At 32.6% G+C, this 57,671-nt stretch carries 36 protein-coding genes (1 of these 36 running past the window's edge); 26 read left to right on the top strand and 10 right to left on the bottom strand.

Going from position 1 to position 57,671, the window contains the following annotated elements:
- A protein-coding gene (locus tag BUB89_RS16370; RefSeq protein WP_083552898.1) for a hypothetical protein crosses the window boundary here: on the bottom strand, nt 1–398 show its start. Its footprint begins 1,288 nt before the window's first position; the window shows 398 of its 1,686 coding nt (coding positions 1–398); the start codon lies at nt 396–398; its stop codon lies beyond the left edge, outside the window.
- A 448-nt stretch (nt 399–846) separates the two neighbouring features.
- Between BUB89_RS16370 and BUB89_RS16365 the strand changes: the two genes are divergently transcribed.
- The 11 genes from BUB89_RS16365 (at nt 847) to BUB89_RS16315 (ending at nt 19,422) form a co-directional block, all read left to right on the top strand.
- Nucleotides 847–3,390 carry a glycoside hydrolase family 2 TIM barrel-domain containing protein gene (locus BUB89_RS16365; RefSeq protein ID WP_234982681.1) on the top strand — a complete coding sequence of 848 codons (2,544 nt, stop codon included), beginning with the start codon at nt 847–849 and terminating at the stop codon, nt 3,388–3,390.
- A 19-nt stretch (nt 3,391–3,409) separates the two neighbouring features.
- A complete protein-coding gene (locus BUB89_RS16360) occupies nt 3,410–4,651 on the top strand; it encodes a glycoside hydrolase family 117 protein (RefSeq protein ID WP_083552895.1) in 1,242 nt (413 codons plus the stop codon).
- A 232-nt stretch (nt 4,652–4,883) separates the two neighbouring features.
- Nucleotides 4,884–5,675, top strand: coding sequence for an IclR family transcriptional regulator (locus tag BUB89_RS16355; RefSeq protein WP_073247025.1), 792 nt, complete (start codon nt 4,884–4,886; stop codon nt 5,673–5,675).
- A 189-nt stretch (nt 5,676–5,864) separates the two neighbouring features.
- Entirely contained in the window at nt 5,865–6,881 is a 1,017-nt protein-coding gene (locus BUB89_RS16350) for a zinc-dependent alcohol dehydrogenase (RefSeq protein WP_073247023.1), read from the top strand.
- Nucleotides 6,882–6,915: 34 nt separating this feature from the next.
- Nucleotides 6,916–7,686, top strand: a complete 771-nt coding sequence (locus tag BUB89_RS16345) for an SDR family NAD(P)-dependent oxidoreductase (RefSeq protein WP_073247020.1) — start codon at nt 6,916–6,918, stop codon at nt 7,684–7,686.
- Between the two features lie 24 nt (nt 7,687–7,710).
- A complete protein-coding gene (aldA, locus tag BUB89_RS16340) occupies nt 7,711–9,165 on the top strand; it encodes an aldehyde dehydrogenase (RefSeq protein ID WP_073247018.1) in 1,455 nt (484 codons plus the stop codon).
- Nucleotides 9,166–9,169: 4 nt separating this feature from the next.
- Nucleotides 9,170–10,264 (top strand): mandelate racemase/muconate lactonizing enzyme family protein, encoded by a 1,095-nt coding sequence (locus BUB89_RS16335; RefSeq protein WP_073247016.1) that lies wholly within the window; start codon nt 9,170–9,172, stop codon nt 10,262–10,264.
- Between the two features lie 11 nt (nt 10,265–10,275).
- Nucleotides 10,276–11,325 carry an aldose epimerase family protein gene (locus tag BUB89_RS16330; protein WP_073247014.1) on the top strand — a complete coding sequence of 350 codons (1,050 nt, stop codon included), beginning with the start codon at nt 10,276–10,278 and terminating at the stop codon, nt 11,323–11,325.
- 32 nt (nt 11,326–11,357) lie between these two features.
- Entirely contained in the window at nt 11,358–12,371 is a 1,014-nt protein-coding gene (locus BUB89_RS16325) for an L-rhamnose/proton symporter RhaT (RefSeq protein WP_073247011.1), read from the top strand.
- A gap of 308 nt (nt 12,372–12,679) precedes the next feature.
- A complete protein-coding gene (locus BUB89_RS16320; RefSeq protein ID WP_141384481.1) occupies nt 12,680–13,867 on the top strand; it encodes an HYR domain-containing protein in 1,188 nt (395 codons plus the stop codon).
- 1,343 nt (nt 13,868–15,210) lie between these two features.
- Nucleotides 15,211–19,422: a hybrid sensor histidine kinase/response regulator transcription factor gene (locus tag BUB89_RS16315; protein WP_159434585.1), complete on the top strand. Its 4,212-nt coding sequence runs from the start codon at nt 15,211–15,213 to the stop codon at nt 19,420–19,422.
- A gap of 206 nt (nt 19,423–19,628) precedes the next feature.
- Here BUB89_RS16315 and BUB89_RS16310 read toward each other — a convergent pair whose 3' ends face one another.
- The 9 genes from BUB89_RS16310 to BUB89_RS16270 all read right to left on the bottom strand — a co-directional run bounded on the left by BUB89_RS16310 (nt 19,629) and on the right by BUB89_RS16270 (nt 31,174).
- Nucleotides 19,629–19,970, bottom strand: a complete 342-nt coding sequence (locus tag BUB89_RS16310; protein WP_073247006.1) for an L-rhamnose mutarotase — start codon at nt 19,968–19,970, stop codon at nt 19,629–19,631.
- 2 nt (nt 19,971–19,972) lie between these two features.
- Nucleotides 19,973–21,298, bottom strand: a complete 1,326-nt coding sequence (gene fucP, locus BUB89_RS16305) for an L-fucose:H+ symporter permease (protein ID WP_073247004.1) — start codon at nt 21,296–21,298, stop codon at nt 19,973–19,975.
- A gap of 90 nt (nt 21,299–21,388) precedes the next feature.
- A complete protein-coding gene (locus tag BUB89_RS16300; RefSeq protein ID WP_073247056.1) occupies nt 21,389–22,180 on the bottom strand; it encodes an SDR family oxidoreductase in 792 nt (263 codons plus the stop codon).
- Nucleotides 22,181–22,309: 129 nt separating this feature from the next.
- Complete coding sequence (locus tag BUB89_RS16295) at nt 22,310–22,477, bottom strand: amidohydrolase family protein (RefSeq protein ID WP_159434584.1); 168 nt, start codon at nt 22,475–22,477, stop codon at nt 22,310–22,312.
- A gap of 198 nt (nt 22,478–22,675) precedes the next feature.
- On the bottom strand, nt 22,676–23,689 hold the full coding sequence (locus tag BUB89_RS16290; protein WP_073247002.1) for a zinc-binding alcohol dehydrogenase family protein: 1,014 nt from the start codon (nt 23,687–23,689) through the stop codon (nt 22,676–22,678).
- Nucleotides 23,690–23,760: 71 nt separating this feature from the next.
- Nucleotides 23,761–25,293 (bottom strand): alpha-L-fucosidase, encoded by a 1,533-nt coding sequence (locus BUB89_RS16285; protein ID WP_073246999.1) that lies wholly within the window; start codon nt 25,291–25,293, stop codon nt 23,761–23,763.
- A 207-nt stretch (nt 25,294–25,500) separates the two neighbouring features.
- Complete coding sequence (locus BUB89_RS16280) at nt 25,501–27,324, bottom strand: beta-agarase (RefSeq protein WP_234982680.1); 1,824 nt, start codon at nt 27,322–27,324, stop codon at nt 25,501–25,503.
- A 4-nt stretch (nt 27,325–27,328) separates the two neighbouring features.
- Nucleotides 27,329–28,294 carry a hypothetical protein gene (locus tag BUB89_RS16275; protein ID WP_073246997.1) on the bottom strand — a complete coding sequence of 322 codons (966 nt, stop codon included), beginning with the start codon at nt 28,292–28,294 and terminating at the stop codon, nt 27,329–27,331.
- 6 nt (nt 28,295–28,300) lie between these two features.
- A complete protein-coding gene (locus BUB89_RS16270) occupies nt 28,301–31,174 on the bottom strand; it encodes a glycoside hydrolase family 2 protein (protein ID WP_073246995.1) in 2,874 nt (957 codons plus the stop codon).
- A 542-nt stretch (nt 31,175–31,716) separates the two neighbouring features.
- Between BUB89_RS16270 and BUB89_RS16265 the strand changes: the two genes are divergently transcribed.
- The 15 genes from BUB89_RS16265 to BUB89_RS16200 all read left to right on the top strand — a co-directional run.
- Nucleotides 31,717–32,250 (top strand): sigma-70 family RNA polymerase sigma factor, encoded by a 534-nt coding sequence (locus BUB89_RS16265; RefSeq protein WP_073246993.1) that lies wholly within the window; start codon nt 31,717–31,719, stop codon nt 32,248–32,250.
- 552 nt (nt 32,251–32,802) lie between these two features.
- Entirely contained in the window at nt 32,803–33,957 is a 1,155-nt protein-coding gene (locus BUB89_RS16260) for a FecR family protein (RefSeq protein ID WP_073246991.1), read from the top strand.
- A gap of 79 nt (nt 33,958–34,036) precedes the next feature.
- Nucleotides 34,037–37,381, top strand: a complete 3,345-nt coding sequence (locus BUB89_RS16255) for a TonB-dependent receptor (RefSeq protein WP_073246989.1) — start codon at nt 34,037–34,039, stop codon at nt 37,379–37,381.
- A 10-nt stretch (nt 37,382–37,391) separates the two neighbouring features.
- Nucleotides 37,392–38,864, top strand: a complete 1,473-nt coding sequence (locus BUB89_RS16250; protein WP_234982678.1) for a RagB/SusD family nutrient uptake outer membrane protein — start codon at nt 37,392–37,394, stop codon at nt 38,862–38,864.
- A gap of 450 nt (nt 38,865–39,314) precedes the next feature.
- The gene (locus BUB89_RS18110) at nt 39,315–39,476 is read left to right on the top strand and encodes a hypothetical protein (RefSeq protein WP_159434583.1); all 162 of its coding nucleotides are present in this window, start codon (nt 39,315–39,317) and stop codon (nt 39,474–39,476) included.
- 232 nt (nt 39,477–39,708) lie between these two features.
- Nucleotides 39,709–40,008, top strand: a complete 300-nt coding sequence (locus BUB89_RS16245; RefSeq protein WP_141384483.1) for a LamG domain-containing protein — start codon at nt 39,709–39,711, stop codon at nt 40,006–40,008.
- A 579-nt stretch (nt 40,009–40,587) separates the two neighbouring features.
- Nucleotides 40,588–42,093: a carbohydrate-binding protein gene (locus BUB89_RS16240; RefSeq protein ID WP_073246985.1), complete on the top strand. Its 1,506-nt coding sequence runs from the start codon at nt 40,588–40,590 to the stop codon at nt 42,091–42,093.
- 328 nt (nt 42,094–42,421) lie between these two features.
- Nucleotides 42,422–44,908: a beta-galactosidase GalB gene (gene galB, locus BUB89_RS16235; RefSeq protein WP_073246983.1), complete on the top strand. Its 2,487-nt coding sequence runs from the start codon at nt 42,422–42,424 to the stop codon at nt 44,906–44,908.
- Between the two features lie 227 nt (nt 44,909–45,135).
- Complete coding sequence (locus tag BUB89_RS16230) at nt 45,136–46,020, top strand: family 16 glycosylhydrolase (protein WP_073246981.1); 885 nt, start codon at nt 45,136–45,138, stop codon at nt 46,018–46,020.
- A gap of 85 nt (nt 46,021–46,105) precedes the next feature.
- On the top strand, nt 46,106–47,725 hold the full coding sequence (locus tag BUB89_RS16225; protein WP_073246979.1) for a DUF5060 domain-containing protein: 1,620 nt from the start codon (nt 46,106–46,108) through the stop codon (nt 47,723–47,725).
- Nucleotides 47,726–48,047: 322 nt separating this feature from the next.
- Nucleotides 48,048–50,435, top strand: a complete 2,388-nt coding sequence (galB, locus tag BUB89_RS16220) for a beta-galactosidase GalB (protein ID WP_234982676.1) — start codon at nt 48,048–48,050, stop codon at nt 50,433–50,435.
- Nucleotides 50,436–50,844: 409 nt separating this feature from the next.
- Nucleotides 50,845–54,147, top strand: coding sequence for a SusC/RagA family TonB-linked outer membrane protein (locus tag BUB89_RS16215; RefSeq protein WP_073246975.1), 3,303 nt, complete (start codon nt 50,845–50,847; stop codon nt 54,145–54,147).
- A gap of 39 nt (nt 54,148–54,186) precedes the next feature.
- On the top strand, nt 54,187–55,740 hold the full coding sequence (locus tag BUB89_RS16210; protein WP_073246973.1) for a RagB/SusD family nutrient uptake outer membrane protein: 1,554 nt from the start codon (nt 54,187–54,189) through the stop codon (nt 55,738–55,740).
- Between the two features lie 18 nt (nt 55,741–55,758).
- Nucleotides 55,759–56,955, top strand: coding sequence for a PKD domain-containing protein (locus BUB89_RS16205; RefSeq protein WP_073246971.1), 1,197 nt, complete (start codon nt 55,759–55,761; stop codon nt 56,953–56,955).
- Nucleotides 56,956–57,084: 129 nt separating this feature from the next.
- Nucleotides 57,085–57,671 (top strand): TonB-dependent receptor domain-containing protein (locus BUB89_RS16200; RefSeq protein WP_143161164.1); only part of this gene is annotated, 587 nt, incomplete at its 3' end.

The raw sequence follows: 57,671 nt of genomic DNA, 5'->3' as shown, positions 1-57,671 counted from the left end.
TATATTCTGGCCTTAGAAATGGTATCTTTTGATTTGTCTGCTAGTAATAATGCTTCCCAATACCCATCATAGGATTTGCCGTAATCTACAATATGCGCGTATAAAAAAGACAACGCAATTTTGTTGTTAATAATATTAATTGTGTCTTTTTCCTGCTCGTAAAGAGCAATGCTCTTTTTGTAAAAAAATATAGAACTATCAGATTTGATGTATTTTAATCGCTCCGCTTTTTCAAAATATGGATTTGATTTATAATCATTTTGAGAATGTAAATTCAAAGACAACAGAAAGATAAAAACCACCAAAACATTTATTAACAACAATTCTTTACTGAAACAAGAACAAATGTTTTTTAGATTAAGACCTTTTATGATTTTTAGAAAAGTAATTTTATTCATTTTAAGAGTTATATAGGTAAAAATAATGTAAAATTCAGACTGAACTATGACGCATATCTATTTAGTAAGCACAATGTAGTTAATGTCTAGTTAAAAAACCGAAAATGTAGTTGTAAAAAATATTTGTTCAGTTATTGTCTAGTTTAAATTAAATCGATTTACCATTTATAATGAGATATTTGCTTAAATCTTGATGTATATTTTTATGAGTTATTTTTTTAATAATTCAATTTATTTTACTTACGGAAAACTAGAAATATTTAATTCATTGCCACATCAACCATAGTTTTAATGTTTGTGTGAAAAAAATAAAAAGATAGAATATATAAATAGATATGGTTGGCAGATTCTGCATGTATCCAAAAATACCACAATACAGTTTGTTTTTATGATACACACACAGAGTATACACTTCTAAAAACTATACATATGCAAAATAACAATTAACGTGAAAGACAAAACAAAAAATTTAGCCATCAAAAAACTAATACGTATTGGTTTTCTAAATTTAGCTATTTTGAGTGCTGATGCTCAAAATATATCGGTACCTAATATTGATTTTAATTTCAATTGGAATTTTAAACTCGAAAACAATACAAATATTAAATGGAAGAAAGTAAATCTTCCACACGATTGGAGTGTTGAGGCTTCTTTCGATAAAATAAACGGTGAAGGAGCAACTGGCTATTTGCCTGGAGGAATAGGTTGGTACAAGAAAAACTTCAACTTAAAGCCTAATAAGAATCAAACGATATACATCCTTTTTGATGGGATTTATAACAATAGTCAATTGTGGTTAAACGATAAAAAACTAGGCGAGCATCCGTATGGCTATTCTCCTTTTTATTATGATTTAAGCTCTTACTTGAATAGTAATGGCGCTAATGAAATCAAAGTAAAAGTCGATCGAAGTAGGTATGCTGATAGTCGCTGGTACACGGGTTCTGGAATTTATAGAAATGTTGAATTGATTACTAAAAATAATTTGCATATTCCTATTTGGGGCACGTACATCACTACTCCTAAGGTAAGTACTCAAGAAAGTACCGTTCATTTAGAAGTTAAGGTAAAAAACAATTTCAACAAAGAGGAAGCTTTTGAAATCATTACAATATTCCTTGATGTTAATGGAAAAAAAGTAGCAGAACAATCCTCTAAAGGAAAACTAGCGTCCAAAAAAGAAGATAAATTTAGTATTAATGCAAGCATTAGTAAGCCGAAATTATGGGATGTAGAAAATCCTAATTTATACACTGCTGAAACCAGAATTGTACAAAACGGAAAAACAGTTGATGTGCACCAAACAAAGTTTGGAATCAGAACCATTAAATTTGATGCAAATACTGGTTTTTATCTCAATGGCAAAAATATGAAAATCAAAGGAGTTTGTTTGCATCATGATGCAGGATTGGTAGGTGCAGCTGTCCCAAAAGATGTATGGAAAAGACGCTTTGAAAAATTAAAAGAAGCTGGTGTTAATGCCATTAGAATTTCGCATAATCCTGGTTCAGATGAATTCATCACACTTTGTGACGAAATGGGTATCATGGTTCAAGAAGAGTTTTTTGACGAATGGGATAATCCAAAAGATAAAAGACTGAATATGAAAGAAAAATCAGTTGATTATATTACTCGAGGCTACACGGAACACTTTCAAGAATGGGCGGAACGCGATTTAAAAAACACTATGTTAGCCCATCGAAATCATCCTAGTATCATTCAATGGAGTATTGGTAATGAAATTGAATGGACGTACGAAAGAAATGCGCAAGCTACTGGTTTTTTTAATAATATGGACTGGAGCGGAAACTACTTTTGGTCGTTACCTCCTAATTCCATTGAAAAAATTAAAGAAAAATTAGAAACCCTTCCAAGAGAAAAATACGACATAGGTGTTACTGCTAAAAAATTAGCAAAATGGACCAAAGAAATGGACACTACGCGCTATGTGATTGCCAACTGTATTTTGCCTTCGTCCAGTTATGAGTCGGGATACGCTAATGCGCTGGATATGATTGGCTATAGTTATCGACGTGTAATATATGACTATGGACATGAAAATTATCCAAATTTGCCTATCATGGGAACTGAGAATGTTGCACAATGGCACGAATGGAAAGCCATTATGGAACGACCATTTGTGGCAGGTACTTTCTTGTGGACAGGTATTGATTATTTAGGAGAATCCAATAAAAGATGGCCTAAAAAAGGAACTGATAGCGGAATCCTTGATTATGCTGGATTTGAGAAACCATCCTATCACATGATGAAATCTTTGTGGAATGAGGCTCCCGAATTGTATATAGCAACTCAAAATAAAGACAAATCCATCTACAAAACTGATCCTCAAACAGGGAAAGTGGTAGAGAAAAAAATAGGTGCATGGGAAAAAGCCTTGTGGATTTGGCACGATGTCAATGAGCACTGGGAATACAAACAAGGAGAAGAAACCATTGTAGAGATTTATTCGAATTGTGACGAAGTGGAACTCTTTTTAAATGAGCGTTCGTTAGGGAAGAAAAAATTATCTGATTTTGAAGATCATATTTACAAATGGGCTGTTCCGTTTGAAGCTGGTAAATTGTCAGCCACAGGAACTAAATCAGGTAAAATCATCACTAGCGAACTCGTAACACCTAGCCAGGCTTATAGTATTCAATTGACTACAGACAAAACAACGCTTGAAAACGATGGTTATGCAGTGGCACATATTGTAGCTCAAATAGTCGATAAGAACAATAATCCTGTTCAGACTCTAAATTCTGAAATTAGTTTTACTGTAAATGGAAATCTAAAAGTACTAGGAATAGACAATGGAGCTGTGGATAATGTACAAGATTTTCAATCCAATAAAATTGTGTTGACTAAAGGGCGTTGCTTGTTCATCGTACAATCTAAAAAAGAGGTGCCTATCACGGCTACAATTAAAGCTCAATCTAAAGGATTAAAAAGCAATACAATAACTATTACAACTAAAAAAAATATAAATTAATAATTAACCAAATAAAAAAATGAATACAATAGAAAAAAGTATTGTTGGGTTGTTCTCAATGGGAATAATGTTAACCGCATCAGCTCAAACTAAGACAGATAAAGAGTTAAGATCGCTGGCTGTAAAATATAAAGACAAATATGGCATCATGGATGTTGACCATTTAAGTACTGCAACTAAAAGAGCTTTGTTATGGGATCAAAAACTAGGAAATGAATGGTTTATCGAATTTAGCGAACCGCAATCCTTAAAAGGAGATTTAGCCTATGAAGAAGGCGTGGTGCGTAGAGATCCAAGTGGTATTATCAAAGAAAACGACAAATACTATGTTTGGTATACTAAAAGCACTGGACCTACTCAAGGTTTTGGTGGTGATATGGAAAACGAAAAAGTATTTCCATGGGATCGATGCGATATTTGGTATGCTACCTCTAAAGATGGGTGGACATGGAAAGAAGAAGGAATTGCTGTTGCAAGAGGTAAAAAAGGATCCTATGATGATCGTTCTGTGTTTACTGTAGAGATTATGAAATGGGATGGTAAGTATTATTTATGTTACCAAACTGTGGAAGGTGTGTACAATGTGCGTGTCAAAGAGAAAGTAGGAATGGCTTGGTCAACTTCGCCAGACGGACCTTGGACAAAATTAGACGCACCAGTTATCGCTCCAGCTGAAAACGGAGTATGGAAAGGTAAAGAAGATAACCGTTTCTTAGTAGAGAAGAAAGGAGATTTTGATAGTCATAAAACACACGATCCTTGCATCATTCCGTTTAAAGGTAAATTCTATTTGTACTACAAAGGAGAGCAAATGGGGGAGGAAATGACTTTTGGTGGTCGTCAAATTCGTCATGGTGTGGCTATTGCAGATAACCCACTAGGGCCATACAAAAAATCACCTTACAATCCAATCAGTAATAGTGGTCACGAAATTTGTGTTTGGCCTTATAACGGTGGAATTGCTTCTTTGATTACTACGGATGGTCCAGAAAAAAACACTATTCAATGGTCACCAGACGGAATCAATTTTGAAATCAAATCTTTTATAAAAGATGCACCTCACGCTATTGGATTAAATAGAACAGCTGAAAATGAAAAAGAGCCTACTGAAACATTGCGTTGGGGGTTAACTCACAAATATAATAACAGGAACTACCAAAGTATAATGCGTTTTTCTTCTGAAAGAAAAACAACTCATGTAGCTGTTGGTGAAAAATCAGTAAACGGTAAAACTGAAAAAGCTGAAAGCATAAACAAATAAGCTTTAATTCATTATTAAAATCCCTTCTAATCCTAAGATAAAAGGAATAGAAGGGATTTTTTGTTTTCCTCAAAATCCATAAAGCACCACAAAAGTGTAGGGTTTTATGTTTCCAGCTTCTATAACAAAGCAAGATTAAAGCAATTTTGGATTCTTATAAAATCGAATAAAAACTATTCGTATAATTTCCATAATAAACTCTATTTTTGTCTTATACAACTTCCAAATAAAAATGACAGCAGAAAAAGAAGATTTAAAATCAAACTACAATGTTCCTAATTTAGAAAGAGGGTTACAAATCATAGAGTTATTGGCAACTTTTCCCAAAGGACTTACTTTGTCTGAAATTATACAAACCTTAGACGTTACTAAATCGAGTGCTTTTCGTATCACAAACACTTTGATTTTTAAAAACTATTTGCAAAAAAATGAGACTACTAAAAAAATCACTCTTTCTCGAAAAATGCTTACTCTAGGTATTTCATCTATGAATGAACAAAGTATTGTGGAATTATCTATTGATATTATGCGTGCGCTACGTGATGAATTGAAAGAGTCTGTAATGCTTGGCGTAGTATTAGGTGAAATGGGGACTATTTTAGAACAAGTATCTTCTTCATATCCTGTTAAACTTTATGTAGAACAAGGTACCCGTTTTTATTTGCACAGTTCTGTTGGAGGAAAATCAATTCTCGCATTCATGCCTGAAGAAGAAGTGACGTCTATAATCAATTCTTTGATTTTTACTAAGTTTACAGATAATACTATTGTTTCTAAAAAAGCATTTAAAGAAGAAATTTTAGAGGTGCAAAAAAATGGATACGCAATCGATAATGGCGAAGATATTCAAGGAATTCACTGTATTGGGGCACCTATTTTTAACGAATCAGGCTATCCAGTAGCTGCAATTTGGATTACTGCTCCCCACGGTCGATTACCCCGCGAGGATTTTGAAAAAAAAGGAAAAATAATTGCTAAATATGCACTCGAAATCTCTTTAAAACTTGGATATCTTGGGCGCTAAGCAATAACGATCAACTCTTTGTAGAAAGTGTCTTGTTTGTCAAGGCACTTTTTTTTATTCTGGTTTTTTATACGGAACTAGTTTTATATATGAAAAAAAATAGGTTTGATTTTGAGTTTTATAAGTTGTAATTATTATATTTGTTTCAAATAAGAAACAATTTTATTATTTGAAACAAATAGATGTAAAATGAAAGCAACCATTTACGAAGGAAATAAAACCTTTACTGTTATTGAAAAAGAAGTAGAACAACCTGATGAAGGGGAAGTTAGAATTAAAGTTGCCTATGTAGGAGTGTGCGGGACAGATGTTCATATTTATCATGGTATGATGGATAAACGAGTGAGTATTCCAGAAACTATTGGTCACGAAATGTCGGGTATTATAGACGCTGTGGGAGAAGGGGTTACTGGATTTACTGTTGGAGACAAAGTAGTAGTTCGTCCATTAGATGATAGAAAAATAAAACCATCTGACAAAGGATTCAACCACATTTGTGAAGAGTTAAAATTTATCGGAATTGATAGTCCTGGTGCAATGCAACAATACTGGAATGTGCCAGCTTTCACTTTGCATAAATTAAAAGAAAGTACTGATTTAAAATTAGCCGCTTTAATTGAGCCTTTATCAGTTGCTACACACGACGTGCGTAGAAGTGGATTGATAAAAGGGGAGACAGCTGTAGTTTTAGGTGGTGGGCCTATTGGACTATTAGTTGCTATGGTTGCTAAAGAATTAGGTGCACAAGTAATTATTTCTGAAGTAAATCCAAACAGAATTGTGAAAGCTAAAGAATTAGGTTTTGATGCTGTAAGTCCCATTGAAGTAGACTTAGTTGAATATGTAAAAAGTAAAACAGAAAACCGTAGAGCAGATGTTGTTTTTGAAGTTGCTGGTGTTCAACCTGCTCTTGATATTATGTGTGAAGTAGCTGGAATCCGTGGAAGAATTTTAATGGTAGCTATTCATGGTGTAAAAAAAGAAGTGGATTTGTTTAAATTTTTCTGGAAAGAATTAAGTTTAATCGGAGCTCGTGTTTACGAAAAAGAAGATTATGAAAAAGCAATTGATTTAATCACGTCCAATGAATTGCCATTTGAGCAAATGATTACGGATGTTCAGCCACTTTCAAATATCCAACAAGTTTTTGAAAGTATAGACAAGAATCCAGAAGGATTAAAAGTAATGATGGATTGTCAAGCCTAAACAAATAATTAATTTAAAAATTAAACAAAAATAAATGAGCGTTTTAGATACATTTAGCTTAAAAGGGAAAATAGCATTAGTAACAGGATGCAAAAGAGGAATAGGAAAAGCAATGGCTATTGGTTTGGCACAAGCAGGTGCAGATATCATTGGTGTGAGTGCTTCACTTGAAACAGAAGGAAGTGCTGTAGAAAAAGAGGTAACAGCATTGGGAAGAAAATTTAAAGGCTATACTTGTGATTTTGGAGACCGAATATCTTTGTATGGATTCATTACTGCTGTAAAAGCAGATTTTCCACAAATCGATATTTTGGTAAACAACGCAGGTACTATTTTAAGAGCACCGGTTGCAGAACATCCAGACGAAATGTGGGATAAAGTTGTCGAAGTAAATCAAAATGCACAATTCATCTTAACGAGAGAGATTGGTAAAGATATGATTGCTAGAGGTAACGGGAAAATCGTTTTCACAGCATCATTATTGACTTTTCAAGGTGGCATCACCGTTCCAGGATATGCAGCAAGTAAGGGAGCTATTGGTCAATTAACGATGGCATTTGCTAACGAATGGGCTGGTAAAGGTGTAAATGTAAATGCCATTGCACCAGGTTATATCGATACAGATAATACAGAAGCTTTGCGTAATGATCCAGTTCGTTCAGCTTCTATCTTAGGGCGCATTCCTGCAGGTCGTTGGGGGAAACCAGAGGATTTCGCTGGGCCAACTGTATTTTTATGTTCAAAAGCGGCTTCTTACATGCACGGTACAACTATGTTAGTTGATGGTGGTTGGATGGGACGTTAATAGTAACTATTAAAAAAATAGAAGATGGCACAAATTAAAGAATACCAACTATTTATTAATGGAGAGTGGAGAACTTCTACCTCTGGAGAAACAATTGATGTTTTAAGCCCTTCAACTGAGGAAGTAGTTGCAAGAGTGCAAAATGGTACTACAGAAGAGGCACTTGAAACTTTAGTATTTGCTGACAAAGCGCAAAAAGAATGGAAAAAATTACCAGCTAGAACTAGAGCTGAATTGCTATATAAATTCTCAAACGAGATCAAAGCTAATTCAGAATACTTAGCGCAACTGATTGTAAAAGAACAAGGGAAATTATTAAAAGTAGCTCGTTTTGAAGTAGCTGTTGCTTCATCATTTATTGAGTACTCTTGCGAAGGAGCTCGCAGAATCGAAGGAGATATTATTCCTTCTGATAATGCAAATGAACAAATTTGGATTCAAAAAGTACCTCGTGGAGTAATTGTCGCTATTACAGCTTGGAATTTTCCATTTGCATTAGCTGCACGAAAACTAGGGCCGGCTTTGATAGCAGGAAATAGTATAGTACTTAAACCAACTTCTGAAACGCCTTTATCAACTTTAGAATTAGGAAATATTGCTAACAAAGTGGGTATTCCTGCTGGGGTAATTAATATTCTTACTGGTCCGGGTAGAGCTATGGGGAATGCCTTAGTAAAAAGCCCAATTACCAAAATGGTAACAATGACAGGTTCTACTCCTGTAGGTCAAGATATTGCTCGTAATGCAGCGGAGAATTTGACTCATGTTCAGTTAGAATTAGGTGGAAAAGCTCCATTTATTGTTTTTGCTGATGCTGATATTGACGCCGCGGTAGATGCCGCTTTGCATTCTCGTTTTGACAACTGCGGTCAAGTATGCACTTGTAATGAACGTATGTATCTGCACGAAGATATCTATGATGTTTTCATGGAAAAATTCATTCCAAAAGTAAAAGCCCTTAAAGTAGGTGATCCTATGCTGGAAGATACCGATATGGGACCAAAAGTAAATGCTGCCGAATTGAAAGCTATGGAGCATTTGGTTGCTGTGAGTATCAAAGAAGGAGCTACAGTAGCAACGGGTGGTAAAAAACCAACAGGTCTTGGATTTGAAAAAGGATATTGGTTTGAACCAACCATTTTGACCAATGTTACTCAAGATATGACTATTGTTCACGAAGAGTCATTTGGACCAATCTTACCTGTTCTTAAGTTTAAAACTTTTGAAGAAGTTGTTGGTTATGCTAATGATTGCGAATATGGTTTGGCTGCGATGGTATTTACGAATGATATGAACACAATCATGAAATGTAACGATGAATTAGAATACGGTGAAATCTACATTAATCGTGGCCATGGAGAACAACATCAAGGTTTCCACAACGGCTATAAATTATCCGGTTCTGGTGGTGAAGATGGCAAATATGGATTTGAGCAATATTTAGAAAAGAAGACTTTTTACATTAGACATAAAGTATAAGAAAATGAATACAAAAATTTCAAAAATTGACGTTCAATTATTCATTGTCCCGCTACCAGAGGTCATGGCTGATGCTAAACACGGGGATCATTACCATTTTGAGCTCATTACTACAACCATAACTCTAGAAGATGGCAGTGAAGGCACTGGCTATACCTACACAGGGGGTAAGGGTGGACATGCCATAAAAGCGATGATTGAACATGATTTTAAGAGTGTTTTAATAGGAAAAGAGGCTAGTAATATTGATGAGATATACGACTTTCTAGAATGGCACATTCATTATGTAGGCCGTGGTGGTGTTGCTTCTTTTGCCCTATCAACCATAGATATTGCTCTTTGGGATATTAAGTGTAAAAAAGCAAATCAACCACTTTGGAAAATGGCTGGTGGTGCAGGAAATACTTGCAAAGCCTACTGTGGAGGCATTGATCTAATGTTCTCAACTGAAAAATTGCTAAAAAACATGGAAGGCTATTTGGCAAAAGGATTTAATGCTGTTAAAATAAAAATAGGTAAAGAAAATCTTGAAGATGATTTAGAACGCATCAAAGCAGTTCGTGAATTTGTAGGGCCAGATGTCACATTCATGGTAGATGCCAATTATTCAATGACAGTCGAGAAAGCAATCAAAGCCATTGAAGGTTTCAAACCATATAACATTACTTGGTTTGAAGAACCCATAATTCCAGATAATTATAAAGGATATGGAGAAATTGTAGATAAAACAGGGTTTCCTCTAGCTATGGGGGAAAATTTACATACCATTCATGAGTTTGAATATGCTTTTGAGCAATCCAAACTGTCATTTGTTCAACCGGATGCTTCTAATTGTGGTGGCATAACGGGATGGTTGGCGTCAGCCAGATTAGCTGATAAACATGGAATTCCTGCTTGTTCACACGGGATGCAAGAATTACATGTCAGTTTAGTATCCGCTCAACCTAATTCAGGTTGGTTAGAAGTGCATAGTTTTCCTATTGATGAATACACCACAAGACCGTTGGTAGTAGAAAATTACAGAGCTGTTGCTCCTGATTATCCTGGAATTGGCGTTATTTTTAATTGGGAAAAATTAGCCGTTTATAAAGCAAAATAACCACATAGAAAATGGGAATAACCAAACACATATTCGGAACATTTCAAGATAAAGAAGTTTTGCAATTCACGTTGACAAACACACAAGGAATGTCTGTGTCAATCATGAATTATGGGGCAACTATAACCGCTATAAAAGTACCAGACAAGAATGGGGAAGTTCAAGAAATCACTTGTGGATTCGACACATTTGAAGGTTATTTATCTAAACCTTATCAAGAGAACTCTCCTTATTTTGGCTGTACTGTAGGACGTTACTCGTCTCAAATAAAAGAGGCAAAATTTAGTTTAAATGGTAAAGAATATAAACTAGTCCAAAATTGTGGGAGTAATAATCTTCATGGAGGAAAAGAAGGGTTTGATAAAAAAATATGGGAACTAGAATCTCTTGAAACGCTTGAAGCCTCTTCATCCATAAAAATGGTATTAGAAAGTAAACATCTGGAGGAGGGGTTTCCCGGAAACGTGGTAATTTCTATTGTTTTTTGTTTAAATGATAGTAATGAATTAAGCATTGTATATACTGCAATACCAGACCATGACACGCCTTTATCACTGACCAATCATACTTATTTTAACTTATCAGGTTTTTCAGAAAGTATAGAAAACCACCACGTACAAGTAAATACAAACAAACGGTTACAATTAGATAGTTCGGGTGCTGCTACAGGAGAGATTGTACTAGTTGAAGGACAACCGGATGATTTAAGAGTAAGCAAACACATTGGTTCTGTCCATGATGCTATGAATGATGGGTTTGAACATTTTTACATTTTTGACAATCCAAATGAAATACTGAAAGAAGTTGCAGTGATATCATTAGCGTCTAATGATCAAAAAATTACAGTTTCAACTACCGAACCTTGTATGTTACTCTATACAGGTAAATATACTTCTGGCGAATTAGCCAGAGAAAATGGAAATCAATTTGGTAAATTCAGAGGGCTTTGTTGCGAAACACATCGATACCCAAATGGTCCCAACTTAAAAAACGCACCTAATTCCCTAACCAAGGCAGGTGAAAAATTTAAAAGTGTAACCATCTTTAAATTTGACTTTTAAAATAACTTATACAAACTAAACTTTAAAACATTATGATTGATGGAATTATTTTAGCAATCGGAGCGGGACTTATGCTGGGTCTTTATGCTCTACCCGAAAAATTTACTAAAGATTTTAAATTTGAAAATACTTGGAGTTTATTTTTCATGTTGACCATGTTTTTAGTTCCTATTATTGCCTCAATAATACTCATAAATAATTTTGGCAGTGTTTTTTTCTCTGTACCAACAAATGTTCTGATAAAAATGGCGGTTGCAAGTCTATTATGGGGTATTGGTGTTATGATGTGGGGCAAGGCTATTAATCACATTGGGTTGTCTCTGGGGTTTTCTATATTTATTGGGACTGTCATATTAGTTGGTTCAATTCTACCTTTTGCCGTTGAAGGATTACCTCAAAAAAATGTACTTCTAACCATACTGGCAGGTATTTTTGTAGTACTCTTAGGTGTGCTATTTAATGGGCAAGCTGGTATTACAAGAGAATTAGATGAATTAAAATCAGGACAAAATATAAAAGGAAAAGGTGAGATGATTATGGGGATTACTATTGCAGTTATTGGTGGTTTATTAGCTACTGGTTTTAGTTATGCGAACGCTGTTGGTAGACCTTATATACATGAGGCCTGTCAAGCATCAGGAAACCCCGAATGGGTAACAGCAGTAGCTGTTATGTTTCCAATATTTATTAGTGGAGGAATTGTAATGACTTTATATTTTGCTTGGCAGCTATCCTCAAAAAAAGCTTGGGTTTGTTTTAAAACACCCAATTTTAGAAAAAACTTTATCCTAATTTTAATTATGGCCATTTTCCATTATGCTGCCTCAGCCCTATTTGCATTTGCAGCTTTTAAATTAGGAGAAATTGGGAACACCGTTGGTTATGCAATTTTTAACACCTCTTGTGTGGCAACTGCAATAGTAAGCGGGATTGTTACTAAGGAATGGATTAACGCATCAAGTAGAGCAAAAAAATATTTATACATAAGTTTGACGTGTATGATAATTGGGATTTCTATAATTGCCATAGGAAACGGAATATCTTAAAACAAAAAAACAAAATAAAAAATATACAGTTCAATGGTCACAAGATGGTATTAATTTTGAAATCAAAGGGGGTTAAAAAGTGTAGCTCATCATTGGCTTAAATAGAGCTGCTGATGCTGTAAAGAATCTACAGGAATTTTAAGATCTGGATGTGACACATCAATATAGAACTTCAGATTCGTTTATTATTGAGTTATCCTTCAAAATAAAAGACATACGTTTTGTATTTTGGGTAATCTGTTTCATTTGTTACAAAACGATTAATATATTTTTGACAACTAGTGATAAATATATTATATAAAAAAATTATGAAAAAAAATATGGTAAAAAACAAATTAGTTTACGCTTCAAGTTTATTCTTGATACTTTTAAGTACATCATGTAGTAGTGCAGAAGATGCAGTTGCAGATACTGAAATCCCTGTAATAAATTGTCAAGCTAACATTACTGTTACTATTGCCTCTACGGAGAACGAAGCCAAAGTAGATTATATTATTCCTAAAGCGACAGATAATGTTAGTGCAATGGTTACACAAACAAGTGGGCTGACTCCTGGCGCCATGTTTCCCATTGGAACAACAACTAATATCTTTCGGGCAAAAGATGGGGCTGGTAATATAGCTACATGTAGTTTTGATGTTGTTGTAACTAGAAATGCACCATCAAACAATAAACCTTATTTTATTGGAAATGATCCGACACCATCTGGTAAAAAATGGACTAAGGTTGGCGAATTATCAGATGAATTTGAAGGGACTTCTTTTGATGATAATAAATGGCATAGAAACCCTGCAACAGATGGTTTTAATTGGATTGGGAGAGCTCCAGGATTATTTGAATCTGATAACGTTACAGTGAGTGATGGCAATTTAAACGTAACTGTTGAAAAATTCACTTCACCTAAAACGGTAAACAATACGGTTTTTACTCATGGAGGTGCTATTATACGCTCAAAGGTACTAGCAAAACCTGGTCAATATTATGAATGTAGAATGAAAGCTAACAAGACAATCATGTCTTCTACGTTTTGGATATCTTTTAAACAAAATTGCAATACGGGACCTGTTAGAAAACTAGAATTGGACATTCAAGAATGTGTTGGACGCGTTCATAGCGGAACCGAAGCATGGGCAAATAATTGGGATCAAATTTTTGCTTCTAATACATGGAGACACAAACAGACGTGTGATGTTGCTACATCACTACAATCACCGGGTAAAACTGCATTGACCGAGAAAAATAATTCCAGATTTTTTGTCTACGGATGTTGGTGGAAATCACCTACTGAAATTTTATTTTATTTAGACGGTAAATTCACACATTCTATAACCAATCCTCCAGCAGATTTTGATCTTGAAGGTTATATTACAATGGCTATGGAAACGTATGATTGGAACCCTGTAGACGAAGCAGGTAGTGTTTTCACTTCTGGATCATTTGATGATTTAACGACTAAATATGATTGGGTAAGAACTTGGAAATTAGAAAACCAGTAATTCGATACTAATTATTTTTTTACAATAGCGCCCTAAGTGTGAAAAAGAGGGTTGGATTTTGTCTATCAAATTATTTTTGAATTTGTACAACAAAAAAATGCCCTCTTGTTGTAAATATTACTTTGTTATGTCAAATGATTTCTATATTAGGCCGTTAAGAATTCAATATATTAGTTAAAAATAAGAAAACTGACTAACATAATAAAAGGATTTAATAATTGGAATCATTTAGTTTCGTAGCTTTTCTGTCAATTTGCAAAAAGTAAATCTACCCTATATATGAATAACCGACTCATTTTACTAATGGGAATCTGATTTTTTGGGATAAACAAAGTTTCTTCAAAGTCTTCTATCAGTCATTAAAATAGAGCTGTTTCCACGAGCTCATTAAAGTGTGTTTTTTTCAATTGCTCAAGAGTTTTTTAGAACAGCATCCAAGATTTAAACAGCTTAAATTTAGAATTAAATCAAAGTTTTTTACTTGACTCAATAGCATTAGTTTAAGTTTGTCTTAGGAGATACACGAGACCCAAAGAAGCTGTTGGAATGCATACATTATTTAAATTTTTAAAGGAATTAACTTGCTTATGTTGATAGAGAAATTCCTGATGATAAATGAGCTGACGAGATCCCTTTTTTTTTAAGAAGTGTGATTGTAGTCGATCGATTTTGCAATGACTTTTTTCTTTTAATTTGTTACAGTAACGGAGTGTTTTCTGGTTAAACACAATTTACGATTTATCATGATGTAATAAAAAGATTGCGCAAAAGTATTGCTAATAAATTATTAAAGATAATTTGGTTGAATTGAAAAATGAGCCTTAAAAAATAAATTTCCAAACCAATTAAGATATGTTGTTATTTGTGATGACTAAAATAAACAAGCCCATTGAGCTTATTACAAATCAGTTCAATTGGTCGTCAAACATTATTGAGGAATTATTTTGAAGCAGGTGATAAATAGAATGCTTTTCAAGGATAAGACAGTTACTTCAGATAAAATCATTAATAGAGATATCTGAAAATGCTGTTATGATTCAAATCTGGATGGCTTTAATAACGATTCTTATTCTAAGTACAAAAGCACAATTAAAGTTTGATTGGTATTTATAAAATTTAATAGTCTTCCCTATGATTGAGTTTTTTTATTTAAGAATAACTAGCAAAAATAGACTAGGTAAATCCTTAGGGGTATATATTGTTTCAAAAGCTTAACGATTATCGACTATATTGAAAAAATAAATGCTTTATTCGAAATAAATGAGCTCTAATTAACATACTACGACTTCAATTAAGTGATATATTTGTTTATATAATTTTTTAGGTACTTAATTATGTGTAAAATGATTTCATTTTCAAAAATTTTTTTTGTGCTGTTTTTATTTTATTTTCAAAATAAAATATTATCACAAGAATCAGTTTATTTTCAACATTTAACTACAAATAATGGTTTGTCTCAGAACGATGTCAACGACATTTATCAGGACAAGCAAGGATTTATGTGGTTTGCGACTCATGATGGACTAAATAAATATGACGGTTATAGTTTTAATGTTTATAATCCAGATTCTAATAATCCAAAAAGTATAAACAGTAATTTAATTTATTCTTTAACTGCTGATCATAATGGGAATTTATGGTTAGGCACTACAGGAAATGGATTAAATTATTTTAATAAGTCTTCAGAAACTTTTATTCATTATACTCATGAAGAAGGGAATTTAAAAAGTATAGGTAGTGATCACATTAATGCTCTTTATTTAGATCAAGGGAATAAGTTATGGATAGGTACAAATGATGGATTAGATTTACTAGATCTTAATAAGATATCTGGTGGAATTAGTTTTAAACATTTTAATCTGAACGTTGAAGATAATGTTTTGAGTTTTAAAAAAAATACTATTTTTTCAATTTTTGAAGATAGTAAAAATCAATTATGGGTAGGTGGTTCAGAAGGTTTATATAAACTTTCAAGAGACAAAAATGGTGATATTTATTTTAGATTAATTAATGAAACTATAGGATTGCCAAAAAGTACTGTAAGAAGTGTTAAAGAGGATATGTTTGGTCGTTTAATTATAGGAACAAGTTCTGCTCTTTTTTTACTTGATAGAAATGATAATTCTCCGAAGGTAAATAAGGTTTATGATGGTTTTTTTAACGTTATAGCTATTTCTGAAAATAATATTTGGGCAGGTACAAATAATGGACTCTTATATTTTAATAGTGCTAATAAAGGAGGAATACCCGAATTTAAAGGACGATATGTTTACGATCCTAGAAATCCTAATAGCCTTAGTAAAAATATAGTAAAATCTTTGCTTGTAGATCATACAGGAATTGTTTGGGTTGGAACCAATGGGGGTGGAGTCAATAAGTTTGATCCCAAAAGAAAACATTTTAGACATGTTAGAAAAACGCTAGATACTAAAAGTCTTAGTTATGATAAAATTAGGGCTATGTTTGAAGATAGTAATGGCACTTTATGGATTGGTACAGAAGGAGGAGGTTTAAATATGCTTCTAAAAGAGGATGCTAATAAAAACTATAATAATTTTAAAACTTTTGAAACCATTTCCAAACCGTTTGCTTTAGCAGAGATTAAAAAAGGGAATACTAAAAAATTATTTATTGGTGCTGAATCTTCCCCTGGGTTATTTATATTGGATATTTCAAACCCCAAGGGTATAAGTGAAAGTAAAATTGAAGCAGTAAAAGAAATAACACATAGTGTTTTTTCAATTATCGAAGACAGCCATAAAAATGTTTGGATTGGCACTTATAATGGAGGAGTAAATCGTTGGTTGTATCAAGGAGATAAAGTTCCTTACAAGAAACAAGTATTTTTACATTCAAACAAAGATTCTGTTAGTATTTCAGATAATATTATTCGTAACATTTATGAAGATAGTAAAGGTAATATTTGGTTTGCAACTGCCAATGGATTAAGCTTGTTGACGTCAAAAGAAATTACGTCATCTAAACCTAAATTCAAAAATTTCAAACACAAGTCTTCAGATAATAAGAGTATTAGCCATAACTACATATTAGAATTATTTGAATCAAGAAACGGCGATATGTGGATTGGAACTTTTGGAGGAGGACTCAATAAATACGTACAGCCATTAAAAGGGAAGTCGGCTTATTTTATAACCTATAATGATAAAAAAGGTCTCCCTAATAATATTATTAAGGGGATTCTAGAAGATGATTATGCTAATTTGTGGTTATCTACAAATAAAGGGTTATCAAAATTTAACCCTAGTAAAGAGTCTTTTAAAAACTATGACGTTAATGATGGTTTACAAAACAATGAATTTCAGGAATTGGCACGTTTAAAGCTAAAAAATGGTGCAATGCTTTTTGGGGGAATTAATGGATTTAATATGTTTTATCCAGAAGATATTATTGATAATAGACATGAGGCTGTAACCGTTATTACAGATTTTTTTATCTCTAATAAGTCGGTTAAGATTGATGAGGAAATTAATGGACGAGTTATATTAAATAAATCAATAAATTACACGCAAAATATTGAATTAGAATATGATGAAAATAGTTTTTCTTTTGAGTTTGCAGCCCTACATTATGTAGCTCCACTAAAAAATCAATTTGCTTATAAGCTTGAAGGATTTGATAAAGATTGGATTTATACTACATCAAAAAAACGATTTGCGACTTATACAAATATTCCGCCGGGGAGCTATATTTTTAAAGTGAAAGCATCTAATAATGATGGAATATGGGATTCAACCCCAACAGAACTTAAAATCGAAGTAATTCCACCTTTTTATCTAACTAAATTTGCCTATCTTTTTTATGTTATATTAATTATTTTAGCGTTGTTTTTATATCGAAAATTTACAATAATTAATACAACTAAAAAACACCAATTAGAGCTAGAGCATGTTGAGAACGAAAAAAATGAAGAATTACAAAAAATAAAACTAGATTTTTTTACCAATATATCTCATGAGTTTAGAACCCCATTAACCCTTATAAAAGGGCCAATTGAATATTTACAAAAAAATAGTGAGAATTTGAATCAAAAAGAATTGCAAGAGCAATATGCTTTAATGCAAAAAAACTCTAGCTATTTAATGCGCTTGGTCAATCAATTATTAGATTTTAGAAAAATAAATCAGGGTAAAATGCGATTGGTAGTTCGTAAAAGTAATATCGTTTCTTTTATTAAAGAAGTGACAGAGCTTTTTCAATTTTTATCTCACAAGCAACTAATAGATTTTAAAATCGAAACTTCAAATCAAAATATTATAAGCTGGTTCGATCATGATGCAATAGAAAAAATAATAAATAACTTACTCTCTAATGCTTTTAAGTTTACTCCTGAATATGGTGAAATTTCGGTTAAAATATATGAAGATTTAGATGATAACAACTTGCCAGTTGTTGTTATTCAAGTTATAGATTCTGGCCAAGGTATACCAGAAAATAGATTACATACTATTTTTGAAAAATTTTATATTGAAGAAGATAAAAATAAAAAAAATCCACAAGGTGTTGGTATTGGCTTGTCCTTTACTAAAACTCTTGTTGAACTTCACAGAGGAACTATTGGAGTTGTGAGTAATGTAAATGAGGGTACTCAATTTACGGTTAAATTGCCTATGCATAAAGAGGCATATTTAAATATTCCAGAAATTGTTTGTAAAGAGGAATCCGATAGTGATTTTTTAATGCGATCATCTGAAAAAGAATCTTTTGCAATTGATTATAATGATGATTTATTAGATGATGGTATTACCAAATCAAGATCAAAGTTACCTATTTTATTAATTGTGGATGACAATGCAGACATCAGAACTTTCATAAAGCAAGTATTGAACAAAGAATATGAAATATATGAGGCTGAAAATGGTGAAGAAGGTTTTAATGTTGCTAATAAAATCACTCCAAATATTATCATTACAGACTTACTCATGCCAATAATGGATGGGCTTGAATTATGTGAAAAATTAAAGACGACTAAAACGACTAGCCATATTCCAATTATAATGTTAACAGCAAAACTTTCACAAGAAAGTGAACTTAAAGGACTTAAAAATGGTGCAGATGATTATATTAGAAAGCCTTTTGATACGGAATTGTTAAAGGTAAAATTGAAGAACATTATAAAGAATAGGGATGAATTAAGACAACGTTTTAACCGTGAAATTAATTTGCAACCAAAGGAAGTAACAGTGACCTCTACTGACGAGATTTTCTTGCAGCAAGCTATAGAAATTGTAGAGAAACATATGATGAATACTGATTTTAGTGTTGAGATGTTAGTGAAAGAAATGAGACATAGTCGTAGTAATCTCTATCTGAAATTTAAAGAAATAACGGGGCTTTCGTCAAGTGAATTTATTAGAAATATTCGTTTAAAAAGGGCTGTACAGTTATTTGAACAAAGTGATTTATCTGTTAAAGAGATTATGTATATGACTGGTTTTAATACTGCTTCCTATTTTGCTAAGTGTTTCAAGAAACAGTTTGGTGTTATACCAAGTGAGTATGTAAGACAGAACGATAGGAAAGAGGATTTAGAGTAGTATTTAATCATCTATATTGCATAATATTTGTAAAATTAGGGCTTCCTTTTTATGGTTAAAGTCTTGATTTATATGATATTATTCTATGCCTTTTAGGAATGAATCATTTTTTTATTTATAATTATTGTTCAACTTTAATAAAAACAAAGCCACTATTTTATTCGAAATTTAAAATAGTGGCTTTTAAGGAATGATTTATTTGTTTTTTAAAGTTGAAATACTTTTTCAAGAGGAATCCATTTTTCACCATCTTTAGCCCAAGGCAATTCTTGTTGATAATTCCACATTAAGTTTTCCCATTCTTGAACTTTTGGATTAATGGCGTCCAGTTCTGCTTTTTTGACAGGATCGAAAGTTTCATCCACTTCCATAATCATAAACATACGATTTCCTGTTAAGTAAATTTGCATATCTACAATTCCAGCATCTTTAATACTTTTGGTGATTTCTGGCCAGGCATTACCAGCGGCATGGTATGCTTTGTATTCTGCAATTAATTTTGAATCATTTTTTAAATCGCATGAATAGCAATATCTTTTTGTGCTCATTTTTAATTATTTTTAGATGTTTTTAATGTTAAATATCCGTAAAAAGCTACTATTGCTAAACACAGCAAAGGTAAAATAAATGAAAAATTGACTTCTGGTATGAAACCAAAAATTTTCAAGTCAGAAAATCCAGGTCCTCCCCAATCTAAAATACTTGCTTGTAATAAAGGCATCAATGCTCCACCTACAATAGCCATAACCAATCCTGAAGAACCTATTTTAGCTTCGTCACCCATATCTTTCAATGCAATTCCATAAATAGTTGGAAACATAATAGACATGAATATAGATATTGATATTAACGAAATTAAACCTGGTATCCCCTGTAAAATTATGGTTCCTGCAGCACATATTATTCCGCCAATACCAAAATATATTAGCATTTTGGATGGATTTATGGTTTTCATCATTGCTGTACCAATCCACCTACCTGCTAAAAATAAAAGCATTGCAGCAATATTGTAATTTGTTGCTGTTATGTTAAGATTGTATGTAGCATTAATATTATCTACATACTGATACATAAATGTCCAGCATAAAATTTGAGCCCCTACATAAAATGCTTGTGCAATTACACCAGTAATATAATTTTTATTTGCTAATAATTTTTTGATAGAATCTGAAACAGATATCTTTTCTTCTATTATTGCTTTGGGCATTTTTGTGAAAATAATAATGATTAGAATTAATAAAACAAAAAGTCCTAAACCTATATAAGGTATACTTATGATTCCTAAATCATTTTCTCTGATTGCAGCCAAATCTGCAGAGGATAATTGTTTGAATGTTTCTGGTGTATAATTATTAGATTTAATATTACCAATAACCAATTCTTGTGCTAAAATTAGACCAGTTATTGCACCAATAGGATTAAAAGCTTGTGCTAAATTTAATCGCTGCGTTGCTGTTTCACTATTTCCTAAAAATAGAATTAAAGGATTTGATGTTGTTTCTAAAAAAGCTAAACCACAAGTGATGACCCATAATGAGACAAGAAAAAAAGTGTAATTTTGATAATGTGCTGCTGGATAAAATAAAAATGCTCCTGTAGCATACAAAATTAAACCTAGGATTATTCCTGATTTATAACTATACTTTCTTATAAAAAGAGCAGCGGGAAAAGCCATAAAAAAATATCCAAAATAAAAAGCCATTTGTACAAATGAGGCTTGTAAATTTGAAAGTTCTGGCATCACTTTTTTGAAGGTTGATACCATCGGAGCTGTTAATTCATTGGCTATTCCCCATAGGGCAAATAATATGGTTATGATAATAAATTGAAAGGCTGTTTCCTTACTTACAACGGGTGTTTTTTTTGTTAAATTCATTAAAATAGTTTTAAATTATATGGAAATCATAATATACAATACTATGATGATTAATAGTTATAAATGATTTTTAGATAATCATCTATGGGTTTATTTTGATAATAATGAACGATCTAGATTTACATAACCGCCATCTACAGTAATGAACTGTCCTGTAGTATGAGAAGAACGTTCAGAGATGGTAAATAAACAAGTGTCTGATATTTCTTCTGGAGTAGTCATTCTATTTTCAAAAGGTATTTTTTCTACAATTGATTTTAACTTTTGTTCACTATTTTCTAAGGTTTTTATCCAATCATCATATGCAGGAGTCCAACTTTCGGCAATAATAATTGCATTAACTCTTATCGAGTATTTAATTAAATCAACTGCCCATTCACGTGTCAATCCTAAAACACCACCTTTGGCAGCGGCATATCCAGAAGTGCCTCCTTGACCTGTTAAAGCTACCTTTGAACCAATGTTCAAAATATTTCCTTTTGATTCTTTTAAATAAGGTACTGTATGTTTTACAATCATAAAATAACTCACCAAGTTTAGTTTTAATGAATCCATAAATTCTTCGTAACTAGATTCTAGTCCAGCGCCATCATTTACCCCTACATTGTTTATCACAATATCAATACGGTTGTATTTGTTAACAATAGCTTTAATTGCATTTTTTATTTGTTCCGGATCAGACAAATTACTTTGACAAAAAATAGCATCTATACCTTGATTTTGAATTTCTTTTACGTATTCAAAACCCCTAGCATCTTTGTCTATAATTGCAGGAATAGCTCCTTCGGCTACCAATTGTCTTAGGATTGTTTCTCCAATACTTCCTCTAATTCCTGCAGCACCTGTAATGACTACAATTTTGTTTTTTAAATTTAAATTCATGTTATAAGTTATAAAAATTAATTGCATTATGTTCCATAATCAAATTTTGTTCTTAAGAAGATAAGTATGCAATAAATTGAGTTACTAATTCTTTTGTTTTAGTGAATTACGAGCAACTAAACAAATGAGCTAATCAGAATCGAATAATATTCGGTTAAGACCAAACAGTTTAAGTGCAAGTTTCATATAGGGTTGAGTTTTATCCGGTGTCCCAGTTATATAAACAGCTTCGGTAGCCATTCCTGATAATTTGCAATAGATATTTTTATGTTTACCAATTTCAAGTCCAACTCTCATAAAAACCATCTTTGATATAAGGGTTGGCTAAATAATCTATTTATGAATTTTTAATCTGCAAATTTTTATAAACTTTAAAGCCTCACCCAATTGATGTGGAAAACTATAAACTCCATAATTAAAATAGTATTTCTTTAAATCTTTAATTCCTCTCAAAAAAATGAGACGAAGTAGGAAATTATGATTGGCTTTTCTTGATTAAGAATTAAATACAACTGTAGCTTTTATAACGCCTGAAGTAGTATTTAACCAGCTATCAAAATTTTTAATCATTTCATTAAAAGGTACAGAGTGTGTTATAAAAGATTCTGTTGGAAATTGATCTATAATATTGATAACATGTTCAAAATCTTCGGTAGTAGCATTACGACTACACATCAAAGTCATTTCTTTAGCATGAATAGCAGGATGTGAATACGCAATTTCTCCTTTTGATAAACCAACTAATACAAAACGACCACCATGAGACATATATTTTGGAGCAGTTTCAAGTGCTCCTTTGTGACCAGAAGCATCAAAAACAGCTGTACATAAATCTCCATTTGTAATTTCTTTAATTGCTTCAACTGTGTTTTCTCCAGCTACTAAGGTGTAATCTACTCCAATTTTTTCTTTGGCGTAAGCTAAACGTTGCTCGTTCATGTCGATAGCAATTACTTTGGCACCAGCAATTTGTGCTAATTTCATAATTCCAATTCCGATAGGACCACAACCAATAACCGCTACGGTTTCGCCAGCAGTAATGGCAGCTCTACGTACTGCGTGTGCGCCAATAGCAAGTGGTTCAACTATTGCCATTTGATCATTTGATAAATGATTGGCTGGCAGTAAAATATTGGCTGGAACAGTAATTTGTTCTTGCATTCCTCCATCAGTATGAACTCCTAATACTTTGATATTGGTACAACAGTTTGTTTTTCCGTTACGGCAAGCTATACATTTTTGACAACTGATATAAGGCATAACAACCACTTTATCTCCTGCTTTGATTTCTTTTGGATTATCTCCAATTTCTAAAACAGTGGACGCTAGTTCGTGTCCTAATATTCTAGGATAGGTAAAAAAAGCTTGATTTCCAGCGTAAGCATGTAAATCTGTACCGCAAATCCCCACTTTATTGATTTGTAATAAAGCTTCGTTTTCTTGTCTAATAGGAGCTTCTTTTTCTTTTAATAAAAATTCTCCAGGTTTTTCGCAAACAATGTATTTCATAAGATATAATATTAGTATAAAAAGTATAAGGGTACATCAATATCTGATGTACCCTTATCACTAAACTACTTTTATAAGGTCAATTCTAGTACAAAAGCATAATCTCCAGGTTTTTGAGTAGGCATTTCTACAATAAGACCATTAGTGTCTTGAGACCATTTTAAATTAGCATTGCTTCCTAACATTTTTACATTAGAGACTTTATCTTCAGAAGACTTAACAGATTTAATATGTACACTATTATTGGTAGGCCAAGCCATCATAATAGCATATAATTTATTTCCTTTTTGCGTAAAACGAATATCTTGCCCTGTAAAATCTTTATTATCTCCTTCAGAATGATGTCCTTTATTTACTTCAGTAGGACCTTCACCGAAAGTTTTCCAATATTTTGTGTCGTAGATAGCATCTCCATTAATAGATAACCAATTACCTATTTGTAATAAGATTTCTTTTTGGTCTTCTGGAATGGTACCATCAGCCTTTGGACCTACATTTAGAAGTAAGTTTCCATTCTTAGAAACGATATCAACCAAATCATCAATTAACTGATTGGCTGTTTTAGATTCCCAATTGCTTACATAAGACCAAGAGTTTTTACCAATAGAAGTATCAGTTTGCCATGGTAATTTGCGAATACCTGGAAGTTTTCCACGTTCTAAATCGTAAATTACAGTGCCTTCTGGAAAGGCTTCATGGTCAAAATTCTTATCATTGATAACCACTTCTTTTCCCCACTCAATTCCTTTGTTATAAAAGTAAGCAGCAATTTTTGGTCGCATATCTGCATAATCAGGAATATCTAAATAGAAATCGAACCATAGAATATCTGGTTGGTAATTATCAATTAAATCAACAGTTCTGTCCCACCATCTTTGCTTAAACTCTTTGGAAACAGGTTCTTTTAAATTTTTCCCTTTTGTTGAATATAAATCAGCATATTGCGGATCGGTAGTGTCAAAATGATCTTTTTTGTTGTAAAATGACCAGTTAAAAGCATAATGTGAAGAAGCCCCCATTATAAGCCCTTGATTTCTTCCTTCTTTGAAAAGCTCTCCTAAAACATCGCGTTTAGGTCCCATGTCAACTGAGTTCCAACGTGTGGTGTGCGATTTATACATGGCAAATCCATCGTGATGATCTGCTACGGGAATTACATATTTCGCTCCTGCTTTTTTAAATAAATCAATCCATTCTGCAGCATTGAATTTTTCCCCTTTAAACATAGGAATGAAATCTTTATATCCAAAAGTTTTTTGATCACCCCAAGTTTTTTTATGATGTGTGTATACGGGATTAGGACCTATTTTTTCAAAGTTCAATTGTGCAGTAAATGTAGCAGTATCCATATACATTTGGCGTGGATACCATTCTGAACCGAAAGCAGGAACTGAATAAGCGCCCCAATGAATGAATATACCAAACTTTTGCTTGTTAAACCATTCAGGATCTTTATAGTTTTTTTTAATAGATTCCCAATTTGGCTCAAAAACCTGAGCTTTTTCAGATTTAATTGATACTGTTTTATTGTGCTTTTTAGAACCACACGCAAGCATCAAGGCGGAAATGATTATTAAAGCAAAGAGTTGTTTTCTTAAAAGCATAGTATTGTATTTAACGGTTATTTTTGATGATATTTTCCTGTTTATTTCAGGGGCTAAATTCGGGTTATTGTATCTAATTGCTAATTTCTAATGTTTAAAATACTAGAACATATGGTTATTTGTGAAAAAAAAGTAAATTGATAATCAGGCTCTTATTTATTCTGTGGGTTTTGTAACAGTGATTGCCTTTTTAAAACATCTAGGATGTTATTTTAAACGACTCTCGACATTTAGGATTACTGAACTTACATGACCACTCAAATCAGGAAAAGTAATTTGCACCTTATTTTCTCCAGACACTATATAATTAATATCAAATGGTATCTCGATTACTCCAAAGAATCGTTGTCTTGCTAACTGATCATATCCTGCCCAATTTGTAGGTACTTGAACATTTTTTCCATTAAGAGTAACAATTGGTTTTTTACTCATATTATGTGATCTACCTATTCCCATTCTAATAGAAGCTTTACCTTGTTTAGCGGCTTCCATATTATTAAATTTAAACGTTAGCACTTTGTCTTTTTCTATGGGTTGTAAATAGGTTTCTGTATAATAGTTGTTTTCTTTTAGGGTATTATTAAAATCAAAATGTGTTACATCACATTCAGCTATAATAGTTTCACCTGCTTTAAGGTTTACAGTATCTAAAGATGTTTCATTTGTAAAATAAATTAAACGAGGCATTCCTGTAGCAGTTGTGTATAAACGTTTTAAAGTGATGTTTTTAATGTAAGTAGCACTGTTATTCAGATAGTTCAATGAAACCTCTTGCACGTCATCACTTAAATTATTCATTGCTATGAAAACTTTTCCTTCTTTTGTAAAAGCATGAATTTGGATATCTGGATTGTTAGAAGTCACTTCTATACGCTTTCCTTCAACACCCTTCCATAATTCATAAAACTTTTTAAGATGTGTGAAGGTATAAGTACCGTCTTCTTCTTTCTTTTTTATTACCCAAGGATAAGGATGTCCGTCGGGATTTTCTTTTTTATTATCATAAAACCAGGTGGCTTTTGAAGTTATAAAGGGGATTGCTTTGAGTAGGCGATCTTCTTTATCTAATAATTGCATCAAAATTTTATTATAAGCAATTAAACAGGTACCGTTTAATTCTGGAGAATAAGTTTTACCAACTAGTCCTTGGGCAGTATAGCCGTACTCCGAAATGATATGTGGTTTCACAACTCCCCATTTTTTAAAACTGTAGGCTTCAATTAAATCTAAAATAGCCTCCGAATTACTTCCGGAACGGTAACTGGTGTCGCCTTCTACATTTCGTCCGTCATAAATATGTGTTGAAAAAAATTGCATGCTTTCTCCTGCAATATCCATAAATGTTTTCATTCGGGTATCCCAATAGCCAAAGTTATCTTTTTCAACTTCAGGGTAAGCAGAGGTATAGCCACCCACCATCATATTAGGGATTTCTTTGTGTACTTTATCGGCAACAGTTTTATACAGTTTAGACATTTCGACAATTACAGCTGGTGTTTGATCCCAGGTTTTTACATAATCAATAGCGTGTACAAAAGGCTCGTTCATCACCTCATAGTACTTCGGCATTATCGGATAGGCATTTTTTAAAAAAGCAGCATCGTATTCGGCGATTTTATTGTAATCTTGATTCAATTGAAAAGCATCGCTAGGGTGATCCGTAATAATAAAATCGGTGGTTGCAAAATTATCAAACAGCGGACTTTTCTTAATTCCTGCTGCAGATTTTTCTCCCATTTCTTTGGCTTCCGCCAAAGATGGAATTTCCGTTTTCGATTTTCTAAAGGGTGCTGGACCACCAAAGGTTCGCCCGTGTTCAATACCTAAAGTTTTAAATAAATAATCGGCATCCGAAGCTAAATCCCAACTGGCGTATGAATCGTGCATAGCAAAATATTTCTTTCTATTGAGTTCACTTTCCTTACCTATAAATTTTTGAGTGGTAAAATCAATGGATACTTCGTTCTTTTGTGCAACTACAATATGTAATGTTAGAATACTTATTGTAAGTAGTATATATCTTTTATTCATCATCTTAAATTTTAACAAATTTGTAATAATCATCATTACTCGTAATAGCGAAATAGGCACCTTTATCTAAATCTGAAACAGGTATCGTATTCGTATTGGTTACTTCTTTTATAATTTCACCGTTCAATGCAATAATCTTTATAAAATCATAAGAAACTTTTCCTGGAAGTGTTAGAACGCTAGAGTTTTTATTAAGCGAGAGCATAATGTGTTGTTCATTCAAATCGTTTAAAGTGAGTGATTTAATAGCTTTAGTGATTTCGATACCAGAGAGTTCTTTGCTTACAATATTTTCATTTGGAAAACCTTCTCCAGAACCATAATACAATACATAACGATACTTGTTTCCTTCCTTTGGCTGTCCCGCATTTAAAGTCACTTTAACCGAGCCTTCTCCAGGGTTAACTGTGGTGTTTTTACTCGCTGCAACCCATTGTTGACCGTTCCACAGTGCTATTTGAAGTAATCTTGGTTGACTGGCTTTATAATTAATATCAAATTCAAAAAGCTCGCGACTGGATAGTGAAGTAGGAGTTAATACTGAAAAAGAAGCATCATCTAAAATAGGAGTATCGTTTTTTGTTATTTCAACATTCTTAATAACGGATGCAGCACGTTCTGTTTTCCAATCTCCATTTCTATCGCGTACAGAAACCAATATTCTGTACCCTTTGCCAGGTATAGGGGCATCTTTAGGACTGATTTGAAAATTAAACACTCCTTTCCCTTTGTCAACAGGGATTGTTTTTCCTGTCCAAAATTTATTGGGACCACCAGAAATATCTAAGGCTAAATCAGAGTCTTTTGTAACATCATACCCAACAAAAAAGCTGTATGATGATGCGCTTTTAAGTTTTATTGGTACATCTTTTACAAAAATTACTTTGTCACTTTGGGCATAATTTTGAAAAGATATCAACCCGAAAAAAACAAGGAATATCAATTTGGTAATTATTAGTTTATGTTGCATAATGTTTTATTTTATTTGTTTTAAAATGAATCCGTTTAATGATAAATCACCTTCTTTGTTTAAATTATTAAATTCTAAAATGATCGAATTGGTACCGTCTGATTGAAATTGAGATTTTATAGATAATGGTTTACGTTCACCTGTGTTGTCATGGATGAAATAATTAACGACATGGTCACCTGCGGTTCTAGTAAATATGCCTTTACTGTCATTAACAGTCACTCCAATAGCATTAGTCATTTTTGCAACACTTCGTCTGGAATGGTGAAATGTTTCAATGCTGTAGAGTCCTTTTTTTAAACCAGAAATATTTAATAGTAAACTGCCTTTTTCAACATAAAGGCCATCAGCTCCTACAAAACTTAAATCACCTAACATAGCTGTGTCACCTAGCCAATTTATGGCGTTCTTAGCACTTATAGTAATCTCAGCATTGTAATCGGTTAATTTAAAATTTAGGTTTTTATCTGAATTTCCAGTCCATTCTAACCAATCAAATTGAACCAATTGTTTTGCTCCACCAATATCAACTCTTGCAATTGGGTAATCGTAAATGACTTTTGCATTGTTTTCAATTTCATTTGGATTGTAAGTAGCGGTAGTAATTGTTGCGGTACTATTTTTTAAACCTTTTGAAGATGCTGTAATGGTAATTTTACCCGTATTTTCGGTTCCTCTTATATACATGGTTGCAACACCATCGTATAAAATGGCTGGATTTGCATCAATATTTCCATTATCAATAAGTTTTCCGGCTCCTGAAATGGTAAACTTAATTTTATTGGTAGCCGATGTTACCACTTCGTTATTCTGATCAAGCACATATGCATGTACCATTCTTATATCTGATCCTCCAGCATAAAAAGGTTTGTCATTGATGTTGAATTCTAATTTAATATGGTGTGCTTTTCCCTGTTTGGCTCTGGAGTGTTCCGTTATTTTTTCTCCGTTGGTATAGCCAATTGCTTTTAGAGTACCTGTTTTCCAATTATAGTTGAATATAAAAGAGGGATGATTCAAATTTGATTTGGTTGATTCGTTATCTGGATATTGTTTTGCTATTAGTTTGTTGTTATGATAAAGTTCTACCATTTGGCAATTACTAAACACTCTGATTTTTCCATTTTTTGAGGCCGTTTCGTCTGCAATATGCACAATCGGATTAGCAATCAATTCAGATTGATACCATTTGTAAACCGGTTTTGGTAGTCGGTAACCTGATAATATACCGTAAGTTGTCATGTAATCTCGTTTCCATTGCGAGTCATCTACATCTGGTTGTAAGTGATTATAATCAGCACCTAACCAAGCAAGAGCTGCAATATTATTTTTATTGCCTTTGTATCTTGAAATATGAAATTGATTTACCTCAGAGTCTACAGAGCTTCCATGTTCCATAACCATTGTAAAGGCACTTTCTGGAAATTCGGTTCTGCGATAATCCATAGTGGTATATAAGTCGGTAATGCCTTCATTTTTCACACCATTCCAAGGACTAGAAGCCGATGTTGTCAGTCTAAAAGGATCTTCTTCTTTAGCAACTTGTTGCATACGTGGAACAGGTCCCCTATGATTGATTCCAGCGCCCCAAAATACAATTGAAGGATGATTTCTATGGTTTCTAATCATGTGTCTTGTGGCTGTCTCAAGATTATCAAACCAAGTCTTATCTCCCCATTCTATCCATGTCGAAACTTCTTCGTAAACAATAATCCCGAGTTCGTCACAAGCTTTCAAAAAGGAATCGTCTTGTGTGTAATGAGATAAACGAATAATATTAATTCCTGCTTTTTTATATTGTAAGGCTTCGTTGTAATGAAAGGAATTAGGAACGGCATCGCCAATATTAGGGTAGTTTTGATGTCTGTTGACACCTACTAAGAAAAGCGGTTTGCCATTCAATACAAATCCTTTGCCCTTTTCTAATTGAAATGTTCTAAAGCCAAAAGTGTTTTCAACAAAATCTACAGGGGTTTCATCATCATAAATTACAGAATGTACCCTGTATAAATAAGGACTATCTGGTGACCATAAGTGGTAATCATCCTCAATAGTAGTAGTCTGTCTGAAGGTGTGGTTTGTATTTGCTGGAATTGCTACATTTTGGATCAATTTCGTTATTACATAACCTTCTGCATTAATTATTTTGGTTTCTATTCTGCAATTTTTAGGTGTGTTGTTTTCATTCTTAACCGTAGTTTTTATGGAAACTGTTCCATTGTTTTTATTTACTGTTGGTGTATTGATATTGACACCAGCTTCAAAATCTTCCCAGTTAAAACTAACATGTAATGGATTGGTAGTGACTAAATAGACATCTCTATATAATCCGTTAAATTTTACATAATCGGTACGGTGTGGGTCGGGTGCAATGGTTTGACTATAGCGATTATCTGCTTTTATTACAATAAGGTTATCTGAATTTAATTTTACAAAGGGTGTAATGTCAAAATGAAAAGGAACATAACCGTTTATAGCAAAATTTCCTGCTTTTTTACCATTGACCCATAGTTCAGTGGCATTGTGTACACCTTCGAATTCTATGAAGACTTTTTCAGTAGGTTTTGCACTTATTTTTAGGGTTTTTCGATACCAACCAAAATCTCTTAAATACTTTTCTTGCACCCATGTTTCTCTAATACTATCCATTTCATAAGATACTAATTGCATCGTATGAGGGACAGAAATTGTTTCCCAATTAGTATCATTGAAATCGATATTTTCTGGCGTTCCAGATGTTTGTCCCAAATGAAATTTCCAATCCAAATTTAGATTTATTTTGGCACGATGAGTTTTTATGTTGCCTTCTGCCAATGGAGATCTTTGTGCAAAAACAAATGATGTAATTAATAATAAAGTGAAGTTACATATGCATTGCATGATATTGATTTTTATTTTTTAAAATTAGATTTTTAATGGGGTTTAAATAATATCGTATGTTTAAAATAGGGTAACATATGGTTATTAAAAACTACTACCTGAACACATTTTTTTTAAACTATAATGAGTTATCATAGTTAGAAGATATGAATCAAAATCATAAAAATCTATAAAAAGGTATTTGTGTTTTTGTTGTTTGAAAACAAACACTGCACAAAGAAGTTAATAAAATCAATAGTTCCGAAATGGAGGCGAACTATCTAATTTGTTAAATAGATTTATTTTTAATGAAACTATTTTTTATAAAACATTTTAAAAAAAGGTTGAATAAAGTCTAAATCATGCAAAATAGAATAACAAAGAAACTGGCCATGTACATTTTGCCTGTTCCTTTTGGGAAAGTTGTATAGTTTTAATTTTTCAAGTAAAAACACATTCGTGATATTAATAAAATCATATGTTCGAATATTATTTTTAATTAGTAAATAATTTTACATTCTTACTTAAATACATTCTGGTTTGTATAATAAATTATTATAAAAATGAATAATACTGTTCATGTAGAATTAGAAGGTCTTTTTTTATTGTACTACAAAGAATGGTATTTTTTATCCTATTCTTATTTAAAGGATAGAGAAGAAGCCGAAGAAATAGTACAAGATGTTTGTGCTAAAATTTTGGTAAGAAATAGCACTGAAAAAATTTTAAATTTAAAGTCTTATGTCATTATAGCTATCAAGAATAGTTGTTTGAAGAAATTAAAAAAACAACAAAAACTTGTTTCGTTGACAGAAATTGATGTGGATTGTTTGCTTTCGGATGAAGATACGTCAGTGCTTGACGATAAAATATTTTTAATACATAAAGCATTAGAGCAGTTGCCACAACCATCTAAAGATATTTTTATTAGATGCGTGATTGAAGGTGAAAAATATCAATTTGTGGCGGAATCTATGAATATTTCTATCAATACTGTTAAGTATCATATTAAATCAGCCTATAAGAAAATGCGAATTGAAATGATAGGAATTAGTTTTTTATTACTGTTCCTTTTAAAAAATATTTGGAAACAGTAATCCTTGTTTTAATCCAGTGACTACCCTTAGATAGCAGCACATACATCAAAATAGCGATTATTTAATGACCTATTTAAAAACTTTCTTTCAAATTCCATATCGCTTTCTAATTTGAACACTAGATAAAACCTTACAGTTAGTATTCATTTCAAAAATAATTATTTTTTTTACAGGTCAAACTTTACTTACGAAATAAAGTATTTGTTGTTTCACTTTTAACATGATTGCAGACGTAACGATGATAATTGAAGTCAGATTTTTACATTCTTTTTCAGAGCTATATTTAGCGCATTTAAGACCGTTTAGCCATTTGATTTTACTTAAATAGGCTTTACAAGCATCGTCATTGGGTAGTTCTTTTACTAAATTGAGGTTGTTTGAACTCTAAATTCTTCCTTAATAGAGTATTTACAAGCTCTAATGTATAGAATTTAACAACTCAAATAATGTGTTGTTAGTTAGATGTTTAATATATTTTTTAATTAAGACTACCCGATTTAAATTTTTGGGTCTTTATATTAAACGCTAGTTAATAGATTTAAGATAAGACCTATGGAAATAATCGATTTAATTATTAAAAAACTGCATCAACATGTTCTTTCTCAAGAGGAGGATCGATTTTTTAATGCTTGGATTCAAAAGTCTGAAACGAATCGTAATTTTTTCATCAAGTTAGAACAACTTAAAAATCAAAATGAAGTTATTGCTGAAATTTCGACAGTCCACCCTGAGTTAGCTTGGCAAAAAGTAATTCGGAAATATGAGAAAGAAACGAAGCGTAATCAAAGACAATTAACAGCAAAACGCTTCTTGAGATACGCAGCAGTATTTATTGGGGCATTATTCTTAGGTTATGCTGTAGATGTTTTTGTATTAACTAAACCGAGTATTATGGAGCCTTCGAACGAAATTACCTTAGAGTCTGAAAATGGAAATATTCAAATTTTGTCATCAAATACTGTTTACGGAATTAAAGATGCAAACGGGAGGGTTTTAGGTGTCAAAAGTGAAAGTAAATTAGACTTTAGGGGAATTAAATATGTAGATAAGTTAATTTATAATACGCTAACTATTCCCTATGGTAAAAAGTTTGTCATCACCCTTTCTGATGGTTCGGTAGTCCATCTTAATTCGGGTTCTGTTTTCAAATTTCCTATCAAATTTATTAACGGTTACAAAAGAGAAGTCAAACTGATAGGAGAGGGATATTTTGAAGTTACCAAAGATAAAAAACATCCCTTTATTGTAGAAACTTCTCAAATGAATGTTACTGTTTTAGGTACAAAATTTAATGTCTCTGCCTATTCTGAAGACTCTTCAATTACTACAGTTTTAGTCGAAGGCTCAGTAAGTATCAGTTCTAATTTAGAGATAACGAAAGAAGTCGTTCGATTGGTTCCTGGTGATTTGGCTTCTTGGTGGATTAAGAAATCTAAAATAAAAAGAAGACAAGTAGATACGGATATTTATACTAGTTGGATTGATGGGAGAATTGTATTCAAAAACCAAAAGTTTGAAAATATTATCAAAAAGTTAGAACGACATTATGATGTGAAAATAAAAAATAATTATAACGAACTAAATCAAGAACTATTTACTGCCACTTTTGATGTGGAGACCATTGAAGAAGCACTCAATTCATTTGCTGAGAATAAAAATTTTAACTTCCAAATGAAAGATAAATCAATAACCATTAACCAACCTTAAAACAAAGATGCCTATGAAATGTAAAGATTCAATATGATGAAATTATCACTTACTATTATCAAATAAACCAAAAAAAACCATGAAAAAAAATATTAGTCAAAGACACATTTTGTCTTTTTTAATTCGATTTAATTTAGCACTGAAATTAACTATATTATTGTTGTTATTAACCGTATGTTCAATCCATGCAAAAACCTATTCACAAAACATAAAACTTACTTATAGTCTAAAAGATATTACAATTGTTACAGTTTTAGAAAAAATAGAAAAAGATACCAAGTTTAAATTTTTATTTAATAATGAAGAAATCAATGTTGATAGAATTATTTCTTTTAAAGTAGAAAATGAAGAGGTAGCTAAAGTCCTAGATAAATTATTTTTAAATTCAAATATTACATATAAATTCAAGAACAAGCAGATTATACTCAAACAGTCAAAAGATGAGCTTGTTGAAACTAAAGGACAACAAATAACAATTAAAGGAACGGTAAAAGATCCCAATGGTATGCCTATTCCAGGTGCAAATGTATTGGTAAAAGGTACTACCCTAGGAACTACAACGGATATTGATGGAAATTATGTTTTAGTAGTTCCTGAATCTGCTAAAATAATAGTATTTTCTTATTTAGGTCTAAAATCTACAGAAGTTGCTATTGCTGAAAAAACAACTATAAATGTAACGTTGCAAAGTGACGCAGCCACATTAGATGAAATAGTGGTTATTGGTTATGGTACCGTAAAAAAATCAGATTTAACTGGTTCAGTTGCTTCTGCGGATGTAAAAGAGTTAAATAAAACTCAAAATACATCTATAGCCCAAGCGATTCAAGGAAGAATGGCAGGTGTTACAGTATCTAAAAGTTCTGGTGCTCCAGGTGCTACACCTACAGTTCGGGTTAGAGGTTTTGGAACAGTAAACAACGCTGATCCTTTATATATAGTAGATGGTATTCCAATTAATGATATCTCTAGTATTAATATGGAGGATGCCAAATCAATTGAAGTTTTGAAGGATGCTTCGGCTACCGCTATTTATGGTTCGAGAGGTGCAAATGGAGTTGTTTTGATTACAACAAAGAGTGGTTTAAAAGGAAAAACAATAATTTCCTATACCGCATATGCAGGAGTACAAAATAGGATTGACAATTTAAAAGTTATGAATGCTGAGCAATGGGCTACTTTATTTAATGAAGGATTGGCTAATGATGGTCGTCCATTAAATGCAGACTTAATCAATCCAGCATCATTACCATCATATAACTGGAAAGATTTGGTATATAGATCAGCTAATATACAAAGTCATCAACTTTCAGCTTCAGGAGGGTCAGACAAATCTACTTTTTATGTTTCTTTTGGGTATATTGATCAAGAAGGAGTTGTAATGAATTCTTCATACAATAGAACTAATTTTAGAGTAAATAATACCTACCAAATACTTCCGAAAATTAAATTAGGTCATAATATTCAATATGCAAAAGCCAAAACAAGAAGTGTTGCAGAGTTTGGAAACTCAACAAGTAGAGTAGCCTTTTTAGGCTATCTGAATGATCCAGTGTCTCCTATTTACAATCCAGATGGTACATTTGGTATATCAAAATATAACTCTATAGTAGCTAACCCGCTTGCCTTTGCCACATTTGTGAATACACCTTCTATTAGAGAGAGCTTTTTAGGGGATGTTTCTCTGGATGTTGATATCATTGAGGGATTAAAATTTAAGTCAAATCTTGGTTTACAAATTAACAATACTAAAGTTGATAATTTTGTACCTGCTTATTTTGTATCATCAATTATTAACTCTGCCCTAAGTACTTATACATTAAATAGAAGTGAAAATAGAGTTTATGTAATGTCCAATACATTAAATTATAATGTTACTCTAGCAAAGAAACATAATTTTAGTGCTTTATTAGGCCAAGAGATACAAGAATTGGATTTTAATAATGTTAATACGACTCGAAATGATATTCCTCCAAGCGTTATAAACCCTACATTAAGTTCTGGTTCTATTTCTTCAGCGACTAATAGTGGTGATATTTCTGAGTCAAGATTGTTGTCATTTTTTGGTAGATTCAACTATAATTATGATGATAGGTATCTATTAACAGGAACATTTAGAAAAGATGGTTCTTCTCGTTTTGGATCAAATAACAGATGGGCAAATTTCCCTTCATTAGCTTTGGCATGGAATATTCACAAAGAAAATTTTTATAATGTAGATGCAATTAACCAATTAAAATTCCGTTTGGGTTGGGGTAAAACAGGAAATCAGGATATACCCAATTCAGCTATATATAATACTTTAAATATAGGAACAAATTATCCGTTTGGATTAACTGAATCTACAACAATAGGAGTGACAGCTTTAACACCTGGAAATTCCAATTTAAAATGGGAAACAACTGTCACTAAGAATATTGGGCTAGATTTAGCATTTTTAAATAATTCGATCACTTTCACAGCAGATTATTTTATTAAAAACACTACTGATATGTTAATGCCAACACCTATTTTATCCTCATCAGGATATAGAAATTCCCCTTTTACTAATGCGGGTGATATTCAAAATGATGGATTTGAGTTTACAGCAAATTATAAAAAAGTGATTAACGATTTTTCATTTAATATTGGTGGAAATATTGCGATAATACAAAATAAAGTACTTAAGTTAGCTACTGAAGGAACTGTCTTTCAATCAGGGAGTGCTCAAGGTGGTATAGCAAATGTAACTCGTACGGAAGCGGGTCATCCTTTAGCGTCATTCTATGGTTTAGAAATGATAGGTGTTTTTCAAAATCAAGATGAAATTAATAGTAATCCTAATTTAGTAGGTACAAAACCTGGTGATGTAAAATACAAGGATCAAAATAACGATGGAGTGATTAATGACTCGGATAGAACTTATATTGGTTCTCCATTACCAAACTTTACCTATGGTATTAATCTTAATATAGATTACAAACAATTTGATTTTTCTGCCTTTTTTCAAGGAAGTGAAGGAAATAAAATTTTTAATGCTAGTGATTATGATTTAATGGGAGATTTGTCTACAAATTTAAACGTAGATTACTTAGGAAGATGGACAGGTGAAGGTACTTCTAATTCTATTCCTAGGGCTTCTTTTGCTAGTCAAGCCAACAACTCTAGAACATCCAGCAGATTTGTACAAGATGGATCTTACTTGAGGTTGAAAAATATTCAGTTGGGTTATTCTTTACCTATGAACATTTTAAATAAAATAGCTTTAGATCAGTTACGTTTCTATGTTTCTGCTCAAAATTTACTAACATTTACAAAATATAATGGACTAGATCCCGAAGTAGGTGTTGACAATTCTCAAAATAATCCTCTGGATATTGGAATAGATAGAGGAAGGTATCCTTCTGTGAGAACAATTTCATTAGGATTAAATTTAACTTTTTAAATAAAAAATTATGAAAAATATAAATAGTAAATTTATAAAAGGAATAAGAGTATTTTCAGTTGCTTTATTCATTGGATTGGTATCTTGTAGTAAGGATTATTTAGAGATTGATGCTTTTGGTTCTCCAGTAGTTGAAAATTTTTACAAAACCCCTGCTGATATGGAGCAAGCTTTAACAGCTGCGTATAATCCTATGCGTGAGCAATACACTTCTTTTAATCAAGTGTGGTCATCAGATTTATTTATGGGAGATATTGGGACAGATGATATTGAAAAAGGAGGATTAAGTTTGGCTGATATTCCATTTTTATTAGAAAAACAAGAATATACTTTAACGACTAATAATACTTATTTGAATTTTCGATGGGATATTCAATTTAGAGGTGTTTTGTATGCAAATTTAGTTTTAGATAATATAGATCAAGTCATCTTTACTGATGCTAATAGAAAAAAAGAAATTACTGCCGAAGCACATTTTTTACGTGCCTATTACTATTTTAATTTAGTCACTTTTTTTGGAGGAGTGCCCTTGTATGATAAACCTCTTCCGTATCAAGAAGCTGATATTCCTAGATCAAGTACAGCAGAAACCTATGCTTTTATTGAACAAGACTTGATAAAAGCTATTCAAGATTTGCCTTCAAGATTCACTAAACCAATCTCTTTTCAGGGGCATGCTGACAAAGGAGCAGCTCTAGGTTATATGATGCGCATTTCTTTGTATCAAAACAAGATGGATCAAGTAAAGCAATATGGCGAGGAATTATTTGAGTTACCTTATGAATTAATTGACTTGAATACAATTTTTCAACCTCTTGGTGAATGGAGTAAAGAATCTATTTTTGAAATCAATTATTCCTCAAATACTAGTGGACTAGGGACTGCTGTACCAAAACAAATGATGCCAAGAACACCCGATGGTCAAGGATTTGGTTTTTCACAAATTAAGCAGAATTTAGTCGATGAGTATGAAACTAATGATCCTAGATTAAGTGCTTACATTTTTGATGATTCTAGAGTTTATGGTACTGGACATTATAATAAAAAATATTCTTGGAAACCTTTTAGTGGTTACTCCATACCAACAGTTGGTGGACAATTAAATAGTGATCAAAACCTTCGTTTAATCCGATTGGCTGATGCTTATTTAATGTATGCTGAGGCGATTTACAATATTGATCCAGTTACAGCTGTACAATATGTGAATAAAGTAAGAAAACGAGCTCGAGGAACTGCACTTCCAACAGTAGTACCTGATTTACTAGTAACACTTAGTGGACAACCATTATTAAATGCTATTTATCATGAAAGAAGAGTAGAGCTAGGAGGTGAAGGTTTGCGTTTTCAAGATTTGATTCGTACAGGTAGAGCCAAAACTATTTTAGCTCCTCTTGGGTTTGTTGAAAATAAAAATGAAGTAATGCCTATTCCTCAAACTCAAATTGACTTGTCAAATAAAATTTTAATGCAAAATAATTATTAAATATTGGTGTTTAGTTTGGTTTGTTTGAAAGAGGTTTAATCTTATTGATTAGACCTTTTTTTGTTAGGGGGCTTACCATCTAAAATAATTTTACATAAAAACAATCTTTGGCTTGCTTATGTGCAAATTCTGGTAAAAGTGACCATCCTATTCCGGTAAAAGAGATCAATTGATTCCGGTTCAAATTGAAACTACTCTTTTGTTCCTTTGGGTTACAACATTTTTATGTTGTGGATGAAGCAAAGCAAAATCATAAGATTTGATTTTTAATGTTTCTAGGGAATTTTATAAAGCCGAAGCCAAGGGTAATGATCAGATCAATTTCAAAGATTTCAAATGATATCACTTGAATTGGTTTCAATATCTTGAGCAGTTTATAATAAAGGAATCGCTAAAATTAATACTTGTATAAACGGAATAAAAAACAGCCTATAACTATTAAATTTTTAAATGAAACATTCAAACATTTTAAAAAGTATTCTAACAGCCATTTTGTTAGTAGCTATTGCAAATTCTTATGAACAATTACCAGAAGTAGCTGGAAAAAAATGGGAAAAGGTGCCCGTCTTGTGTGATGAGTTTACCGGTAAGAAAATTGATTTCAAAAAATGAAATATAGAGCCAGAAGGACATTCTGAATTAAACTGGACAGGTCGTGCTCCTGGATTGTTTCAAAAGGAAAGTTTTGAAATTAAAGATGGGTGTCTAATTATTGAAGTTGGAACATTAAGCTATAAATATCGTGGAGGAATTTTAAGATTGTACAAAAAGACCTCTGTAGGGCACTATTATGAGTGTCGCATGAAAATGAACAGTGGATTTTGGTTGTGTCATAAAGGGACGTGTGAAACAAGTTAGCGACCAAAAGAAAATGGCTCCACCAACTAAAAATCACGAGCGTTTTTATACTTATGGATTCTACTGGAAAAGTCCAACAGAGTTGATGTTTTATCTTGATGGCAAATACGTTTACACTTTAAAACCACCAGTTCTTTTTGATCAGGACTTGGTTTTGCAATTTTCTATAGAAGCTTACGATTGGAACCCAATCTCAGAGAAAGGAAGTAAAGTGACTACTGGAACCAAAGAAGAAAGAACCGCTTTGATTGATTATATCAGAGTATATGAATTGAAAGATCTTTAATAAGAATACTGATTTAACTCCAACCACAATCAAACTAGCTTTTGAACAAGAAAGAGTTACTGTTCATTATAAAATGAAGTAAACTGATTAGTATTTATCTTATTATGAGTTTGTTGATTATTGATTAAGTCTCCACAGGAATCGGGATCAAGATGCTGTCTATATTTTTAGACTGCCTCCTTTTTTATTCTCAAAATTATATTTAAAAATGTAACTAGTCCAAATTAAAACCTTGACATAGATTGAAAATACTGAGAATAAAAAATAACATTTTTTATTATAAGAAAAGATGAAGTTTTATTTTAAATAAAACATCAGGTGTTCAGTTTTAATCAAGTTTGAAATTTGAATAGCATAAGTCAAATAACATATATTTGCTATAAAAAAATAATAAATTAAAAAAGAATGGTTGAATTTTTATTTGCCCTATTTTATAAATGATAACAAAATCATCAAAACAACAATTCTTACTTTTTGTATTCTATAATTGGTTGAAATTCAATGATAATAAGTTCTCGTTAGCAGTATGAAATCCTTAATAAATCACTATTAAATATTAACCAATTAACTATTAAAATTATGACTAAACCAAAAACTTTTAAAAAATTAGTATGCCTGTTTGCCCTTGTGATTAGTGGCAGTTATTCTTTTGCTCAACCCAGTCCTCCTGCTGGAAAAGTTTGGCAAAAAGTAGAAAATCTATCAGATGAATTTAACACTTGGGATAGTACTAAATGGGAAAAACCGCTGTGGGATTATGGACTACCAGTTAAAATGGTTGCTGAAAATTCAGGTGTTTGGGATAGTAAATTATGGATACGAGCAACATTAGGTATTGGAGATCAATGGTTTAAAACATCTAGAGTACAGTCAAGGGCAAATATAATTTTCCCAATGTATACAGAGTGTAGTATTAAATCATCTCATCTTTCTGCATTCAGTACCTTTTGGTTAAACAATGGGGATAGTATTAATAGAGATGAGATTGACATTTGCGAGAGCAATTCAAAACCATCTTGGCCCAATCAAGCTGAACGGCCATACACCTTGTATTCACAATATTTTGTTGTAAAAAACAATGTAACTGAACGTGCTGCTAGTAATTTTGACAATCGATATTTACAAAATGGAAATCCTGCTAAAGGAGTCACATGGAATGCAACCTATCAAACACTGGGATGCTATTGGAAAGATGCGCATAATGTTCAGTTTTATATCAATGGAGAACCAGCTGGAAATGTAACAACTACAAAAGCATTTACATTAGGTCAATATATTATTTGGGATTTATGGACTAGTCCAAATGAATGGACAGGTGGAATTGCTAGTAAGACCGATTTATCAAATTATAGCATCAATACCATGTACGTAGATTGGATTCATACCTATTCTTTGGTAGATTCCCCTGCTGCTAGTCTGACTATTGAAGCAGAAAATTTTGGTTCTACTGGTGGTGGCACTTACAATGATGGATTCGTTCCATACGGAGTGGCTAGGTCAGGCTCAATTATAAATTATGTCAACAAAGGAGACTGGGTACAATACAGCATCAACGTGGCCACAGCTGGAACTTATAACATTTCATATCAAATAGCCAGTCCGATGACCAATGCCCAAATTCAATTTGTACTTGATGGAGCGATAAAAACGACAACCAACGTGGTGAACAATGGATCGTGGTCTAATTACGTTCCTTTAGCAGGAGGATCAGTATACTTATCAGCGGGTTCACATACCGTAAGAGTAAATGCATCAGGTTCTAATGATTGGCAATGGAACTTAGATAAGATTACTTTAAATAAAGGTATAGGGGCAAAATTTGCAAAAGCGGAAACAAAAGCCGAACTAATCTCAGAAGAAAAACCACTCAGTGTTTACCCAAACCCAGCTCAAGATGAATTGAAAATTGAAAATGCAGCATCTTACAACAAAGTAAACATCTACAATCTGACAGGCGCTAAGGTTTTGAGCGAACAACTTGATGGAAACACACTAAATGTAAGAAAGCTAACTAACGGAATGTATATACTCGAGCTAATAGGCAATCAGACTACACAGAAAATCAAAGTAATAATCAAACGTTAATATTTAAGTTACTTTTAACCTTAATTTTGAATTAAAAAAATCATCTCTTCCATGGCTAGCTCGGATTCAATGTCATTAAGTTACATTATGTTTTTCCTTAACTTAATGACATTGAGCGCGAGTTTCTAATTCGTACCTGCAAACTATTACTACATTAAATATTTTCTTGTATTTAACAACAAGGATTATATTGACAGATTGATTTATTACCTATAACATATGATTTTTAATTCCATTTTGATTACAGAAAGTTTTTTGAGTTTAAAGCTATAGTATAAATTTACATCTAAATAAATGTGTTATTAAAAAAATATAAAAAACTTAGAAAATGACATCGACAAAATTCCTATATAAATTATTTTCTACTACCCTATTTTTATCTTTTTTTGTGGCTTTTGGACAAAAAAAGACTATAGAAGTAAAAGATCAAAATTTCAATCAAGGATGGTTGTTTAAAAAAGACACTTTGAAAGGTGCAGAAATAACATCTTATTATGATTCCAATTGGAGAAAATTAAACCTTCCTCATGATTGGGCAATCGAAGGACCTTTTAGCATTAAAAATAACGCTCGAACTGGTGGTTTACCGATACATGGTATTGCTTGGTATAGAAAACATTTTACTATCGATTCAAAAAATAAGAACAAGCAAATAAGTATCGAGTTTGATGGCGTCATGAGCAACGCCAAAGTGTATTTGAATGGACAATTTGTAGGAGAACGCCCTTATGGTTACATTGGATTTGAACTCGATTTAACTCCATTTATCAAGTTTAAACAGGAGAATGTGATTGCGGTAAGAGTAGCTCCCGAAGATTTGTCGGCAAGATGGTATCCAGGAGCTGGAATTTACAGAAACGTTTATCTCAAAATAAATGACAATATCCATATACCACAATGGGGTACATACATTACTACTCCTACTGTAACCGATGAGAAGGCTACAGTTAAAATCCAAACAACTGTAAAAAACACTTCAAATAATTCGATTAAAGCTATTCTAGAAACTACACTAAAAAATAGTAATGGAGAAGTGGTCGCTACCCAAAGTCAAAACATAAGTTTGGCGGGAATTTCTGAACAAAAAGTGAATCAAGAAATTGAAATAAAGAATCCAACTAAATGGGATATCAATGCGCCAAATTTGTATACAGCGGTTAGCCAAATAAAAATAAATAAAGTAGTAGTTGATGAATATGAATCCAATTTTGGAATCCGTACCATAAAGTTTGATGCCAATAATGGCTTTATTTTAAATGGGAAACGCGTTGCCATCAAAGGGGTTTGCTTACATCATGATTTGGGTCCTTTAGGTGCTGCTGTAAATTTTAGAGCAACAGAACGTCAGATGCAAATTATGCAAGCAATGGGTGCCAATGCGCTTCGAACTAGTCACAATCCTCCGTCTCCAGAAATGTTAGCGGTATGTGATAAACTAGGAATAGTTGTAATAGTAGAAGCATTTGACGAATGGAAAATGGCCAAAGTACCGAATGGGTATAATAAATATTTTGACAAATGGCACGAAAAAGACCTAAGAGATATGATAAAGAGAGATCGTAATCATCCCTCAGTAATTATGTGGAGTATTGGAAACGAAATTTTAGAACAAGCTAAAAATGAAGGATGGGAATTGGCCAAACATTTGAATGATATTTGTCATGACGAGGATATTACCAGGCCAACAACAGCGGGATTTAATTATTATCCTGAGCCGTTTACCAATAAATTAGCCTATCAGATTGATGTTGTAGGTATGAATTATTGGCCTGCCGATTATAAAGAAATTAAAGAAAAGAATCCTAATTTGATTATTTATGGTTCGGAAACATCATCGCAAACCAGTAGCCGAGGGGTATATCATTTACCCATTGAATACACCGAAAAACACGAAACCAATCAGGTTTCAAGTTACGACACAACTGTTGGGCCGCCTTGGGCATATGCTCCTGATGTAGAGTTTGATGCGCAGGAAAGCAATTCTTTTTCTTTGGGGGAATTTATTTGGACTGGGATTGATTATTTAGGAGAGCCAACTCCTTATGGAGGTAAAGATAATGCAACAAATGGGTATTGGAATTCTGATTGGCCATCCCATTCTTCCTATTTTGCTCCAGTAGATTTAGTAGGAATTCCTAAAGACCGCTATTATTTATATCAAAGTCAATGGACATCTGAGCCTATGGTTCACGTTTTACCTCATTGGAATTGGAAAGGTAAAGAAGGGGAAAACATCCCTGTTTTTTCATATACAAATTGTGATGAAGTAGAATTATTTGTCAATGGAAAATCTTTTGGAAAAAGAGTAAAAGGGAAAGACTTTACAGAGATTCCATCCGAATACCATGGTTTCAAAAGAGGGATGTACAAATCCAAATACCGTTTATCCTGGGAAGTGCCATATTCGCCAGGAAGTTTAAAAGTTGTAGGATACAAAAACGGGAAAATAGCCGCTGAAAAAGTAATAAAAACGGCGAGTTCTCCCTATCAAGTGAAGTTAATTGCTGACAAAACAGTTTTGGATGAAAGCGGCAACGATTTGTCCTATATCACTGTTAGGATTGAAGATAAAGAGGGTAATTTATGTCCTATTGCAGATAATAGGGTCGAATTTAGTATCGAAGGCCAAGGTGTTTTAGCAGGTGTTGGCAATGGGGATGCAACCTCATTGAATTCTTTTCAAGCCAATAGTTGCAATGCTTTTAGTGGTATGTGTATGTTGATTGTTAAATCAATTGATAAAAGGGGGGAGATAAAAATCACAGCAAGTTCTAATGGATTAGAATCAAATAATATTACATTAAAAGTAAAATGATTTTTAAAGACGCTCTATTAAAATACTATTTTTGTTGTTTGCAATTACTTGATTGTCTATAAATTACATAAAAATAAGGTGAATAATATTGCTAATTTAGCCTTGTTAGATTTTTAAATAAGTTGCCCCCAGATTACCCAAATAGTTAAACTCTATAGTTCCATTAGAACGTTTTGGAGTAATAATTGTTTTTTTAGTAAATAACCCAAATAAATAGTCTATTAAACATGAAAACAAATTTTAAAATTAATTCGCTTTTTACTGTATCACTTTTATTTGTTCTTATACAAAGTGTCATAGCCCAAAAAAGCCCCTTCTTTAAGCAAGGAGAAGATCTAAAGCCTCTTGAAATGAAATGGAAATTGATAAAAAATATGTCGGATGAATTTAACGGAAAAGCGGTTGATGAAGGAAAATGGCAGATATCTGGACAAGGATGGATTGGGCGAGCCCCAGGATTATTTCAGGCTGAAAATATAATGGTATCTGACGGTAGTTTGAAAATAACAACCAAATTATTACCAGAGCCAGTTGTTAAACAAAATAAGACTTTTACTCACGGAGGGGGTTATGTAGGCTCAAGAAATGCCATGACTTACGGATATTATGAATGCGAAATGAAAGCAAACAAAACTTTTATGTCCTCTACATTTTGGCTAATTAACGAAAGGAAAGATTCACAAGGTTGTCAAAAAAGAACAATTGAGTTGGATATTCAAGAATGCGTAGGCCAGATAGTGAATAAGGAAGAATGGATGAAAAACTTTGATGAAAAGATGAATTCAAACACACATAGTAGAGATATTCCTGAAGGCTGTGATTATAAAAAAGGATCCGTTAAATCAAGTGGAAATATAGGGACAAAAGTTTACGATGATTTTCATGTCTATGGTGTATGGTGGAAATCTAAAGATGAAATTTTATTCTTCCTTGATGGAAAATTTGTTTCGCAAGTTAAACCAGTTGCAGATTTTGATATGGAAATGTACTTGCGTATGGTAGTTGAAACTTACGATTGGAATAAAGCTCCTGAAGATGGTGGAATGAAAGGAACAATAGAAGATAGAACTACAACTTATAATTGGGTAAGATCTTGGAAATTAGTAAATTAGCGGCAAAATAAAACTCGAATTTGTATTTATTAATTGAATCCATCAAAAAACAAATACGCTTGAACATCTAAAAGCCATAGTATTTATGAATTCTTTTTTTAAAATTACCTTGTTTGTGACTCTACTAGTTTCTTTAGGAGCAAATGCAAAAATACTAAAGGAAAAGTATAAACCAAAAGCCACTTTTTCTATAGTAAAATGGGAAGTATTGGATATATCATTTCCTATTAAAACAAATTTGAAATCACCCTTTACGGCTCGTTTTGGAGCTCTTTTTAGTCATGAAAATGGCAGTACTCAAGAAGTGCCTGGTTTTTATAATGGAAATAACGAATGGATTATTCGATTCTCAAGTTCTATTGAGGGAGAGTGGACATTTGTAACTTTTGGAGAAGAAAAATCTTCAGAGAATCTAAAAGGAAAAGTAAGAATCACAAAAAATAAAGCGAATAATCCAGGAGCAATCGTTATTCCGAAGGAAATGCCTCAAAATTTTTTCTATCAAGATGGGACTCCCTATTTTTTACTTGCTTTTGAATGTGATTGGTTATTTGCACTAGATTATCATAATAAAAAAGCATTACCCAAAACAGACCATTTGCTAGATTTAATCAAAGAAAACGGTTTCAATCAGGTGGTTATGAATGTTTATACCTATGATGTAAGTTGGGAAAAAGATCCTAAATTAAAAACGCATCCCGAACATGAGTTTGGTGGAATGGATGATATGTTCCCTTTTTCAGGGAATAATAAAAAGCCAGATTTTAGTGCTTTGAATCCTGAATTCTTTAATAAGCTAGACCGAACCATCAGCTTAATGCATGATAAACGAATTGCCTCACACCTAATGATTTATGTTTGGAATAAACTAGTTGCTTGGCCTGATATGAATACTGAGGCGGATAATATGTATTTTGATTATGTAATCAAACGGTATCAAGCTTTTCCAAATATTGTTTGGGATATTTCCAAAGAAGCATTGTTTTACGGAAGAGCCGATGAGAAATACATTAATGATAGGATAGAAAGAGCCAGAAAGGCCGATAAATTCAATCGACTATTGTCCGTTCATGATTTTAAATTTTGTGCGAAATACCCAGAAAATGTCGATTTCATATCCACACAAGATTGGTCGGATAATCTTTATAATAAAATGTTTGAAGCGAAAACTAAATTCAAAAAACCAGTTTTTAATATTGAACATGGTGGTTATGAAGAATCCCCCTATGTAGTGTTTACAGGAGATTATATAAATGCTGAACATTGTATTCGACGCAATTATATGTGTCTGTTTGCCGGTGTATATTCTACTTACTATTGGCAAGGTGCTTCATGGAATGTAGTTATTTATAACCCATTTGAGCAGCCTATTGATTGTATTAAACCCAAGTTTGAATATTATAAGCATTTAAAAAAAATATTTACAGATTTTGATTTTACGAAACTAAAACCAACACCGGGTAAAAATGGAAGCGGATATTGTCTAACAAATGATAACGGCATTACTTTATTATATGTAAACAAAGAAAATTACGGTATAAATGCTTGGCATTTGAAGCCGGAATTTGGAGAAAGAACGACTCAATGGTTCAATGTGATCACGGGCGAGTTGACCCCCGAAGTTGATTATGATAAAAATGAAAAACAAATTTCACCCTGGGCAAATAAAACAGATTCGATATTGATTTCACGCTTAAAAAGCTAAATTTACAGGAAGTCCTTTTGACCATTTGTTATACTCTTTTGTTCATATGTAGCATTGTGATTTAGTATATAAAATTACTTTAGCCGAAGTTAATGTACCCTTTTTCGGGGTTTAATGTTAAACTAAAATAGTTGTTAATCCTTTCATTTCGGGGGGGGTACAAAAATTTAATAAACTGGAGGAAATTCAGTCTATTCACAGAAGTATCTAGAGTTCCAATAACTATACAATTATGATATTTTTTAAATCAAAAATAAATGTTTATTGCATTTATTATGTCCTATTCGTTTTTTTAATTTATTCACATTCAAATGCCCAAAATTTGAATTTTAATGATTCATGGAAATTTTACAATGCCGAAGCCAATGGGGCTGAGCAGGTAAATTTTAATGATTCCAAATGGCGTAGTTTAAACCTACCTCATGATTGGGCTATCGAAGGTCCTTTTGATATAAAATACAATGCCCGTAGTGGTGGTTTGCCTTTTCATGGAATAGGCTGGTATCGTAAATCATTTAAGATGGACAAAGCAGCCAAAGGAAAAATTGTTCGTATTGAATTTGAAGGTGCTATGTATGATGCCTATGTTTGGGTAAATGGACAATTGGTAGGAAATCGCCCTAATGGATACATTGGTTTTGAATTTGATATTACTAAATTCTTAAAGTACGATGGCTCTAATAATATCATAGCTGTTCGATTAAAACCACAAGATATGTCTTCTCGGTGGTATCCAGGAGCTGGAATTTACCGTTCTGTTTGGTTAAAAATAGACGAACCTATTCATGTTAAACAGTGGGGTTCTTATATTACCACTCCAACAGTCACAAAAGAAAAAGCAACTATACAAAATGAAACTACGGTTGAGAATAAAACAAACACAGCGGTTACTGTAAAGGTTAAACAAGAATATTTTTCACCTGAAGGGAAATCAGTAGCTATAGTAGATGAGGATTTAAAAATTGAACCAAATTCTAAAGCTATTTCTGCTTTGTATACAGTCATAAAAAACCCACAGCGCTGGGATACTAAAACGCCACATTTATACAATGCAGTAACAACGATTTTACAAAACGGAAAAGAATTAGATAGTTATAAAACCCGTTTTGGATTGCGTACTATTGCTTTTACCAAAGATGGTTTTTTCTTGAATAATGAAAAAGTGCGTTTCAACGGGGTGTGTTTACATCATGATAATGGCGCTTTAGGTTCGGCAGTGTATAAAAGAGCCGATGAACGCAAATTACAAATCATGAAGGATATGGGGACTAATGCTATTCGTACTAGTCACAACCCGCCTTCAAGAGAGTTTTTAGATTTATGCGATGAGTTAGGTTTGTTAGTTTTGGACGAATCTTTTGACATGTGGAAAATGGCCAAAGTAGAAAATGGCTATAGTGTTTTCTTTGACCAATGGGCAGAGAGAGATATCAAAGACATGTTGTACAGAGATCGTAACCATCCCTCTATTATTATGTGGAGTACAGGAAACGAGATCTTAGAACAAGGAGATAAAAAGAACGGTTGGAGAGTGGCTAAAATGCTTAACGATTACTGCAAGGAAGTAGATCGTACTAGACCAACAACTTTGGGAATGAATTATTATTCAAATCCTTATGATAATAATTTTGCGCAGCAAGTAGATATAGCTGGGGCAAATTACAAACCAAGTAACTATGAAGAAATTAGAAGAAATTACCCGGAATTGCCTTTTTATGGTTCTGAAACTTCTAGTTGTACTAGTAGCCGTGGGGTGTATCATTTACCAATAGAAAAATACGATACGCATTCATCAAAGCATGTTTCTAGTTATGATTTAATTGGTCCACCATGGGCTTATCCGCCAGATATTGAATTTCATTTTCAAGAGAAAAATCCATTTGTTATGGGAGAATTTATTTGGACAGGATTCGATTATTTAGGTGAGCCTACTCCTTATGGAGGAAAAGATAATTCTACTAATGGACAATGGAACAGTGATTGGCCATCTCGTAGCTCGTATTTCGGTGCAGTTGACTTAGCAGGTTTTCCAAAAGATAGATTCTTTTTGTACCAAAGTCACTGGACAACAAAACCTATGATTCACCTTTTGCCGCACTGGAATTGGGAAGGAATGGAAGGTAAAGAAATTCCAGTATACTGTTATACCAATGTGGACGAAGTTGAACTTTTTATTAATGGTAAATCAAAGGGACGTAAGGTTAAAGGAAAAGATTTGACTGAAATCAAAATTGATTTTTTTAGATATGAACCAAAAACTTTTAAATCAAAATACCGTTTATCATGGAATGTTCCTTATGAACCTGGAACTTTAAAAGTGGTAGGCTATAAAGAAGGAAAAAAAGTGAATGAAGAGGTGATTACAACCTCAGGAAAACCAGCCAAAATTAGCTTATCTGTTGACAGAAGTAAAATTGATGCTGACGGTCAAGACTTAGCTTATGTTACTATAAAAATTTTGGATAAGAATGGCAATTTTTGTCCATTAGCAGATAATCTAGTGACTTTTGATGTCAAAGGAGCGGGAGAAATAGTTGGAGTTGATAACGGAAGCCAAATCAGTTTGGAATCTTTTCAAGGGAAACAAAGAAAAGCGTTTAATGGAATGTGCTTGGTTATTTTAAAATCATCTAAAAAATCGGGGATAATGACTTTAAAAGCGAGTTCGAAATCATTAAAAAGTGCTCAGATTGTAATTGAAACGAAGTAAGATTTCAATTCTTTCTGGATCATATATTACTTATAGCACAAAAAAATAAATCATAACGAGTAGCTTGTAAAAACTACTTGTGATGATTTTTTTGCATCAATACCATTTTTTTTGTATTAGAATTATTTACTAATAAGAAGGTTCAAAAAAAGACATTCAAAGAGTTAGTAAAGTAAGGTCTAATAAAGGTTTAATAATTCATATATTCGGCAGAATTGTTTCCGCTTTTATAAACTTATTTTTCGGCTTATTTATTTGTATTGTGCTGTTAAAGATAATGTTGTGTTGTTTTTTTTTTGCTTTTAATTATCTGTAAAAACCATAGGTGTCCTCAAAAAAAACATTTGTTGCCTTTCTTTGGGTTGAATTTTAACAATTTTGTAACATAATAATAAACCAAAATAAAATTATGAAATTTCAATTATTTAAAAATTTAAAAACAAAAGCTTTTGTGTTTACACTCATTAGTTTTTTATGTTTTAGTGTCTCACATGGACAAGCTAAGTCTGTTAAGGGAACCGTTACATCAAAAGGAGAACTTTTGTTTGGTGTAAACATTATCATTAAAAACACCACTAAAGGTACAGTAACCGATATTGATGGTAATTTTAATATTAACGCTTCTCCTAATGATATATTAATTGTTAGCTATTTAGGTTATCAAACGAAAGAAATTACTGTAGGTGACAAATCAGTTCTAAAAGTGGTACTACAAGAAGATACTTCGAAATTAGAAGAAGTTGTTGTAATTGGTTATGGAACTGTTAAAAGAAAAGACCTTACGGGATCTGTTGTTTCTCTAAAAGCAGATGATTTAGATAAGGTACAAACAGTCTCGTTTGAAGGAGCTTTGGCAGCAAAGGCTTCTGGTGTACAAGTGGTTAGTTCTGAAGGAGGCCCTGGGGCAGGTTTTAAAATTAGGGTACGTGGAGGGTCTTCTATTAATGCTAGTAATGACCCGCTATATGTGATTGATGGATTTGCTATTGATGGTACGGCACAAGGTACAGGTCTTGGAATAGGAAACACTTCGACTAGTCCTTTATCAGCTATTGACCCAAGTAACATCGAATCTATCGAAGTTTTGAAGGATGCTTCTGCAACTGCTATTTATGGTTCTAGAGGAGCAAACGGTGTAATTATAATTACCACTAAAAAAGGTAAAAAAGGTAGAGCTGATTTCAATTTTGAAACCTATTCAGGTTTTAGTGTTATTTCAAATAAAATAGATTTATTATCAGCACAAGAGTTCGTAGATTGGAGAAACGAATACTCGCCTTGGGATCCAAACAATGCTTCGGACGAATTTGTTAGCTCTTATAGAGACCAATATGGTAATGATATCAGTTTGAAAGATCCAAGAGTAGTTCTTACAGATTGGCAAGATCAAATTCTAAGAACTGCTTATATGAAGAATTACAAACTAGCTACTAGTGGTGGTTCAGATAGAAGCTCTTATTCAGCCTCTTTTTCTTATTTAAATCAAGAAGGAATAATTAAAACTTCAGATTTCGAAAGATACAATGGAAACTTAAGTTTAGATCAAACTATTAATGATAAATTAAAAACGGGAATGAACATTGGTCTTGGATACAACAAAACAGGCGGTGTTGTTTCTTCAGCTACAGAAAATGCTAATGGACGTTCTGGTATTGTAACTAATGCAGTATTATTTGCTCCAGTTCAAGGATTAAAGCGTTTTAGTGATGCGGAATATGATGAAGACGGACGCTTAGTTTCACTAAGAGGTGGAGATATTTCAAATCCAAATTATATTTTAGAAAATGATATCAATAATGGAACAGCCTATAATGTTTATGGAAATATATATTTAGAATATAAAATCCTTAGAGGTTTATCTTTCAAATCTTCATTAAGAATGAATACTTTCGGAGGAAAAAACAAACGTTATTTTTCTGAAAAATATGGATGGGGTAAATCAGCAAATGGTAGAGCTTTCTTAGGTACATTTCAAGGTCAAGGTATAACCACTGAGCAAAACTTGAATTACAACAAAAAAATTGGTGATCATTCCTTAAATATTACTGCGGTTTACGAACAACAACAAACATCCTTTGAAAACGTAACATCGGCTTCTACTGGTTTTGATTTGCCAAATATTAACTTAGACAATTTAGGGACTGCTACTGTAACATTGCCAACGCAATCTAATTATTCTGGCAATGCACTTAAATCGTATTTGAGTAGAATTCAATATGATTACAAAGACAGATACACTTTAAATGTTAGTGCTCGTTATGATGGATCTTCTCGATTTGCTGAAGGAAAAAAATGGGGGTTCTTCCCATCAGTAGGTGCAGCTTGGAAAGTGAATAATGAAGAATTCTTAAAAGATGTCAATTGGTTAAGTAACTTAAAGTTAAAAGCGAGTTATGGAGAAACAGGTAATACGGCCATAGGTTCTTTCCGTTCCTTAGCTTCAGCAGGATTAGCTAGTACTATTTTTAATGGAAATGCTATAAATACTGGTGTTGCTATTGATAGACTTTCAAATAAAGATTTAACATGGGAAACAACATCACAAGTTGATGCTGGAATCTCATTAGGATTGTTCAATAGTCGATTAAACTTTGAAGTTGATTATTATGAAAAAGAAACTACTGATTTATTATTAGAAGTACCATTACCTTCTACTTCTGGATATAGAACTGCTTTTAAAAACTTAGGAGCTATTTCTAATAAAGGACTTGAAATCTCATTTCATTCAATCAATGTACAAACTGATAACTTTAAATGGTCATCTGATTTTAACATTAGTTTCAACAAAAACAAAGTATTGGATTTAGGAGGTGCTAAAGAATTTTTCATCACTTCTATTGGAGATAATCAAATAAGAACTGATTATGTAGTAAGAGTGGGTGAATCTTTAGGTTCTATTTATGGATTAAAGACTGCTGGAGTATATAACTATAGTGATTTTGCAGCCTTTGATGGTTTGACAAATCAAGAAGCTTCTGCTAAAATATATGCTGACGCTGCTACTCAAGGTGTTGCTTATACTGATGTAAAATACACCCTTAAAGCGGGTGTGCCAGTTTCTTCAGGACAACCTAATATAAACAACTACAGACCAGGTTTACCTAAATTTGAAGATCAGTTAACAGTAGATACTAATGGTGATGGAATCCTAGATGCAGGAGATGGAATTATAAACTCTAATGACAGAACCATCATTGGTAGAGCGGTACCAAAGCATTTTGGAGGTATGACAAATAACTTTACTTATAAAAACTTTGATTTGTCAGTATTGACTTCATGGTCTTATGGTAATGATGTATACAACAAAAACATAAAACAAGCCACTGCTCAAGATATTCCGTTTTTTAACAAATACGGAAGTGTAGCGGATCGTTGGACACCAAATAATCCAGATACTGATATTCCAGGTGTTAAAGGCGAAAGTCAGGCAGGTGTATCAGGTAATGCTTATTCATCTTATGTAGAAGATGGTTCTTATTTGAGATTAGCAAATATTACATTCGGTTACAATTTACATAAAGAACTAGTCAAAAAAATAGGACTGAAGAGTTTTAGAATATATGGTGCAATTGATAATGTATTCGTTTGGACAAAATATTCAGGATACGATCCTGATGTAAGTGTAGGGAATAATCAATTAACTCCAGGACTAGATGTTGATTCATATCCAAAAGCGAAAACATTTAGAATTGGTTTAAACGTAGGATTTTAATCGACGGTTATTTTAAAATTAATTATTAAAAGGAAAAAAATGAAAAAAACAAATAGTTTATTGCTATTATCATTAATGATAGTATCAATGACATCGTGTAGTGATGATTTTTTAAAAGAAAACCCAACTACCTTTGTAGACCCAACTGCTTTATTGGTAAATAAACAAGGAGCCGAAACTTATTTACTAGGAGCGTATGATGCTGTACAAGGAACCATAAGTACAGGACAACCTAACTTTGGTAATGATGCTGCAAATAGTGGATGGGCCTCTCATTGGGGGACAATGGGAACTGATGAAGTAGTTGTGCCAGGTTATGCCGGAGATCGTAAATTAATCTATTTGCAACAATTAACACCTACTACAGGAGTGGTGCAAACTATGTGGGAAAACCTATATGTTGCTTTGAATAGAGTGAATAGTGTGGTTGACAGAGTAAGTGCCATGACTGATGCTCAAATAACTCCAGCTGATAAAGCGTATATTGTAGCTCAAGCAAGATTTTTAAGATCTACTATTAATTTCGCCTTGGTTTGTACTTGGGAAAATGTGCCACTTATAAAAAATGAGACAACCAGTTTAAGTAACTTAGAAGTGCCTCAAGCAAAACCTGAAGAGGTGTATGCCTTCATAATTGAAGATTTGAAAGCGGCAGAAGCTGTACTACCTATTGAGCAAGGCAAAGGAAGAGTAACTAAAGGTGCTGCTCAAGCATTATTAGGTAAAGTATATTTACAAATGACTGGATTCCCATTGAATCAAACCGATAAATTTGCTCTTGCGAGTGCTAAATTAAAAGAAGTTATGGATAGCGGTGTGTATAATTTATTGCCAAATTATCGTGATGTATTTACTTTAGTCAATGAGCAAAGTGTAGAAATGGTTTATGCTATAGGCATGGATGGACCAGGGAAAAATGAAGGTGGTATGCTTGGCACCTTTTACGGACCTAATGGATCTACAAGTAATGGAGGGGGGTTTAATACCTGTTTTATCAATCATTTCTTCGCAGATAGTTATGATGTTAATGATATTCGTTTGCGTAATAATATTGCTAAACACAGTGCTAATGACTGGACACCTGAGGAAGGTTTTAGTAATCCAGCTTCGTGGACAGTTGCCAAAAACAATTGGAAACCATGGAAATGGCATGCCTCTAAACCTAATTCGTATGCAAACGATACCCCTTTCGACAATCCTTATATTCGCTATGCTGATGTGCTGTTAATGTATGCTGAAGCTTTAAACGGTCAAAATTTGTTAACTCAAACAGTTATTGACAATACGGTAAACAAATTAAGAGCCAGAGCAAGAACGACTCCAACTGCTGTACCAGATATGGTATTAGGAACTAAAGAAAGCAATGCAACAGAACTTTTATCAGAAAGACGCAAAGAATTATGCTTTGAAGGATGGAGACGTAATGATTTAATTCGTTTTGGAAAATACAAAGAAGCCATTAGTGGTATTACTCAATTAGGTAGTAACGCGGGAGACCCAGGATTAAATTATAAGGATTTCAAAATTAGATGGCCTATACCAAACTCAGAAAGAAAAATTAATCCTAAGTTGGATCAGAACAAGGATTATTAATAAATATATATATATATTATGAAAAAAAATATTAAAACTATAGCGTTTATAGCTGTTTCAGTGCTATTAATTAGCGTTTCGAGTTGTACAGAGGGATCTAATCTATATGACGGTTTAAAAGATATTAGTTTAAAACCCACAGCAAATAAGTTGTTGATTACGGAAGGTGAAACTATAACTTACACGGATTCTTCATTAACGGTTAAATCAAGAAAGTGGACTTTTGAAGGAGGAAATATAACTACTTCAAGCGATGGAGTGGTTACTGTGACCTATCCAACAGCATCTCCTTCTACGGGTACTGGCCTTCAAGCAATAAATCAAGGTTTCTCAACAACTCTTCAAGTGACTCACGATGACAATACAACTGAAAGTCATTTGTTTAAAGTAAAGGTATTCAGGAAAGTAGTACCTGATTTTGTTGCCAGTAGAACCACTGAAATGTTTGGAAACAGTATTCAGTTTACTGATAAAACAATAGACGGTCAATCCTCTTTTGATGAAGCAAGGAAAGACGATACTATTTTGTGGGAATTTGAAGGAGGAACACCTGCAACCAGTAATGAAAGAAACCCTAAGGTGATTTACAATACACCTGGGAAATATGCTGTAAAACTAACGGTAAAACGTAGTATGCCAGCAAGTACAGGTACAACCACTAGAGTAAATTACATGAACATTCTTGCAGTGCCGTTATGTGATGAAACTGTAAATCTTGTGGGTTGTGGAAACATAGGTGGTGAAATAGCTGGTCTAGGGGATTGGATTGCACTTGGAAATGCAGGCGAAAATAAAATCGCTAATTTATCCGTATCAACACAACGTTTTACACAAGGAACAGGTAGTCTAAAATATTTGTATGATGAGCCAGGAAAACCAGCTTTTACAAATAACATTATAAAAATGGAAAATCATCCGTTTACGGTAACTACTGCTGGTTCCTATAAGCTTTCAATGGATACTTTTGGAGAAATTTTATCAACTGGAGCTAATAAAGATTATGTGTTTGAAATATCTACACCTGCAGTAGGAACCACAAATGATGCTAACAAACTGTTTTTTAGAACTACTGGAGGTAGCTGGTTTAAAGCTTCAAGTACTGTAACCTTAGCCCCAGGTAAATATTATATTCAAATAAAAATGTGGAATCCAGGTTTTGATACTAATCTAAAATACAATCTATTTATAGATGATATTAAAGTGATTAAAAATTAAAAGATTAGTTGTTTAAATTTAGAGGCCTTTTTGTGAAAACAATTAGGCTTTTCTTTTATGAAAAATTTCCATTTTTAGTTGAATATTTATCTTTTACAAAGGCCTCTTTTTACAGTTTTAATAAAACTTATGTATTTAAAATTATTCCCTTCTGCTTCGGCTCAATATACATTGGATAATAATTTAAAAATAAAAGCAGCTTATAGTAAAAGAGTAGATCGTGCTCCAACCTATAAAATGAATCCATTTAAAGAAAGAGAGCATTCTGAAACTTTTGAACAGGGCGATAAAAATTTATTACCGGAGTTTACTGATTTAGTAGAATTAGGAATAAGCAAAAATTTTAAAGGTGGAAATTCCGTTTTTGCTACTGCCTATTACAGAGATGTTCAAAATTTAATTAACCGTGTCAACACTTTGTCTTATGATAGATCAGGAGTACTTAATGACACTATTTTAGATCGTATTTATACAAATGTGGGAAGAGGAAGAGCGGTAGGTCTTGAATTAGGAACTCAATTCAAACCTACGGAGAAATGGACTAATTTTATTGGAGCCAATATTTATAATTTTAATATCAAAGGTAGTTTTGACGGAAAACCAATTAATTCAAACGCGACCCAATATTCGATAAATGCCAACAGTACCTATAATTTTTCAGAGACTGCATCTATGCAATTTACATTGAATTATTTGTCAGAAAAAATCACAGCACA

Origin of the sequence: Flavobacterium flevense (genome assembly GCF_900142775.1) — a bacterium.
GTDB lineage: Bacteria > Bacteroidota > Bacteroidia > Flavobacteriales > Flavobacteriaceae > Flavobacterium > Flavobacterium flevense.
Note: the sequence above shows the minus strand (reverse complement) of the source record. Positions and strands in the feature narration are given on the sequence as shown.

Bases quoted from the DNA above. Each gene is read 5' to 3' on its own strand.
- BUB89_RS16360 (WP_083552895.1), top strand. From the start codon at position 3,410: ATGAATACAATAGAAAAAAGTATTGTTGGGTTGTTCTCAATGGGAATA.
- BUB89_RS16355 (WP_073247025.1), top strand. From the start codon at position 4,884: ATGACAGCAGAAAAAGAAGATTTAAAATCAAACTACAATGTTCCTAAT.
- BUB89_RS16350 (WP_073247023.1), top strand. From the start codon at position 5,865: ATGAAAGCAACCATTTACGAAGGAAATAAAACCTTTACTGTTATTGAA.
- BUB89_RS16345 (WP_073247020.1), top strand. From the start codon at position 6,916: ATGAGCGTTTTAGATACATTTAGCTTAAAAGGGAAAATAGCATTAGTA.
- aldA (WP_073247018.1), top strand. From the start codon at position 7,711: ATGGCACAAATTAAAGAATACCAACTATTTATTAATGGAGAGTGGAGA.
- BUB89_RS16335 (WP_073247016.1), top strand. From the start codon at position 9,170: ATGAATACAAAAATTTCAAAAATTGACGTTCAATTATTCATTGTCCCG.
- BUB89_RS16330 (WP_073247014.1), top strand. From the start codon at position 10,276: ATGGGAATAACCAAACACATATTCGGAACATTTCAAGATAAAGAAGTT.
- BUB89_RS16325 (WP_073247011.1), top strand. From the start codon at position 11,358: ATGATTGATGGAATTATTTTAGCAATCGGAGCGGGACTTATGCTGGGT.
- BUB89_RS16320 (WP_141384481.1), top strand. From the start codon at position 12,680: ATGAAAAAAAATATGGTAAAAAACAAATTAGTTTACGCTTCAAGTTTA.
- BUB89_RS16315 (WP_159434585.1), top strand. From the start codon at position 15,211: ATGATTTCATTTTCAAAAATTTTTTTTGTGCTGTTTTTATTTTATTTT.
- BUB89_RS16310 (WP_073247006.1), bottom strand. From the start codon at position 19,970: ATGAGCACAAAAAGATATTGCTATTCATGCGATTTAAAAAATGATTCA.
- fucP (WP_073247004.1), bottom strand. From the start codon at position 21,298: ATGAATTTAACAAAAAAAACACCCGTTGTAAGTAAGGAAACAGCCTTT.
- BUB89_RS16300 (WP_073247056.1), bottom strand. From the start codon at position 22,180: ATGAATTTAAATTTAAAAAACAAAATTGTAGTCATTACAGGTGCTGCA.
- BUB89_RS16295 (WP_159434584.1), bottom strand. From the start codon at position 22,477: ATGAGAGTTGGACTTGAAATTGGTAAACATAAAAATATCTATTGCAAA.
- BUB89_RS16290 (WP_073247002.1), bottom strand. From the start codon at position 23,689: ATGAAATACATTGTTTGCGAAAAACCTGGAGAATTTTTATTAAAAGAA.
- BUB89_RS16285 (WP_073246999.1), bottom strand. From the start codon at position 25,293: ATGCTTTTAAGAAAACAACTCTTTGCTTTAATAATCATTTCCGCCTTG.
- BUB89_RS16280 (WP_234982680.1), bottom strand. From the start codon at position 27,324: ATGAATAAAAGATATATACTACTTACAATAAGTATTCTAACATTACAT.
- BUB89_RS16275 (WP_073246997.1), bottom strand. From the start codon at position 28,294: ATGCAACATAAACTAATAATTACCAAATTGATATTCCTTGTTTTTTTC.
- BUB89_RS16270 (WP_073246995.1), bottom strand. From the start codon at position 31,174: ATGCAATGCATATGTAACTTCACTTTATTATTAATTACATCATTTGTT.
- BUB89_RS16265 (WP_073246993.1), top strand. From the start codon at position 31,717: ATGAATAATACTGTTCATGTAGAATTAGAAGGTCTTTTTTTATTGTAC.
- BUB89_RS16260 (WP_073246991.1), top strand. From the start codon at position 32,803: ATGGAAATAATCGATTTAATTATTAAAAAACTGCATCAACATGTTCTT.
- BUB89_RS16255 (WP_073246989.1), top strand. From the start codon at position 34,037: ATGAAAAAAAATATTAGTCAAAGACACATTTTGTCTTTTTTAATTCGA.
- BUB89_RS16250 (WP_234982678.1), top strand. From the start codon at position 37,392: ATGAAAAATATAAATAGTAAATTTATAAAAGGAATAAGAGTATTTTCA.
- BUB89_RS18110 (WP_159434583.1), top strand. From the start codon at position 39,315: ATGAAACATTCAAACATTTTAAAAAGTATTCTAACAGCCATTTTGTTA.
- BUB89_RS16240 (WP_073246985.1), top strand. From the start codon at position 40,588: ATGACTAAACCAAAAACTTTTAAAAAATTAGTATGCCTGTTTGCCCTT.
- galB (WP_073246983.1), top strand. From the start codon at position 42,422: ATGACATCGACAAAATTCCTATATAAATTATTTTCTACTACCCTATTT.
- BUB89_RS16230 (WP_073246981.1), top strand. From the start codon at position 45,136: ATGAAAACAAATTTTAAAATTAATTCGCTTTTTACTGTATCACTTTTA.
- BUB89_RS16225 (WP_073246979.1), top strand. From the start codon at position 46,106: ATGAATTCTTTTTTTAAAATTACCTTGTTTGTGACTCTACTAGTTTCT.
- BUB89_RS16215 (WP_073246975.1), top strand. From the start codon at position 50,845: ATGAAATTTCAATTATTTAAAAATTTAAAAACAAAAGCTTTTGTGTTT.
- BUB89_RS16210 (WP_073246973.1), top strand. From the start codon at position 54,187: ATGAAAAAAACAAATAGTTTATTGCTATTATCATTAATGATAGTATCA.
- BUB89_RS16205 (WP_073246971.1), top strand. From the start codon at position 55,759: ATGAAAAAAAATATTAAAACTATAGCGTTTATAGCTGTTTCAGTGCTA.